The sequence below is a fragment of the Bradyrhizobium sp. WSM4872 genome, from assembly GCF_055811715.1.
On sequence record NZ_JBVVPT010000001.1, the window covers coordinates 223332 to 269697 of the forward strand.

The 46366-nt window shown below is 65.0% G+C and carries 37 protein-coding genes, 2 tRNA genes and 1 pseudogene (1 of these 40 running past the window's edge); 12 read left to right on the forward strand and 28 right to left on the reverse strand.

Annotated elements, in window-relative coordinates; translation table 11 throughout:
• On the reverse strand, positions 1–2126 hold the 5' portion of the coding sequence (locus AC0L3C_RS01085; protein ID WP_473406932.1) for a sensor histidine kinase. 268 nt of this gene lie to the left of the window's left edge; the window shows 2126 of its 2394 coding nt (coding positions 1–2126); its start codon is at positions 2124–2126; its stop codon lies beyond the left edge, outside the window.
• Between the two features lie 164 nt (positions 2127–2290).
• Between AC0L3C_RS01085 and AC0L3C_RS01090 the strand changes: the two genes are divergently transcribed.
• Entirely contained in the window at positions 2291–2446 is a 156-nt protein-coding gene (locus tag AC0L3C_RS01090; protein WP_473407109.1) for a hypothetical protein, read from the forward strand.
• Positions 2447–2615: 169 nt separating this feature from the next.
• Here the strand turns inward: AC0L3C_RS01090 and ntrC are convergent, their stop codons facing one another.
• The 3 genes from ntrC to dusB are packed head-to-tail and all read right to left on the reverse strand — an operon-like array spanning position 2616 to position 6241.
• A complete protein-coding gene (gene ntrC, locus AC0L3C_RS01095) occupies positions 2616–4058 on the reverse strand; it encodes a nitrogen regulation protein NR(I) (protein WP_007591133.1) in 1443 nt (480 codons plus the stop codon).
• Between the two features lie 9 nt (positions 4059–4067).
• Positions 4068–5243 (reverse strand): two-component system sensor histidine kinase NtrB, encoded by a 1176-nt coding sequence (locus AC0L3C_RS01100; RefSeq protein WP_275172578.1) that lies wholly within the window; start codon positions 5241–5243, stop codon positions 4068–4070.
• On the reverse strand, positions 5240–6241 hold the full coding sequence (gene dusB, locus AC0L3C_RS01105) for a tRNA dihydrouridine synthase DusB (protein ID WP_473261303.1): 1002 nt from the start codon (positions 6239–6241) through the stop codon (positions 5240–5242). The genes AC0L3C_RS01100 and dusB overlap by 4 nt, the downstream gene beginning before the upstream one ends.
• A gap of 282 nt (positions 6242–6523) precedes the next feature.
• On the opposite strand from dusB, the gene AC0L3C_RS01110 reads away from it, so the two are divergent.
• The 8 genes from AC0L3C_RS01110 (at position 6524) to AC0L3C_RS01145 (ending at position 14355) form a co-directional block, all read left to right on the forward strand.
• Entirely contained in the window at positions 6524–7705 is a 1182-nt protein-coding gene (locus tag AC0L3C_RS01110; protein ID WP_473284323.1) for a bifunctional 2-C-methyl-D-erythritol 4-phosphate cytidylyltransferase/2-C-methyl-D-erythritol 2,4-cyclodiphosphate synthase, read from the forward strand.
• 3 nt (positions 7706–7708) lie between these two features.
• Positions 7709–8317 carry a CinA family protein gene (locus AC0L3C_RS01115; protein WP_354059554.1) on the forward strand — a complete coding sequence of 203 codons (609 nt, stop codon included), beginning with the start codon at positions 7709–7711 and terminating at the stop codon, positions 8315–8317.
• A 912-nt stretch (positions 8318–9229) separates the two neighbouring features.
• Positions 9230–9904, forward strand: coding sequence for a c-type cytochrome (locus AC0L3C_RS01120; protein ID WP_473261646.1), 675 nt, complete (start codon positions 9230–9232; stop codon positions 9902–9904).
• Positions 9905–9915: 11 nt separating this feature from the next.
• Complete coding sequence (locus AC0L3C_RS01125; RefSeq protein WP_473406933.1) at positions 9916–11175, forward strand: cytochrome c; 1260 nt, start codon at positions 9916–9918, stop codon at positions 11173–11175.
• A gap of 7 nt (positions 11176–11182) precedes the next feature.
• The gene (locus AC0L3C_RS01130) at positions 11183–11359 is read left to right on the forward strand and encodes a hypothetical protein (protein ID WP_275172584.1); all 177 of its coding nucleotides are present in this window, start codon (positions 11183–11185) and stop codon (positions 11357–11359) included.
• Positions 11356–11931 (forward strand): cytochrome C oxidase subunit II, encoded by a 576-nt coding sequence (locus tag AC0L3C_RS01135; protein ID WP_473406934.1) that lies wholly within the window; start codon positions 11356–11358, stop codon positions 11929–11931. Before AC0L3C_RS01130 ends, AC0L3C_RS01135 begins: the two co-directional genes overlap by 4 nt.
• Positions 11918–13540 carry a b(o/a)3-type cytochrome-c oxidase subunit 1 gene (locus AC0L3C_RS01140; RefSeq protein WP_473406936.1) on the forward strand — a complete coding sequence of 541 codons (1623 nt, stop codon included), beginning with the start codon at positions 11918–11920 and terminating at the stop codon, positions 13538–13540. Before AC0L3C_RS01135 ends, AC0L3C_RS01140 begins: the two co-directional genes overlap by 14 nt.
• Positions 13540–14355, forward strand: coding sequence for a c-type cytochrome (locus AC0L3C_RS01145; protein ID WP_473406937.1), 816 nt, complete (start codon positions 13540–13542; stop codon positions 14353–14355). The genes AC0L3C_RS01140 and AC0L3C_RS01145 overlap by 1 nt, the downstream gene beginning before the upstream one ends.
• A gap of 135 nt (positions 14356–14490) precedes the next feature.
• Here AC0L3C_RS01145 and AC0L3C_RS01150 read toward each other — a convergent pair whose 3' ends face one another.
• Positions 14491–14961, reverse strand: coding sequence for a type II toxin-antitoxin system RatA family toxin (locus tag AC0L3C_RS01150; RefSeq protein WP_007591145.1), 471 nt, complete (start codon positions 14959–14961; stop codon positions 14491–14493).
• 6 nt (positions 14962–14967) lie between these two features.
• A complete protein-coding gene (gene lipA / locus AC0L3C_RS01155; protein ID WP_473284864.1) occupies positions 14968–15924 on the reverse strand; it encodes a lipoyl synthase in 957 nt (318 codons plus the stop codon).
• A gap of 130 nt (positions 15925–16054) precedes the next feature.
• Here lipA and AC0L3C_RS01160 point away from each other — a divergent pair, with 130 nt between their 5' ends.
• On the forward strand, positions 16055–16657 hold the full coding sequence (locus tag AC0L3C_RS01160) for a DNA-3-methyladenine glycosylase (protein ID WP_473284862.1): 603 nt from the start codon (positions 16055–16057) through the stop codon (positions 16655–16657).
• A gap of 2 nt (positions 16658–16659) precedes the next feature.
• On the opposite strand, the gene AC0L3C_RS01165 is transcribed toward AC0L3C_RS01160, so the two are convergent.
• The 13 genes from AC0L3C_RS01165 to AC0L3C_RS01225 all read right to left on the reverse strand — a co-directional run bounded on the left by AC0L3C_RS01165 (position 16660) and on the right by AC0L3C_RS01225 (position 32587).
• A complete protein-coding gene (locus AC0L3C_RS01165; protein WP_473406939.1) occupies positions 16660–19536 on the reverse strand; it encodes a valine--tRNA ligase in 2877 nt (958 codons plus the stop codon).
• Between the two features lie 141 nt (positions 19537–19677).
• Complete coding sequence (locus AC0L3C_RS01170; RefSeq protein WP_473284858.1) at positions 19678–20451, reverse strand: PopZ family protein; 774 nt, start codon at positions 20449–20451, stop codon at positions 19678–19680.
• A 305-nt stretch (positions 20452–20756) separates the two neighbouring features.
• A complete protein-coding gene (locus AC0L3C_RS01175; protein ID WP_247296776.1) occupies positions 20757–22148 on the reverse strand; it encodes a TolC family outer membrane protein in 1392 nt (463 codons plus the stop codon).
• A gap of 214 nt (positions 22149–22362) precedes the next feature.
• Positions 22363–23025, reverse strand: coding sequence for a protein-L-isoaspartate O-methyltransferase family protein (locus AC0L3C_RS01180; RefSeq protein WP_473406940.1), 663 nt, complete (start codon positions 23023–23025; stop codon positions 22363–22365).
• Positions 23026–23162: 137 nt separating this feature from the next.
• Positions 23163–23342: a hypothetical protein gene (locus AC0L3C_RS01185; RefSeq protein WP_473284854.1), complete on the reverse strand. Its 180-nt coding sequence runs from the start codon at positions 23340–23342 to the stop codon at positions 23163–23165.
• 176 nt (positions 23343–23518) lie between these two features.
• A tRNA-Asn gene (locus AC0L3C_RS01190) sits at positions 23519–23593 on the reverse strand.
• A 134-nt stretch (positions 23594–23727) separates the two neighbouring features.
• Positions 23728–24096, reverse strand: coding sequence for a hypothetical protein (locus AC0L3C_RS01195; RefSeq protein ID WP_473261327.1), 369 nt, complete (start codon positions 24094–24096; stop codon positions 23728–23730).
• Positions 24097–25060: 964 nt separating this feature from the next.
• Positions 25061–25444 carry a RidA family protein gene (locus AC0L3C_RS01200; RefSeq protein ID WP_473406942.1) on the reverse strand — a complete coding sequence of 128 codons (384 nt, stop codon included), beginning with the start codon at positions 25442–25444 and terminating at the stop codon, positions 25061–25063.
• Between the two features lie 26 nt (positions 25445–25470).
• The gene (locus AC0L3C_RS01205; protein ID WP_473407100.1) at positions 25471–27804 is read right to left on the reverse strand and encodes an acetamidase/formamidase family protein; all 2334 of its coding nucleotides are present in this window, start codon (positions 27802–27804) and stop codon (positions 25471–25473) included.
• Positions 27805–28062: 258 nt separating this feature from the next.
• The gene (locus AC0L3C_RS01210; RefSeq protein ID WP_473406943.1) at positions 28063–29304 is read right to left on the reverse strand and encodes an acetamidase/formamidase family protein; all 1242 of its coding nucleotides are present in this window, start codon (positions 29302–29304) and stop codon (positions 28063–28065) included.
• 49 nt (positions 29305–29353) lie between these two features.
• The gene (locus AC0L3C_RS01215) at positions 29354–30976 is read right to left on the reverse strand and encodes an amino acid ABC transporter permease/ATP-binding protein (protein ID WP_473406944.1); all 1623 of its coding nucleotides are present in this window, start codon (positions 30974–30976) and stop codon (positions 29354–29356) included.
• Entirely contained in the window at positions 30976–31893 is a 918-nt protein-coding gene (locus AC0L3C_RS01220; RefSeq protein WP_473261336.1) for an ABC transporter substrate-binding protein, read from the reverse strand. The genes AC0L3C_RS01215 and AC0L3C_RS01220 overlap by 1 nt, the downstream gene beginning before the upstream one ends.
• A 430-nt stretch (positions 31894–32323) precedes the next feature.
• Positions 32324–32587 (reverse strand): hypothetical protein, encoded by a 264-nt coding sequence (locus tag AC0L3C_RS01225; RefSeq protein WP_473261339.1) that lies wholly within the window; start codon positions 32585–32587, stop codon positions 32324–32326.
• 257 nt (positions 32588–32844) lie between these two features.
• Between AC0L3C_RS01225 and AC0L3C_RS01230 the strand changes: the two genes are divergently transcribed.
• Positions 32845–33057: a hypothetical protein gene (locus AC0L3C_RS01230; RefSeq protein WP_473406945.1), complete on the forward strand. Its 213-nt coding sequence runs from the start codon at positions 32845–32847 to the stop codon at positions 33055–33057.
• An 87-nt stretch (positions 33058–33144) separates the two neighbouring features.
• Here the strand turns inward: AC0L3C_RS01230 and AC0L3C_RS01235 are convergent, their stop codons facing one another.
• From AC0L3C_RS01235 to AC0L3C_RS01265, 7 genes are all read right to left on the reverse strand, one after another.
• Positions 33145–33291: a hypothetical protein gene (locus AC0L3C_RS01235; RefSeq protein ID WP_473261343.1), complete on the reverse strand. Its 147-nt coding sequence runs from the start codon at positions 33289–33291 to the stop codon at positions 33145–33147.
• A 188-nt stretch (positions 33292–33479) separates the two neighbouring features.
• Positions 33480–33553 (reverse strand) — tRNA-Cys (locus AC0L3C_RS01240).
• 175 nt (positions 33554–33728) lie between these two features.
• Positions 33729–34463 (reverse strand): tRNA-uridine aminocarboxypropyltransferase, encoded by a 735-nt coding sequence (locus AC0L3C_RS01245; RefSeq protein WP_473406946.1) that lies wholly within the window; start codon positions 34461–34463, stop codon positions 33729–33731.
• Positions 34464–34504: 41 nt separating this feature from the next.
• Positions 34505–37609, reverse strand: a complete 3105-nt coding sequence (locus AC0L3C_RS01250; RefSeq protein ID WP_473278125.1) for an efflux RND transporter permease subunit — start codon at positions 37607–37609, stop codon at positions 34505–34507.
• Complete coding sequence (locus AC0L3C_RS01255; protein WP_473406947.1) at positions 37609–40758, reverse strand: efflux RND transporter permease subunit; 3150 nt, start codon at positions 40756–40758, stop codon at positions 37609–37611. The genes AC0L3C_RS01250 and AC0L3C_RS01255 overlap by 1 nt, the downstream gene beginning before the upstream one ends.
• 36 nt (positions 40759–40794) lie before the next feature.
• Complete coding sequence (locus tag AC0L3C_RS01260; protein WP_473406948.1) at positions 40795–42204, reverse strand: efflux RND transporter periplasmic adaptor subunit; 1410 nt, start codon at positions 42202–42204, stop codon at positions 40795–40797.
• Positions 42194–43645, reverse strand: coding sequence for an efflux transporter outer membrane subunit (locus AC0L3C_RS01265; RefSeq protein ID WP_473278137.1), 1452 nt, complete (start codon positions 43643–43645; stop codon positions 42194–42196). The genes AC0L3C_RS01260 and AC0L3C_RS01265 overlap by 11 nt, the downstream gene beginning before the upstream one ends.
• Positions 43646–44375: 730 nt before the next feature.
• Here AC0L3C_RS01265 and AC0L3C_RS01270 point away from each other — a divergent pair.
• On the forward strand, positions 44376–45410 hold the full coding sequence (locus AC0L3C_RS01270) for a cysteine synthase A (protein ID WP_473406949.1): 1035 nt from the start codon (positions 44376–44378) through the stop codon (positions 45408–45410).
• On the opposite strand, the gene AC0L3C_RS01275 is transcribed toward AC0L3C_RS01270, so the two are convergent.
• Positions 45407–45940 (reverse strand): DUF805 domain-containing protein, encoded by a 534-nt coding sequence (locus AC0L3C_RS01275; RefSeq protein ID WP_473278121.1) that lies wholly within the window; start codon positions 45938–45940, stop codon positions 45407–45409. The genes AC0L3C_RS01270 and AC0L3C_RS01275 overlap by 4 nt on opposite strands.
• A gap of 136 nt (positions 45941–46076) precedes the next feature.
• Positions 46077–46277, reverse strand: a pseudogene (locus tag AC0L3C_RS01280) (hypothetical protein); the annotation flags it as partial.
• Positions 46278–46366 lie beyond the last annotated feature (89 nt).

The window sequence follows — 46366 nt, forward strand, 5'->3', positions numbered from 1 at the left end:
TGGTCTTCCAGCACGCGCCCGACGATCGCGAGCCCAAGGCCGGTGCCCTTGGCGCGTGTCGTCACATAAGGCTCGAGCAGGCGCGAGCGCGCCACCTTGGGCAGGCCGATGCCGTTGTCGACGACGTCGATCAGCACGTCCTCGCCCTCGCGCGAGACCACGACGTCGATCCGGCCTTTGCCGAGCTCCTCCAGGGGCACTTGCTCGATCGCCTCGGTGGCGTTCTTGACGATGTTGGTGACCGCCTGCGAGATCAACCGCCGGTCGAACTGGGCGCGCAGCGGGTCTTCCTTGAATTCGGCCTCGATATCGATCTCGGGGTGGGCGACCTTCATCAGGAACACCGCCTGTCGCACTGCGTCGGCGACGTCCTCACCCTCCATCACCGGCTTCGGCATCCGCGCAAAGCGCGAGAACTCGTCGACCATGCGGCGGATATCGTCGACCTGACGCACGATGGTGTCGGTGCACTGTTCGAAGATCTGCTTGTCCTTGCCCTCGGTGATGTCCTTGCCGAATTTGCGGCGAATGCGCTCGGCGGAGAGCTGGATCGGGGTCAGCGGGTTCTTGATCTCATGCGCGATGCGGCGCGCGACATCGCCCCAGGCGGAGGTGCGCTGCGCCGAGACCAGCTCGGTGATGTCGTCGAGGGTGATGATGTAGCTGTCGTGCGGTTGGCTGGTCTTCTCGGCGCTGACGCGGACCGACAGATTGCGTTCCTGCCCGTCCCGCGTGATCGTGATCTGCCCCTGCACCAGGCGCTGGGTCCCTTCCCGCGCCGTCTTCATCATCTCTTCGAGCTCGGGCAGCACTTCGGAGAGCGGATGGCCGAGCGTCTCGGCTTCGGAATGCCCGATCAGCTTTTCGGCGGAACGGTTGAGAATGCCGACGCTGCCTGAATTATCCACGCCGATAATGCCGGCGCTCGCGGATGACAGCACCGCCTCGATGAAGCGGCGGCGGCTGTCGATGAGGTCGCTGGCGTTGACGAGCTCGTCGCGCTGGCTGCGCAACTCCTCCGTCATCTTGTTGAAGGTCTCGCCGAGCTGGGCGAGGTCGCCTTCCGACTGGTGCACCGGCACTTTCACGTGGAGATCGCCCGTCGAGACCGTCTGGGCCGCGTTCATCAGCCGTCGGATCGGCGAGACCAGCGAGTTGGCGAAGTTGAGGCCGATCAGCACCGAGGCCATCAGGATGGTCAGCGCGATCACCGCGAACATCAGCGCGAATGCGACCTGGATGCCGAGCCGGCGCGACTCGATCTGGGCGTATTCGGCGACGCTGACCTCGGTCTGCTTGAGCTGGTTGACGACATTCGGGTCGAGCGGCCGCGCGACGTAGAGGAAAGTGTCGCTGAAGGCGCGCAAGCGGACCACCGCGGCGACGAAGCTCGCATCGGGCAGCACCGCGATCTCGGGCTCGGATTCGTTGACGTTGCTGAGGAAGTCCGGCGCCGGCGGCGAATAGGCCAGCCGCATGCCGGTGTCGGCGGATTCGAGAATGTTGGTGTTCTTGTCGATGATCATCGCGCCCGGCAGGTTGCGCGAGGCGGCGCTGGAGGTCAGCAATTCGCGAAAAGAGCGGCGATCCTGGTCGTAGAGCGGCCGCGCGTGGGCGATGTCGTTGGCCATGCCGAGAATATCGCCCCGGATCAGCTGCGCGTGGTCCTGCATGTAGGCGCGCGCGATCGTCAGCGAATTCTGGATCACCTCCTTGGTCGGGCCGGAGAACAGCCGGTCGAGGCCGCGCTCGATGGTGACGTTGGCGACGACGGCGACCAGCACCGCCGGCAGCACTGCCACGATCGAGAACAGGCTCACGATCTGGACATGGAGGCGCGCCGCCGCCCTGCCCCGCCGTCGCGCCAGGATCAGCTGCCAGAGCTCGCGGATGATGATGCCGACCAGCAGCAGGATCGTGCCCGCATTGATCAGATAGAACGAGCGGACAACCGCAGGGGTCGGCTCGATCGACGTGAGGCCGGTCAGGACCAGGAACGTCAGGCAGGCCGACAGCAGGGCCAGGGCCACGGCGAACGGCGCCAGCCAGCGTCGCGCCGACCAACGCCGGGGCTCTTCCGCTGGGGCCGTGTCAAAGGATGCGGCCGAGGTGTCTGCGCTGGTCATTCCGGCAATGGGTGCTGAAAACGGGGTCCGCGGCGGGCGGATACTGATGTATTCGTACCACATTGTTGCCGAATTGCGACAATTCCGCGGCGCCCCCGCCGCGACCGACCCGCGCATCCACAGCGACATGCCGGAGGGCGGGAACGGAATCCGGCCCCGGCGGCTTGACCGGCATGCACAAATTCTTTCTCGCAATGATGGTGTCGGCGGTGCTGCTGCTGATCGTGGCGGCGGATCTGCTGGTCAATGGCCTCGGGGTGCAGGAGCCCAATGCGAACGTCGCCAGCGCGATACAGGTCGCAGGCCGATTTGTCAGATAGGTCTGAGGCCGCGTCCCGCGGCTGAAATCACCGTTTGAATGTTCCGGAGGAACGTTTCGGTCCGATCGGGACTTCTGCTCACCGCGTCAGCCACAACGGCCAGCGCGATCCGGACAGGCTCAGCTCCGCTTTGGTAGGGGGAGCTGAGCCACCGTTCGTTGCGGGAAGGCTAGCCTCCGCTCCGATACACCTGGATATCCAGATCCCGGATCTTCTTCCGCAGCGTGTTGCGATTGAGGCCGAGCAGATCGGCGGCGCGGATCTGGTTGCCGCGGGTGGCGGCAAGGGCGGCCGTCAGCAGCGGCACCTCGATCTCCTTCAGGATGCGGTGATAGAGGCCCGGCGGCGGCACGCCGTTCGGGAAGCCCTGGAAGTGCGAGGAGAGATACGCTTCCACGGCTCCGCCGAGATTGTCCACGCCATGCTGGACTGCGGCACCCGGGCTGACCGTGGGTGGCGCCAGCTCGCCGTCGATGACGGAGCCCGTGATCACGTCCTGCGGATAGAGCGCTGCGAGGCGGCGGGCGAGGTTCTCGAGTTCGCGCACGTTGCCCGGCCAGCGGTGCTGCTTCATCCGCTCCAGCGCCAGCGTGTCGAGCTTTTTCGGCGGCAGTCCGTCCTTCTCGGCCAGCGCGAAGAAATGACGGATGAGATCCGGCAGATCCTCGATGCGCTCGCGCAAGGGCGGCAGCCGCAGCGGCACGACGTTGAGCCGGAAGAACAGGTCCTCGCGGAACAGGCCCTGCTGGATCAGGACGCGCAGATCCTTGTTGGAAGCCGCGACGATGCGCACGTCGGTCTTGATCGGGGTGCGGCCGCCGACCGTGGTGTATTCGCCCTGCTGAAGCACGCGCAGCAGGCGGGTCTGCGCCTCCATCGGCATGTCGCCGATCTCGTCCAGGAACAGCGTGCCGCCCTCGGCCTGCTCGAACCGGCCGGAGGCGCGGGTGTTGGCGCCGGTGAAGGCGCCGCGCTCGTGGCCGAACAGCTCCGATTCGATCAGGTCACGCGGGATCGCCGCCATGTTGACTGCGACGAACGGGCCGTTGCGGCGCTTGCCGTAATCGTGCAACGCGCGCGCCACCAGCTCCTTGCCGGTACCGGACTCGCCCGTGATCATCACGGTGAGGTCGGTCTGCATCAGGCGCGCCAGCACGCGATAGATTTCCTGCATCGCCGGCGAGCGGCCGACCAGAGGGATCGCCTCCATCTCGGCGTCGTCGTTCGGCGTCGCGACCCGCTCCTTGGGCTCGGCCAGCGCGCGGCCGACGATGGCGATCAGCTCCTTCAGGTCGAAGGGCTTCGGCAGATATTCATAGGCGCCGCGCTCGGAGGCCCGGATCGCCGTCATGAAGGTGTTTTGCGCGCTCATGACGATGACCGGCAAATTCGGCCGCATCTTCTTGATCCGCGGCAACAGGTCGAACGCGTTCTCGTCGGGCATCACCACGTCGGTGATGACGAGATCGCCCTCCCCCTGGCTGACCCATCGCCACAGCGTCGCGGCATTGCCGGTCAGCCGCACTTCGTAGCCGGCGCGCGATAGTGCCTGATTGAGAACGGTGCGGATGGCGGTGTCGTCATCAGCAACGAGAATGCTACCTGCGGGCATCGTTAATCCTCATTTTGCCCCCTGTGACGCAGACGACGACTTCCCGGCAGAGCCGTCGCGACTGCTTTGATCGGCATGTTTCACCGATGTGGAATACATCGGCATCAGCACGCGGAAGGTGGTCTTCCGCGGCTGAGATTCGCATTCGATGATGCCACCGTGATCCCCGATGATCTTTGCGACCAAAGCGAGGCCCAGACCCGAGCCGGTCTGCTTGGTGGTGACGAAGGGATCGAACAGGTTTGGCAGAAGATCGTCCGGCACGCCTGGTCCGTTGTCCTTCACGCAGAATTCGAGCGGCAGGGATACACGGGATTTTTGACCGGGGACTGACAGGCGCACGCCTGGGCGAAACGCGGTGGTGAGCTGGATTTCGCCGTCGGGAACGTCGATCAGCGCTTCGGCGGCATTCTTCACCAGGTTGAGGAACACCTGGATGAGCTGGTCCTGGTTCGCCAGCACCGGCGGCAGCGAGGGATCGTAATCCTCGACGAAGCGGATGTTGCGGGCAAAGCCGGACTGCGCCAACCGTTTGACGTGATCGAGCACCGAATGGATGTTGACGGGGCCGCGCACCACGGGGCGCTCGTCGCCGAACACCTCCATGCGGTCGACCAGCGTCACGATGCGGTCGGCCTCGTCGCAGATCAGCCGCGTCAGCATCCGGTCTTCCGAGGAAGCTTGCTGCTCCAGGAGCTGCGCCGCGCCGCGGATGCCGGAGAGCGGGTTCTTGATCTCGTGCGCCAGCATCGCGGCGAGCGCGATCACCGAGCGCGCGGCGCTGCGATGGGTGAGCTGGCGGTCCATCTTGTCGGCGATGGAGCGCTCCTGGAGCATCACCACGATGTGGCCGGGCCGTTCCGTGACGGGGGCAACGTGCAGATCGACCTGGCGGTCTCCGCCCATGCGCGGCGTGCCCAGATCGACCTTGTACTCGTTGACCGGCGCGTTCGACGAACGCACCTGGTCGATCAGCGCCAGCAACGGGCTGCCGAACGGCACCAGCTCTTTCAGCGACTGCCGCTTCAAAAACTGCGTCGAGATATCGAAGAAGGCTTCGGTTGCGATGTTGGCGGCGACGATCTTGCCGTCCGGCCCGATCATGAGCATGGGATTGGGCAGTGCGTCCAGGATGGCATCGCTGTCGGACGGAAACGGCCGACGATGTTCAGCGGCTGAGCTCATGCAGCGGCGCTCCATGCGAAGTCGTCGAAGGCATCTTGCAGTGACCGGTGGACAAGGCGCGGATCCTCCGAGGTGAGGATTTTCTGACGCCAGGATTTCAGCTTCTCGGCCGGCACACGGCTCACATCGGCCGCGACGTCGAGCGCCCAGCCCAGATGTTTTCGCGCGTGCCGCAGACCGATGCGCAGGCCGTAGAGCGCGCAGACGCCCTCATAGAGCGTGCGGACATAATGCAGCTGTGTCTCGAGCGACGGCGCGGCTTCCGCCGCCCCGCCCTTCAGGCGCCGGCCGATCTCACCGGGCAGCCAGGGCTGCCCCTGCGCGCCGCGACCGATCATCACGGCATCGGCGCCGGAGGCCTCTAACGCCGCGAGCGCCTTCTCGTAGGTCGTGATGTCGCCATTGACGACGAGCGGAACAGAGATCGCGTCGCGCACAGCGCGGATCGCATCCCAATCGGCCTCGCCCTTGTAGAACTGGCACCGGGTGCGACCGTGCACGGTGACGAGCTTGATGCCTGATGCCTGCGCACGCCGCGCCAGTTCCGGCGCGTTGCGGGTGCGGTCGTCCCAGCCGAGCCGCATCTTCAGCGTCACCGGCACCTTCACCGCCGCGATCGTCGCTTCGATCAGGCTGACGGCGTGGTCGAGATCGCGCATCAAGGCGGAACCGGACTGGCCGCCGGTAACGTGACGGGCCGGACAGCCCATGTTGATGTCGATGATGTCGGCGCCGTCGGCTTCGGCAATCCGGGCGCCCTCCGCCATCCAATGCGTATCGCAACCGGCGAGCTGGACCACGTGCGGACCGATCCCGGTGGCTTCGCAGCGCAACCGGGACATATGATGGCCATTAGCGAGTTCGTCGCTGGCCGTCATTTCGGACACCACCAGACCGGCCCCCAACTCCGCGGCCAGCCGGCGGACGGGCGAGTCAGTCACCCCCGACATCGGCGCCAGGAAGACCGGGGTGGCGACATCAATATCGCCTATCTTCAATGGCTTAGAGCCTGATACTGCCGAGCCGGTCACAGGGGTCTCGTTGCGTTGGCAGCGCCTCATCGCGCCTGCCATGATCTATCTTGCGCACAATTCTTGTGCAGTCAAGCGTCATGCCTACACTTTAGACAGTTCTGCCAATCTTTCAAGTGCAGTGCAGCAAAATGCTGTTTCCCACAATCCGGGGAAACCCCCTTTTTTTGCGGGCCTGCCGTGCTAGAGGCATGCGGCAATCACCCCACTCCCCGACTCTCTTCATCATCAAATGAGTATTTGAGTCCTATGGCGAAATCACAGCGCACCGCAGTCGTCCTCGTCGCGGCCGGACGCGGCCTGCGCGCAGGCGCCGGTGGCCCCAAGCAATATCGCGAGATCGGCGGGGTGCCCGTGATCTATCGCGCCATGGAGGCCTTCAGCCGTCATGCGGACGTGTTCGCAGTTCAGCCGGTCGTGAACCCCGACGACGGCGCCATGTTCACGGCAGCGGTCGCGGGGCTCAGCCACGAGGCGCCGGTCAATGGCGGCGCGACCCGGCAGGCCTCGGTGCTCGCCGGTCTCGAAGCGCTCGCCAGGCACAAGCCCGAAATCGTGCTGATCCACGACGCCGCGCGCCCCTTTGTTTCGGAAGGCGTGATCACCCGCGCGATCGATGCGGCCAGCCGCACCGGCGCCGCGATCCCCGCCGTTCCCGTCACCGACACCATCAAGGTCACCGGCGAGAACGGCAATGTCGAGGACACCCCGGACCGGTCGCGGTTGCGAATCGCACAGACGCCGCAATCCTTTCGCTTCGACGTCATCCTCGAAGCGCATCGTCGCGCGGCCAAGGACGGGCGCAGCGATTTCACAGACGATGCCGCGATTGCCGAATGGGCGGGATTGACGGTTGCAACCTTTGAAGGCGATGTTGCCAATATGAAGCTCACCACTCCCGAGGATTTCGTGCGCGAGGAAGCGCGGCTGGCCAGCCTGCTCGGCGACATCAGGACCGGCACGGGCTATGACGTGCACGCCTTCGGCGAGGGCGACCATCTGATGATCTGCGGCGTGCGCGTGCCGCACACCAAGGGCTTCCTGGCCCATTCCGACGGCGATGTCGGCCTGCATGCGCTGGTCGACGCCATCCTCGGCGCGCTTGCCGACGGCGACATCGGATCGCACTTTCCGCCCAGCGACGCGAAGTGGAAGGGCGCTTCCTCCGACCAGTTCTTGAAATACGCAATCGAGCGCGTCACCCAGCGCGGCGGCCGCATCGCCAATCTCGAGGTCACCATGATCTGCGAGCGACCGAAGATCGGTCCCTTGCGCGACACCATGCGCGCGCGCATCGCCGAGATATCAGGCGTCGACATTTCCCGCGTCGCAGTCAAGGCGACCACCAGCGAGCGGCTCGGCTTCACCGGCCGCGAGGAAGGCATCGCGGCCACCGCGAGCGCCACCATCCGCCTGCCCTGGAGTGTCTAGGCCATGGCCGGCAGCGACGCACGCGCCCTCTCCCGCTCGCTGCTCGATCTGTGCCGGATGCGCAAGCTGACGATCGCGACCGCGGAGTCCTGCACCGGCGGCCTCGTCGCGGGCGCGCTGACCGACATCCCCGGTTCGTCCGACGTCATCGATCGCGGCTTCGTCACCTATTCCAATGACGCCAAGCGCGCGATGCTCGGGGTCGAGGCGAGCACGCTCACCAATTTCGGCGCCGTCAGCAAGGAGACCGCAACAGCTATGGCGGTCGGCGCGCTGGAGCGCGCCGGCGTCGATCTTGCGGTCGCCATCACCGGCATTGCCGGCCCCGGCGGCGCCACGCCGGGCAAGCCGGTGGGCCTCGTCCACTTCGCCGCCGCCGCGCGCGACGGGCGCATCGTTCACCGCGAGCATCGTTTTGGCGCCATCGGCCGTACCGCCGTGCGCCAGCGCTCGGTGGTCGAGGCGCTGCGCATGCTGATGGATCTCGCCCGCGGCCCAGTCCAGGCCAAGCCACGCCGTGAAGCCGCGGTCACCCGCCTGCGCCCCCGCGTGACACGCTCGCCGCGCCGGCACGCAGTGAAGCGCAGGACTCCGCGCTCGCCGCGAGGCTGACTCCCGCAGCCTGGATGGAGCGAAGCGCAATCCGGGATTCGTTCCGCGGATACAAGGCCCCGGATTACGCTTCGCTCCATCCGGGCTACAATCCCTTGCGTTGCCCGTCGGGCAAAACATCCAAACGGCAGGTCAATCTGACCTCGCGAAAATATTCCGCTTTACCGAAATTCGGCTTTAGCGTATTCATCCCGCCACCTCATCCCGGTCAGAGGGGCGTATCGCGATCGTCACGAACGTGGGATGGGCTGCGGTGGACGCTGGTCACATCGGCGCGAAGGGTGTCGCAGGGCGGGAAACCGTGAGCGAAGACGTCGCGCACACGACCGATGCTGACAGCGTACGGCAAAACCGTGTCGTCCTGACGCCCGGGGTCTGTGCGTCAAGTCTTGTGGTGATGTGGGCTGCCCGACCGGGCAGGCGCATCAGCCATCCGCAAGGCGACGGGGGCAATAGTGCATCGCTCCCCGGGGAGAACTCGGCATAAGCCGTCAAACCACTGCGCAGGGAAGGCCGTGTGTTGGGCTTCACCTGTATGCCGCTGTGCAGCCTCTTGTAGCGCAACCTTCGCACAGTGGACCGTGGGTGCCAGCCGGCACCCGGTCTTCCCTGCGCCCTCTGACGAAAGAGGGTGTACGAGACAAAGCAAAGCTCGGGCGTGCCAAGCCGCGAGACTGCAAACCTGTGTTTGCTTGTCAAAATGCACGCAATTTTGTCGAAACCGATCGGGATCGCAAATGTGCAACCGCGAGCAAACGTCATTGGCCCCTTTGCGTCTTGCGCCCGACTATATTGCCGCAATAATGCCGCTCTACGTTGTGACCGGGAATCAACCCGGCCCAGCCCTGGAGGGCGACGAGAGTGTTCGCTCGCTACACTGTTCCGGCAGTCGCCATTGCCGCCTTGGCCACTATGGCCGTCTTGGCCGCAACCGACGGTGCGACCGCGCAAACCGCCAACCAGCCACCGGATACGATGGCGGCGCGGGTGGAGGCCTGCACGCCCTGTCACGGCAACAAGGGCGAAGGCACCAGCGACGTCTATTTTCCGCGCCTCGCAGGCAAGCCGGCCGGTTATCTCTACAACCAGCTGCTCGCTTTCCGCAGCGGCCGGCGCAAATACCCGCCGATGAACTATCTGCTGGAGTTTCTGCCCGATCCCTATCTGGAGGCGATGGCGGAATATTTTGCCAGCGAGCACCCGCCGCTGCCGCAGCCGGCGCCGAGCGAAGTGAGCAAGGACGTCCTCGCGCACGGTGAGCTGCTCGCCACCAGCGGCGATGCCGGCCGCAACATTCCGGCATGCGTCAGCTGCCATGGCCCTGCATTGACGGGCATGCAGCCGGGCATCCCGGGCCTGCTGGGCCTGCGCGCCAATTATATCAGCGCCCAGCTCGGCGGCTGGCGTTATGGCACCCGCACCGCGAAATCGCCTGATTGCATGCAGCTCGTCGCCGGTCACCTGACCGAGGCGGACGTCACTGCCGTCGCAGCCTGGCTTGCGACGCGGCCCGCTCCCGCCAACCCAGCCCCCGTGCCGAAAGGCACCTACGCGCTGCCATTCGGCTGCGGTAGCCAGCCCAACTGACGAGGCGGATGATGGGCTTCAAATTTTCGATCAAGCTCCTGTCCATCGAGTTGCTCGCACTCGCGGCGTTCACCACGGCAGCAGCCGCGCAGGACAAAGACAAGACCGGCGACATCATCGCGCGCGGCGAATATCTGGCCCGTGCCGGCGACTGCACCGCCTGCCACACCGCAGCGGAAGGCCGCTTGTTTGCCGGCGGCCGTGCCATGCCGACCCCATTCGGCACGCTGTACACCTCCAACATCACGCCCGATCCGGAGACCGGCATCGGCAAGTGGAGCGCCGACGACTTCTACAAGACCATGCACAGCGGCCGCTTTCCCGATGGCGGGCTGATTTACCCGGCGATGCCGTTTGCGTCCTACACCAAGGTCACGCGCGCCGACAGCGACGCGATCTTCGCCTATCTGCGCTCGATTGCGCCGGTGAACCAGAAGAACAAGCCGCACGAATTGCGTTTCCCATACGACAACCGCCAGCTCATCCTAGGCTGGCGCACGCTGTTCTTCAGCGAGGGCGAGTTCAAGCCCGATCTGAAGAAATCAGCGGAGTGGAATCGCGGCGCCTATCTGGTCGAGGGCCTCGGCCATTGCGGCATGTGCCATTCGCCTATCAACGCGCTCGGCGGCACCTCGCAATCCGACGCGTTCAAGGGCGGCCTGATCCCGATGCAGAACTGGTACGCGCCCTCGCTGACGTCAAACCGTGAGGCCGGGCTCGGCGACTGGAGCATCAAGGACATCACGGATTTGCTCCAGACCGGCGTCTCCATGCGCGGCGTGGTCTACGGCCCAATGGCCGAGGTCGTGCACAACAGCCTGCAATATCTCAACGACGAGGACACCAGGGCGATGGCGGTCTACCTCAAGGGGATCGCGGAGCCCTCGCCTCCGCCGGCCGCGAGCTCGGCGCTGCCGACCAGCGAGAGCAGCCTTCTGATCAGCCTCGGCAAGACCGTCTACGACAAGAACTGCGCGAGCTGTCATGGCACCCAGGGCGAGGGCAAGCCGCCGCACTGGCCGCCGCTTGCCAACAACCAGTCGATCGAGATGCAGTCGGCGGTCAACCCGATCCGCATGGTGCTCAATGGCGGCTATCCGCCCGGCACTAAGGGCAATCCGATGCCCTATGGCATGCCGCCCTTCGCCGGCCTCCTCTCCGACAACGAGGTCGCCGCCGTCGTCTCCTACATCCGCACCGCCTGGGGCAATCGCGGCACGCCGGTCTCGGCGCGCGAGGCCAACGAGCTGCGCTCGGCACCGCTGAACTGAGGGCCCCATGTTCAACTCCGATCCGCCGACCAGCCCAGCCGCCGCCGACCAGGCCATCGAGGAAGTCGTGGCGCAGGGCCCGTCCGGCGCGATCGTGGTCGCCGGCATCGCCACGGCCTGCGTGGTCGCGATGTGGTTCGCCTTCTATCTGTTCGTGTTCCTGCCGCGCGGCTCGCTGCAATGAGCGTCGAGGGAGCCCACAGCAACGGTAGCGCCAGCGCCGAGGTCGCAGCCCGCGTCGAGCGGCGCTGGGCCACCATCGCCGTGATCATCGTCGTGATGATGGCGCTGCTGGCGGCGCTCGCCGGCATCCATCGCGCGACCATGCCGCAGCCGCGGGTCGAGACGACCGATCCGTCGCGGCTGCATCTGACCGGCGAGTTCGTCGAAAGCAATCTCGGCAGCGTGCTCGAGGCCAATGGCAACGTGACCGTGCGCGCGATCGGCCAGCAATATTCGTTCACGCCGGCCTGCATCGTGGTGCCCGTCGACACGCCGATCACGCTGCGCGCCACCAGCGCCGACGTCGTCCACGGCATCCTGATCCAGGGCACCAATGTCAACACCATGCTGGTGCCGGGCTACATCTCCGAGCAGCTCATGCGCTTTACGAAGAGCGGCGACTATCTGATGCCCTGCCAGGAGTTTTGCTCGTTCGGCCACGAGGGCATGTGGGGCAAGGTCAAGGTGATCGACAAGACCGAATTCGCGGATCGCGCGAAGGGTGGCGGGAGGCTGAGCTGTGTTGGTCAATAGAAAGCTCATCCTCGCCCATTTCTGGCTGGCCTTCGCCGTGTTCGGCATCGCGCTCACGCTCGGCGCCTGGCAGATGTTCATTCGCAGCCCGATCGGCACCTGGCTGTCCAATCCCGAGCTCTATTACCGTTCGCTGACCGCCCACGGCACGGTGATGGGCTATGTCTTCCCGACCCTGGTCGCGATGGGCTTTGGCTACGCCATCAGCGAGTCCGCGCTGGAGCAGCGGCTGGTCGGTGTGCGCTGGGCCTGGGCCGGGTTCTGGTTGATCGTCATCGGCAGCATCATGGCGGTGATCCCGATCGCGCTGGGCCGCGCCTCGGTGCTCTACACGTTCTACCCGCCGCTGATCGGCAACGTCTTCTACTATCTCGGCGTCGTGCTGGTCGTGGTCGGCTCCTGGATCTGGGTCGCGTTGATGTCGCTCAATCTGCGCATGTGGCGGAAGGCCCATCCCGGTGCGCCGGTGCCGCTGGCGATGTTCGCCAATGTCGCGGGTTCGTATCTGTGGGCCTGGACTGCGGTCGGCGCCGCGCTCGAGCTGCTGCTGCAGATCATTCCGGTCGCGGCGGGGCTGAAGGCCACCATCGACGCCGGCCTTGCGCGCGTGTTCTTCTCCTGGACGCTGCACGCCATCGTCTATTTCTGGCTGATGCCGACCTACATCGCCTATTACACCATCGTGCCGCGCGCGATCGGCGGCCGCGTCTATTCCGACAGCATGGCGCGGATTTCCTTCATCCTGTTCCTGGTGGTGGCGATGCCGATCGGCATGCACCACACCTTCGCGGATCCGCAGGTCGGCGCCGGCTTCAAGTTCATCCATTCGGCTTTCACGGCGCTGGTCGCGCTGCCCACGCTGCTGACCGTGTTCACGATCTGCGCCTCCGTCGAGATCGCGGCGCGCCTGCGCGGCGGCCGCGGCATGTTCGGCTGGATTAGGGCCCTGCCCTGGGACAATCCGATGATGCTGGCGCTGGCGTTCTCGTTCGTCATGCTTGGCTTCGGCGGCGCCGGCGGTCTCATCAACATGAGCTATCAGCTCGATGCGTCGATCCACAACACGCAGTGGATCACCGGCCATTTCCACCTGATCTTCGGCGGCGCCATCGTGATCATGTATTTTGCGATCGCCTACGATCTGTGGCCGCACCTGAGCGGTCGCGAGCTGATCGATGTCCGCCTGATCCGCACCCAGCTCTGGCTGTGGTTCATCGGCATGATCGTCACGACCTTTCCCTGGCACTGGGTCGGCATTCTCGGCATGCCGCGCCGCATGGCCTATTTCGACTTCGGCGATCCCGCGATCGCGCCGCAGGCCCTCTCGGTTACCCTCTCGGCCATCGGCGGCTTCATCCTGCTGGCGTCGGGAATCATATTTATCGTTATCCTGGCTCGCGGCATGCGCGCGCCGCGGGTCGACGCCGGCCCTTATCGCTTCGCGCTGGCCGTGCACCAGCCCACAACGGTCCCGGTCGCGCTCAACACCCACGCGCTGTGGGTGGCGCTGATGATCGCGCTCACCCTCACCAATTACGGCTATCCGATCCTGAATCTGGCGCTGACCGAGGGCACCTCTGTGCCGGCCATTTATGTGGGAGCGCAGTGATGAGCACGCGCGACCTCTTCACCCTCACCAATCGTCATTTCAAGGCGAGTGTGGTCATCACCGCCGCGATCCTGATCGTCACGGCGATTGCAGGCTTCGTCGTGCTGCCCTTCGCGCAGCCCTGGGTCCAATTCGCCAACGTCTGGGACGCGATCTGCAGCGCTGCCGGTGTGCCGCAACGCGCGGCGAGCGTCACCGCGCCGGAGCAGACCAGGCGCCTGTCGGGAGTCGTGCTGACGTCGAACACGCTGGCGCGCCCGAGCCAGGAGGCGATCGGACGCGGCGCCACGCTGGCGCAGCGCTGCGCGATCTGTCACGGCCCGACCGGTGTCAGCCGCGCGGATTCGCCCAATCTCGCCGGCCAGTACGCGGCCGTGATCTACAAGGAGCTGCATGATTTCCGCACCGGCGCGCGCACCAATGCCGTGATGTCACCGTTCGCCGTCAATCTGACCGAGCAGGAGATCGCAGATCTCTCGAACTATTACGCTTACCTGCCGCGGCTGCCGGCCTATCACCCGACGCCGCAATTGCCCAAGCCAAACATCGTAATCTACGGCGCACCAATGCGCGGCATCGCGCCCTGCGGCGCCTGCCACGGCAGCCTCGACAACAAGACCGGCAGTCCGTGGCTCGAAGGCCAGTCCGAGGCCTACATGAAGGCGCAGCTGCAGGCCTTCGCCTCAGGCGAGCGCCGCAACGACATCAGCCAGCAGATGCGCAACATCGCGCGTGCGATGACGCGAGAGGAAATCGAGCAGGCCGCGGCGTACTATGCCTCGCAGCCGCCGGATATCGTGAAGGCGGTGGATTGAAATCTTGGCACGCCTGCCTCCCGCATCGTCATTGCGAGCGCAGCGAAGCAATCCAGAGTCTCTCCGCGGAGGGATTCTGGATTGCTTCGTCGCAAGGGCTCATCGCAATGACGGAGGAGAGAGCGTGCCCGTCCACTACGACGAGGCCAGCTTCCGCCGTCCGTAGATCGCATCCGCCCGCTTCTCGAACGCGATGGAAAATCGCGCGAACGCGGCGTCGAACATCGAGCCCATCAGGAGCGCCAGCATGCGGCTCTTGAACTCGTAGGCGAGGAAGAAACCGACATCGCAAACGCTCTCGCCTTTGGGCTCGAACGTCCAGCGGTTTTCCAGATTGCTGAAGGGACCCTGCAGATATTCGACCAGGATCTTCAAATTGGCGCGGTCGAGCGTCACGCGGCTGGTGAAGGATTCCCTGACCAGCTTGAACGACACCGTCATGTCCGCGACCAGCACCTCGGTGCCGTCGGGTTTCGCCATGCGCTGCCGGACCTTCAGCGCGCTGCACAGCGGCACGAATTCCGGGTAGCGCTCGACGTCGGCGACCAGATCAAACATCTCGGACGCGCTGTGATCGACACGGCGCTTGCTCGAAAAATTGGGCATGGCGATTCAGCGGGCGTGTGCGGCCCGCGCGGCCTTCAGTTTCGCAAAATCCTCGCCGGCATGATGCGACGAACGGGTGAGCGGGCTTGCCGACACCATCAAGAAGCCCTTGGTGTAGGCGACCTTCTCGTAGGACGAAAACTCATCCGGCGGCACGTAGCGCATCACGGCGTGATGCTTGCGGGTCGGCTGGAGATATTGCCCGATGGTCAGGAAATCGACATCGGCCGAACGCAGATCGTCCATCACCTGCTGCACCTCGTGGCGCTCCTCGCCGAGGCCGACCATGATGCCGGACTTGGTGAAGATGGTGGGATCGAGCTCCTTGACCCGCTGCAGCAGCCGGATCGAATGGAAATAGCGCGCGCCCGGCCGCACCGTGAGATAGCACGACGGCACGGTCTCGAGATTGTGGTTGAACACGTCGGGCTTCGCCGCGACGACGACCTCCAGCGCCCCCTCCTTGCGCAGGAAATCGGGCGTCAGGATCTCGATCGTGGTCGAGGGGCACGCAGCGCGGATCGCGCGGATGGTCTGGGCGAAATGCTCGGCGCCGCCGTCGGTGAGGTCGTCGCGGTCAACCGACGTGATGACGACATGGGCAAGCCCAAGCTTGGCCACGGCCTCGCCGACGTTCTGCGGCTCGGCCGCATCGAGCGCGTTCGGCATGCCGGTCTTGACGTTGCAGAAGGCACAGGCGCGGGTGCAGGTGTCGCCCATGATCATGAAGGTCGCGTGCTTCTTGTCCCAGCACTCGCCGATGTTCGGGCAGCCCGCCTCCTCGCACACCGTATGCAGGCCGTTGGCGCGCACGATGTTGCGGGTGTCGGCATAGCCGCGGGTGTTGGGCGCGCGTACGCGGATCCAGTCCGGCTTCGGCGGCGACGCGGAATCGGGCCGATTCACCTTTTCGGGGTGACGTGGGCGCAGCGGGTTCGAGATGGTATCGACAATAACGACCATAGGGTGTCCGGTCTGTTCTGGTCCTACCTAGTCGGTCTGGCCGGGCATCGCAACCCGGCTCGCCCCGCTTCAGGGAACATGGCAGATATGGGCAATATCCTGCTCTGTTCTCTGGCGATTCTCACCTCGAATGGCTCCAGTCTCGAAACCTTCCACACCCCGGCTCGGCAAAGCGCTGAAGCGTGCCTTTTTCGCACGCAGCGTCCACGAGGTCGCGCCCGACCTGATCGGTGCGACCATGCTGGTCGACGGCGTCGGTGGGATCATCGTCGAGGTCGAGGCCTATCATCATACCGAGCCGGCGGCGCACTCCTACAATGGCCCGACGCCGCGGAACCAGGTGATGTTCGGCCCGCCCGGCTTTGCCTATGTGTATCGCTCCTACGGTATCCACTGGTGCGTGAACTTCGTCTGCGAGGAAGAAGGCTCGGCCAGCGCAGTGCTGATCCGCGCGCTGGAGCCGACCCATGGCATCGCCGCGATGCGTCGGCGGCGCCATCTCCAGGATTTGCACGCGTTGTGCTCGGGCCCGGGCAAGCTGACCGAAGCGCTCGGCATCACCATCGCGCACAACGCCTTGCCGCTGGATCGTCCTCCGATCGCGCTGCATGCGCGGACGGAGGACGTCGAGGTGGTCGCCGGCATCCGGATCGGCATCACCAAGGCCGTCGAGCTGCCCTGGCGCTATGGCATCAGGGGCTCGAAGTTTTTGAGCAAGCCGTTCCCGAAATAAGCTTACGACGCTTGTTTGAGCCGCTCCAACGCCTCGAGCAGCTTGGCCTTGCGGGCGAGCGCGGCCTCACGCTTCTCGCGCTCCTCCTCGACGACCTCCTCGGCCGCGTTGGCGACGAATTTCTCGTTGGCCAGCTTGGACTCGGCACGCTTGATGTCGGCGTCGGCCTTCCCGATCTCCTTGTCGAGGCGCGTGCGCTCGGCGGCGACGTCGATCACGCCCTTCAGCGGCAGCGCGGCGACCTCACCTCGCACCAGGAGCTGGACCGCGCCGTCGGGCGCACGGTCGGCGAAGGAGATATCCGACAACCGCGCCATGCGCTTGATGACGTCGCTCCAGCATGGCGCGCGCTCCTTCGTCTCGGCCGAGGCGCCTGCGAGCACCAGCGCCGTCAGCGTCGCCGGCGGGATATTCATCTCGGCGCGCACCGAACGGACCTGCGTGACGAGGTCGATGACCCAGCCGATCTCGGCCTCCGCCGCGGGATCGGTGAAGTCGGCATGGTCGAAGATCGGCAGCACCCAAACCGGCGAGACGAGCGCGTCGGTCGGCCCCGTCGTCGCCGCGAGCATCGCAAGCTGCTCCGGCGTCGGCCCGGCCGGCTTCAGCGGCCACGGTGCCAGCGCGAGCAGACCGTCGCGCTTGGCCGTCACCTCCCAAAGCTCCTCGGTGATAAAGGGCATGAAGGGGTGCAGCAGTTTCAGGATCTCGTCGCGCGCCCATGCCACCATGGCGCGGGTCTCGGCCTTGGCAGGGCTGTCGGGGCCGAGCAGCACGGGTTTTGCGAGCTCGAGATACCAGTCGCAATAGACGTTCCAAACGAAGCGGTAGATGCTGCCGGCGGCGTCATTGAAGCGATAGGCCTCGATCGCCTCGGTCACCTCGCGCGTGGTGTGCGCACTCTCATGCGCGATCCAGCGGTTCAGCGTCTCCTTGACCTTCGCCGGCTCGAAACCCTCGGGCACGGCGCAGTGGTTCATCTCCGCAAAGCGCGACGCATTCCAGAGCTTGGTCGCGAAATTGCGATAGCCCTCGACCCGGCTGGTGGCGAGCTTGATGTCGCGCCCCTGGGCGGCCATTGCGGCCAACGTAAAGCGGAGCGCGTCCGCACCATATTGGTCGATCAGGCTGAGCGGATCGATCACGTTGCCCTTCGACTTCGACATCTTGGCGCCCTTCTCGTCGCGGACGAGGGCGTGGATGTAGATCGTCGAGAACGGCACCTCCTTCATGAAGTGCAGGCCCATCATCATCATGCGGGCGACCCAGAAGAAGATGATGTCGAAGCCGGTCACCAGCGCGTTGGTTGGGTAGTAACGCTGCACTTCCGGTGTGTCTGCGGGCCAGCCGAGAGTCGAGAACGGCCACAGCGCGGACGAGAACCAGGTGTCGAGCACATCCTCGTCGCGCGTGATGAAGCCGTCACGCTTGTTGCGGTCGAGCGCCATCTCGCGGCCCTGCTCGACCGTGATGACTTCCTGCTCGACGTAATAGCCGAGCGCGTGGCTGACGGCCTCCTCCTCGGTCTCGGCGACGAACACCTTGCCATCGGGACCGTACCAGGCCGGGATCTGGTGGCCCCACCAGAGCTGGCGCGAGATGCACCAGGGCTGGATGTTCTCCATCCATTCGAAATAGGTTTTTTCCCAGTTCTTCGGCACGAAGGTGGTTTCGCCCGAACGCACTGCGGCCATCGCAGGCTTCGCCAGCGTCTTGGCGTCGACATACCACTGGTCGGTCAGATAGGGCTCGATCACCGTGCCGGAGCGGTCGCCATGCGGCACCATGTGGGTATGGGGCTCGATCCGCTCGACGAATCCGAACGAGTCCAGCCGCTCGACGATGCGCTTGCGGGCTGCAAAGCGATCGAGCTTGTTGAACTCCTCGGCCAATTGCGAGGCACCTTCCGGCAGGTCGCGTAAATAATCTTCGTTGTCGAGGAGATCGAGGCAACCTTCCTTGTCGATGACGCTGATCCGGGCGAGGCCGTGGCGATTGCCGACCTCGAAGTCGTTGAAGTCGTGCGCCGGCGTCACCTTGACCGCGCCCGAGCCCTTCTCCGGGTCGGAATAATCGTCGGCGACGATCTGGATCTTGCGGCCGACCAGCGGCAGGATCACGTTCTTGCCGACCAGCTTCTGATAGCGCTCGTCATCGGGATGCACGGCGACCCCGGTATCGCCGAGCATGGTCTCCGGACGCGTGGTGGCAACGACGATGAAGCTCGAGGGATCCTCGGGGCTGAAAGTCTTGCCCTCGATCGGATAGCGCAGGTACCAGAGGTGGCCCTTGACCTCGGTCTGCTGCACTTCGAGATCGGAGATCGCGGTGAGCAGCTTGGTGTCCCAGTTCACCAGCCGCTTGTCCTTGTAGATCAGGCCATCGCGGTGCAGCTCGACGAACACCTTGACCACGGCCTTGGACAGGCCCTCGTCCATGGTGAAGCGTTCGCGCGACCAGTCGCAGGAGGCGCCGAGCCGCTTGAGTTGGTTGATGATGGTGTCGCCGCTCTCGGCCTTCCACTGCCAAACCCGCTCCAGAAACTTCTCGCGGCCCATCTCGCGACGGCTGGGCTGCTGGCGCTCCATCAGCTGCCGCTCCACCACCATCTGGGTGGCGATGCCGGCATGGTCGGTGCCGGGCTGCCACAGCACGTCGCGGCCGCGCATGCGCTCGAACCGGCACAGGATGTCCTGGAGCGTGTTGTTGAGGGCGTGGCCCATGTGCAGCGAACCCGTCACGTTCGGCGGCGGAATCACGATGGTAAAGGGCACTGCGTCGCGGCGGTCCGGGCGGCCGGCCTTGAAGGCAAGGCTGTCCTCCCACACGACGGACATGCGGGCTTCGATATCGGCGGGCTGGTAATTTTTCTCGATCATGGCGCTGTTAGAAAGCCGCGCACGGGGTCCAAGTCAACGGACAAGTCACAGGAAAGCCAGGCGGCATCAGGGCCTTCCGGTCGGGTCGGGAGGCCGAATATGACGCTCAAGCAGGGCTTTATGAGGGCTCTGCGGCCCGATCTACCTGCCTCCGCGCGATACCCGCTCGATTTCGGCCTTCACGATGCGTTCGACGAGGCCTGGCAAATTGTCGTCCAGCCAGGATTTCAGCATCGGACGCAGCATCTCCTTGACCAGATCCTCCAGCGTTCGCGCATTGCTGCTGAGCACCGTGTGGGCCAGGGAATTGAAGGCGGATTCGACCGCGGAGACCGTCGATTGCGCCAGGATCGGCTGTTGGGGCGGCAGTGGCGGCGCATCGAAGTCCACGGGCGCATAGGATGCCGGCGTCGGACGCGGGGGCGGCGATTCGGCGAATTCGAGATCGTCGCGCGGCTCGACCTTGCGAAAGCTCGGCGGCGGCGGAGGTGGCGTCGGCTCCATCGCCAGCGCCATATCGTCGGTCAATTCCAGCACGTCGGGCTCAGGTTCGGGCTCCGGCTCGGGAGCGCGGATTTCCGGCGCAGCCGTGGCCGTGTCGAGGCCCGCCAGCAGTGCGTCGATATCGTCCTGATTGTTGGATGCATCCGCCTCGGGTGCGGGGGCTGGCGGCGGCGCCGGCTTTGCGGCCGGAGGCGGTGCGGGCTTTTCGGCGGCCGGTTTGGGCGGCGCGACCTTGGATGGCGGAATATCGTTGATCGCCTGCGGCTTCGGTGGCGCGGCGGGGGCGGCAGCTTTCTCGGGCTTGGCGGCATCCGCCGGCGGCGGCTTGGCCTCATCGTCGGCAATGATGCGCCGGATCGAGGCCAGAATCTCCTCCATCGAGGGTTCTGTGACCTTTGCAGGCTGCGTCATCTCCGACTCCACATCATCAACGCCCTCGCATGCGTTGTTTTACACCAAGCACGACAGGATTGGCCGGTTCCGGATGGACGGCCCGCCATTTTCGTCACGGCAGCCCGACTTGTCCCCAGATGACGGCTCAACGTGCAGCGGTGCGCCCCTGCCCTCGGCATTCATGCTTTACGCACACGGCATCGGATGCAGAGCGAATCGACCTGCATCTTCTTGGCAAGGCTATGTCAGGGATTTTGATGATTGCAAGCAAAGCACCGGTCGGCCTCGGCTATTTACGATGCCGACCGGATGACTACGGGACTCTAGCGTCCGTCTGGCGTGCGTACGCCGGCCCAGCTGTCGCGAACCTGCTGGTAATGAACGCTGGGATCATAGACCGTGGTGTTGAGGCCGAGGACCTGCGGCGCGAGACGGCCGACCGCGTTGAGCACTGAATAGGACGCCACCACGCGGTCATGCTGGGCAGTGACGAGCGCCACGCGCGCGTTGACCAGCGCCTGCTGCGCGTTGAGCACGTCCAGCGTCGTGCGCTGGCCGGCCTTGGCTTCCTCTCGCACGCCGTTCAGCGCGATCTCGGAGGCCGTGACCTGCGCCTGCGCGGACTGCACCTGCGCCTTGCCGGCTTCCAACTGGCCCCAGGCCTGCACGACGTTGGCGCGGGTCTGATCGCGTGTGGTTTCGAGATTCAGGCGCTGCTGCGCCAGGTTCTCTTTCGATTGCCGGATGAGCGCATATTCAGCGCCGCCCTGATAGATCGGCACCGAGGCGGTCGCGATGGCGGAAGCGGTCGTCGTTCGGAAGACCGTCAGGGTCTGCTGGTACGACTGGGTGATGCCAGCCTGAACCGTGAGGGTCGGCAGCAGCGCGCCTTCGTTGATCTTGACCTGGAGATAATTGACATCGATGCCGAACATCGAGGCCGTGACATTGGGGTTCTCCACCAGGCTGAGACCGACGGCGGAGGCGAGCGTCCCGGGCAGGAAACGATCGACCGGCGAGCCCGGCGCAAGGTTCGTCGGCTCGTTGCCGATGATCCGGCGGAAATTCGCGCGCGTCGTCGTGAGATTCGATTCGGCGGTCAGGGCCTGGGTCCTGCCGGCCGCGAGCTGCGCTTCGGATTGCGCCACGTCCGTGCGCGTCACCTCGCCGACATTGAAGCGATCGCGGGTTTGCTTGAGCGTCTGTTCGAGCACGCGCACGTTGCTGCGCTGAACTTCCAGGGTGGCGGAGTCTCGAAGATAGTCCATGTAGCTGGTGGCAGCCTGCAACAGGACCGTCTGCTCGAGCACACGCAACGCCTCGCGAGATCCCGAGACCTGACTCTCCGCCACGCGCGTCCTGTTGGCGGTCTGATTGCCGTTGTAGAGCGTCTGGTTGATGGTCAGGCTGGCGCTATTGGGCTGAAGGGGCGGGTCGCTATGGATCGGCACAGCCTTCTGCGTCTGCTGAATATCCTGATACTGATAGCCGGTGCTGAGGTTGATCCCGACCTTAGGGCGATAGCCCGAGAGAGCCTGTGGCACGTTCTCGTCAGTCGAGCGCACCTGGGCGCGCTGCGCGTTGAGCTGCGGATTGTTCTGATAGGCGCGCACCAGCGCAGCCTCGATCGTATCCGCCAAGGCAGGCGTCGGCGCGGCGAGCGCCAGCAGCAGGACCGAAACCGCTGCTCCGGTGAAGAGCTTCACCCCATGCATCCAAAAATTCCGTTCATTCTAACGCCCGGCTCGTGCCCGCGAGCTGGGTTACCGTCTACGAGTGGAGTCGCTGCCCCGCCGCAACATAGGACGCGGTCAAGCGCGACGGAACTACCTGAGGGGTGTTCTCGGTGGAAACTCTTCACGTGCAGCATCCCGGCCACACTTCTGATTCAGAACGGGATTTTACCGGGCTAAAGCCGCTATCGGGCCGTCAGAAGACGAAAGCGGCGGCCCGTTCCAGCCCGGGAAGGACCGGGGCCGCGGCATCGAACAGCGCCCGATGGCCGAATTCGCCGTGAGTATGGGTCACGATCATGGCTCGCGGCGGCCTGGATTCGGCCGAGACCCCCACCAGGCGCCCACCCTCCTTGAGCTGCCCGAGCAGCCCTGCCGGCGTCACCTCGGTGGCGCCGTTGAGGACGATCACATCATAGGGGCCAGCAGCGGGATCACCCTCGGTGCAGGCCGCGGCCTTGCAGGCCACGTTGGCAAGCCCGAGGGCGGCGATGGCGTCGTTTGCCTTCTTGGCCAAGGCCGAATCGCATTCTGTCGCGATGACCTGACGCGCAAGCTTGGCGGTCAGCGCGGCGAGATAGCCCGTGGCGCAGCCGACGACCAGCACGTTGTCCTCCTCACCGATCTCGGCGGCCTGGAGCAGCTTGCCGGTCAGCTGCGGCTTGATCAGGAACCGCTTGGCGCCGCCCTCGCTGACGTCGAGATCGAGGTCGAGATACGCCAATGCCTGCCGGCTGGCTGGCACGAAGGCCTCGCGCGGAACCGCGAGCATGGCGTCGAGAACACGACGGTCGGTGACGTCACTGGTGCGCACCTGGCCATCGACCATTTTTAGGCGCGCCGTCGAGAAAACGGACATTTGCGGACCCTGCAAGGCGGACGATGCCGCGGACGAAAGTTGGCGGCATCTTTGGAACAGGCCCTGCGAAAACGCAACATGGCTTTGGCCCGCGAACCGGGCCCTTCCGCAACTCGCAACGTCGAGGGTGAGCCGGCCTACTCGATCGTGACCGCGAGGCGGCCGATCAATGCGGCGACTTCATCAAGCCGTGCCGAATCGTGGGTCTCGACCGCGCGCGCCAGACAGGCGAGGCATTCGTCGTCGCTGAGTTCGGGGACGTCCGCCGGCAGAATGGAGGGAGCCAGCGGGGAACGGTCGACCTGGATGTCTCGCATGGGAATCAGCTCCGTAAAGGACCGGCGCCTGGAAGCTCGATTTCAATTGAGTCGTTTTGGCGTCGCCGCGGAGGATGCAGGCTCGCCACGGTACACATCTAGTTGAGGATTTGCCGCAACGAGGTCGCACGCCAGATCAGAGTCTGGACGCAAGCCGTTGACAATAAAGCGGAATTTGGCTCCCCGGGCTGGATTCGAACCAGCGACCATCCGATTAACAGTCGGATGCTCTACCGCTGAGCTACCGAGGAAAAGGGCGAACCCGTCGTTCGCGCGCGGCTGCGTATAACAAAGCCGCTTGCGCTTGCAAAGGACGAATTCGCTATCTGGCACATTGCGGGGAGGAAGGGCACGCGGCCCCTCCTCCGCCCGGCCTCAGGTCAAGTTACTCGGCGACGAACGAAGTGGTCTTGGTGCCGGAATCGTAGCGCAGCCGAAGCGCGGTGAACTTGCAGAGGTTGACGTTCTTCCAGAGCACGGTCTCGTCATAGTTCTGCCAGTCGACGCGGACGTTCCAGACGCATCCTTCGTCGTCATCGTCGAACTCGACATAGGTGCTCGCCTGGTTCTGCAAAACCTTGTCCAGCTCGTTGTCCCATTCGTCCATGCCATCGTCCGGGGCGTTGAAGCCCAGGAATTTGATGGCATAGCCGGTCTCGTTGACGACAGTGACGTTGCGGGCGTCAGCCGCGAACGACGGCGCGGCGGCAATCGATAGACCGACCGCGATCAGTGCAGACAGAAAATACTTCATATGAAATTCCCCCGATCGAAACGGGCTTTCGGTGCCTGACGTCGATCGGCGCAGGCGCCGCGGCAACCAATGGCGTTGCCTCGAAGGATTCGTCGGAGGCGCAATCGAAAGGTTCAAGACACGATCGATCCGCCTCCGCCTCGTTGCACGACGCGAGACGCGCAACGAACGACTTCTTACCGATTCGAATTCTCCGCAGCAATGAACCGACATTCATAGATCGGCGTCTTGTTGTCTCCGGCGCCGGCACAGTGCGGAATGTGATTTTCGTTGCAGGCACAGCTTCACACCCTCGCGACGCATCTCGCCCGAGCTTTGCTTCGTCTCGTACACCCTCCTCGTCAGAGGGCGCAGGGAAGGCCGGGTGCCGGCTGGCACCCACGGTCCACTGTGCGAAGGTTGCGCTACAAGAGGCTGCACAGCGGCATACAGGTGAAGCCCAACACACGGCCTTCCCTGCGCAGTGGTTTGACGGCTTATGCCGAGTTCTCCCCGGGGAGCGATGCACTATTGCCCCCGTCGCCTTGCGGATGGCTGATGCGCCTGCCCGGTCGGGCAGCCCACATCACCACAAGACTTGACGCACAGACCCCGGGCGTCAGGACGACACGGTTTTGCCGTACGCTGTCAGCATCGGTCGTGTGCGCGACGTCTTCGCTCACGGTTTCCCGCCCTGCGACACCCTTCGCGCCGATGTGACCAGCGTCCACCGCAGCCCATCCCACGTTCGTGACGATCGCGATACGCCCCTCTGACCGGGATGAGGTGGCGGGATGAATACGCTAAAGCCGAATTTCTGTAAAGGCGAATATTTTTGCCCGAGCGGATTGACCTGCCGTTTGGATGTTTTGCCCGACGGGGAACGCGAGGGATTGTAGCCCCGATGAGCGAAGCGACATCCGGGATTCGTGCGAGCGGCGATTCCGGATATCGCTTCGCTCATCCAGGCTACGAAAAGCCGAACTCACGGCCTCCGGCACACCAGATCGATCTCGATCAGTGCGTTGTAAGCCAGTCCGGTGACACCGACGCAGGTGCGGGCCGGCAGGCGGTCCGGCGGAAAGAACCCGCGATAAGTCTCGTTCATCTCGGTGTAGTCTTCCTTGAAACGCGTGAGATAGATGCGTGTCATCACGACGTGTTCGAGACCGAGTTCGACGCCCGCCAGGACCACCTTCAAATTCTCCATCACCGCCCTCGTCTGCGCGACGATGCCGTCGGGCAACACGCCCGGTGTTTGCGGCGTGTCCGGCATCTGGCCGGTGACGAAGACAAAACCGTCGGTCTCCACCGCGTGGCTGAAGGGTGCGACCGGCTTCGGTCCGCCGCTGATCATGTGGAATTTCACTGGGGTTCCTTGTACCGGCGCGTCTCTTAAGGGAAGGTTTGAAACAGGCGCTTGCTGATGATCGCGTGCACGCCCCAATTGCCGTCGACCACCTGCGTGACGCCGAAATCGACGGCGGCCGACATCAGCGCGATCGCCTCGTCCTCGCTCAGCCCCTTCACGTTCATCAGGAAGCGTCGCATCTTGCGAAACGCGTCTTTCATGGCGAGATCGAGCGAGGACTTTGCGTAGACCTCGCTCTGGCCCTGAGCGCCGAACTCGGCGAGGTAGTTGGGATGGCTGAATCCGGTCAGGACCCAGTCGGACTCGGTCTCGATCAGGGGATAAGACAGATCGGCGAAGGGTTGACCGGCAAGGTCGGCCTTCTTGTGCAGGATCACCTCGAACGTTCCGGTCATCGAGCATTCGATCGCGGTGCCGCTCAATTCGCCGTCACCTTGCGTGGCATGGGGATCGCCGACCGACAGCAATGCGCCGGGAACGGAGACCGGAAGATAGACGGTCGCCCCCTTCCCCAAGCGCCAATTGTCGAGATTGCCGCCGAAATAGGACGGCGGCACGGAGTCGATGAAATCGACCTCGCGCGGCGCCACCGCGATCACGCCGAAATGCGGGCGCAAGGGAATGCGGACGCCGTCGAGCACGGCGTGGCGGCGCTTCACCGTGCCGGGCAAGACCGGAACGCCGGGATAGTCATAAGTGGCGTGCACCACGCCAAACGGGTCGGTCTGCGGCTCCCAACGGTAGGAATACAGCGCGCGGGCATGCGGCGCGTCGGTGTCGTCGAAGATTTCGTAGATCGTCACGACCTCGCGCGGCTTCGGCCCTGAAAGAAATTCGTCGTAATGATAGCCCCACCAGGCCGCAACCGAGGAGCCGAACACGCGCCCTGAATGTTTCGGATGACGACTTGCGCGCGGCACGATGTCGAGGATCCGCACTTCCAGCACGTCGCCGGGCTGGGCGTCCTTCACCGCCACGGGCCCCGTACAGATGTGGACGCCAAAGCCTTCGCCGGCGCCGCGCCCGAATATGCTGGCATCCATCGGGCCTGCGCCACGGCGATCAACGTTCTTCCTCGCCTTGGTCCAGCCGAATACGCTTTCGGCGGCCGCATCGCCCGCGATCATCAGCTCTGGATCGTCGGAGGCATGCTGCGTCAGCGTTTCGATCGTGATGGTATCGCCCGAATTGATCTCCATCTGCGGCTGTAACGCTCGACTGAAATATCCCCAATGAACACGGTTGGCTTCGATCGGAAGATGATGATGCTTGCGTTCGGCCGTTCTCGGCTCATCGATGTCGGTGCGGGCGAGATTGCCGCGCGCCTCGGCGCTCGCCTGGTGGACGCGAAGCTGCGCCAGCGCATCCTGTGGCCAGCCGCGCTGACCAATTGTCCCGTGCTGCGTCGTCGCCCGCTCCGCTTCCTGCTGACGAAACTCGCGCGGCGGCAGCCCGAAGCGATGGCGGAAGGCGCGGCTGAAATGCGCGGAATCACCAAAACCATAGGCATAGGAGATCTCCGAGATCGAACGATGCGCCTCGGACGGATTGGACAGATCGGCCCAGGCGCGCTGCAGCCGCCGCTCGCGCACGTAGTGAGTAAAGTTGTCGCCGACCGTCTCGAACAGCTTTTGCAGATAACGCTCGGAGATTCCTTCGGCCTGCGCGACGCGCGCCGGCACCAGTTCGGGATCGTCGAGGCGGCGTTCGATGGTCTGGCAGATCCGGTGCAGGAGTGCCGACTGCGTCGCGCTCGATCCGGCGTCCGACGTCGAAGCCGCCAATTGATGGGCGAGCGTCAGCAGAAGATCGACGAGCGACTGCGTGACCGTATTCCATTCGGCATCGCTCAGCGTGTCGAGCGTGCGCGCGGTCGCGTCCAGCAAGCGCGCGAAGACGTCGGCAAAGCCGCTGGGCGGAACGACCCTGGGTCGGCCCAGCCGCGGCCTGCCCGAGAGGCGGCCGTGCAGCGCCTCCGACGTCACCGACAGCACGATGGCGCGCATGTCGCGCTGGAACACGATGCTCCAGTCCCCGCTCCGCGGCAGCAGCACGAGATGGCCCACCGGAACGATGCGATGGCCGCCGGCGCTCTTGAGCACCATGCCGTCTTCGACCGGCATCAGCGCTATCGGCAGGTCTTCGTTGGCCTGCGAACGCGGACCGATGGTCTGGGCGCCGGCCGCCATGCGCGTCAGCGCAACGCCTGCGGCGTGGCGATGTGACGCCGTTGCGTGCCCATCCAGGAAGGAATGGCCTGCCGCCGGCTGCAGGCCGACCGCTGCCAGCACGTCCCGCCAGGCTTCGGGGCGGTCGTCTTGCGCGTAGGACTCGCTGGTGAAGGGACGGAAGCTCATCGGATCGACCCAGATTGCAGTGGATCGAAGCAACCTCTGTGCCAGACGCACGCGGTCATCCGTCGCAGCGACGGGCCGTAAATGACGGTCTTTGGTCACGTCCTCATCCTGGAAACGATCTGTTCTTCAAAGTGTTGGAGCGGGATGTCAACGTCGAGCACGATGTGTAGGCTGGATGGGGCGAAGCGTAATCCGGGGCCTTTTGAGTTCGCTGTGACAAACCCGGATTGCGCTTCGCTCCATCCGGGCTACGGCCCATCAGTCGCACCGGAAGATGTTCTTGCGGATCGTGCCGTGGACGCCCCAATTGGCATCGACCACCTGGGTGACGCCGAAATCGGCGCCGACCGACAGCAGCGAGATCGCCTCGTCCTCGCTCAAACCGTGCACGGTCATCAGGAACCTCCTGAGCTTGCGGAACGCGTCCCGCATCGCACGGTCGAGGCTCGAGTGATTGGCAATCTCGGTTTGTGCGTCGGCGCCGAGCGCGGCTAGGTAGTTCGGATAGGTGAAGCCGTAGAACGACCAGGCCTGATCGGTCTCCAGCATTGGATGGTCGAGACCTTCGAGGCTGGTGCCGGCGAGATCGGCCTTCTTGTGCAGGACGAACTCGAAATCGCCGGTCAGCGAGGTTTCGATCGCGGTGCCGCCAAGCTCGCTGTCGCCTTGCGCGGCGTGGGGATCGCCGACCGAGAAAAAGGCGCCGGGGACCGCGACCGGATAGAACATCCGCGCGCCCTTGCCGATGCGCCAGTCGTCGATGTTGCCGCCGGTATAGCTCGGCGGGATCGAGCTGACGAAATCGGCCTCCGACGGTGCGAGCCCCATGGTGCCGAAATGCAGCCGTGCCGGCACCTTGACGCTGGCGAGGATGTTCTCGCGCTTCTTGATGGTGGCGTGATCGACGCGCACGCCGGGATAATCGATGGTAGGATGCACGATGCCGTCAGGATCGGTCTGCGGCGTCCAGACGTAGTTGTAGACCGCCTTCGCGCAGGGCTCGCCTGACGTGTCGAGCTCGAAGATGGTGACGACCTCGCGCGGCTTCGGCTCCTCGATCAGATCGTGATAGTGAAAGCCCCAGTTGGCGGCGACGTTGGAGCCGAAGCAGCGCCCGGCATGACAGGCGCTGCAGCTCGGCCGCGGCCTGATATCGAGGATGCGCACTTCGAGGATGTCGCCGGGCTCGGCGCCTTCGATCGCCACTGGACCAGTGAGGAGATGCACGCCGATCCCCTCGCCTGCGCCGCGAATGAAGGGGCCCTCGACAGGACCGGAGCCGCGCCGCGCGACTGCCTTGTGCTCGCGCGTCCACTGGAACACGCTCTCGGCGCCGGGATCGCCCTGGATCATGCGCTCGTAATCGTCGTTGGCGTGGTGGGTCAGGGTCTCGATGGTGGCGCGATCGCCCGAGCGCAGCGTCAGGGCCGGCGCGACCTTCTTGGAGAAATAGCCCCAGTGGACGGTCTTCGGCGAAACCGGCAGCGTGACATGCTTCATGAGGTGGCCTCTTCTGGAAACGCGGTCTTGAACGTTGTGGTTGCGGCTCTCATCGCACCGCCTCCGGAGTCTTGTCGGCTTCCATCACGCTGAGGAAACGCGCGGTCAGCGGATTGCGGGGGTTGGAGAGCACCTCGTGCGCAGGCCCCTCCTCGATGATCGTGCCGCCGCTCAGGAACGCGACACGGTCGGCGACCTCGTCGGCGAAGCGGATCTGATGCGTCGAGATGATCATGGTGAGGCCGTCGTCGATGGCGAGCCGCCGGATCACCTCCAGCACCTCGCTGACGAGCTCGGGATCGAGCGCCGAGGTCGGCTCGTCCAGGAGCAGCACGCTGGGGTTCGGTGCCAGCGCCCGCGCGATGGCGACGCGCTGCTGCTGGCCACCGGAGAGATGCCGCGGCAACGCATCGGCGCGATGCAACAGCCCGACCCGTTCGAGCAGCTCGGCGGCGCGGCGATCGGCGTCGATGCGGGTCATGCCGTGCACCCAGCGCAAGGGCCCCGCGATGTTTTCCTTCGCCGAGAGATGGGCGAACAGATTGAATTGCTGGAACACCATGCCGACGCCCACGCTTGCCCGCTCATTGGCGATCGCGCGTGGCGGCAGCAGCTTGCCGTCGTCGTCAAAACCGAGGCGCCGGCCGCCGACGCGCACGGTGCCTCCGTCCCAGCTTTCGAGATGATTGATGCAGCGGAGCAGCGTGCTCTTGCCGGAGCCGCTGGGGCCGAGCAGCGCGACGACCTCGCCGACGCGCACGGTGAGATCGAGGCCGCCGAGCACCTTTTGCGCGCCGTAGCTCTTGCTGAGGTCCCTGGTCTCGACCGCGATGTTGTTGCGCGAAATCGTCGCCGCACGCCGCGTGCGTTCCTCGCGGGTCAACGCCAGCGGCGGCGTGTCGGCAGGCTGCGCCTGCACGGGTTCAGGCTCGTGCGCCGTGGCCTCGGCAAGTTCGAGCTTGGTGGCGAGATCGACGCGGCGCCAGGGCAGATAATCGGCGAGCTTGCGCTGGCGACCCTTGGCGCGGTCGAGATCGAGCAACCATTCGACGAAGAGCTGGATGATGCTGATGGCAAAGGTCAGCACCAGATACAGCAAGCCCGAGGCGAAGAAGATCGAGAAGAAGTCGAAGGTCGAGGACGCAAGCTGGGTCGAGCGCAAGGTCAGCTCCTGGACCGCGACCACGGAGGCGAGCGACGAATTCTTCAGCGCACTCACGGCCTCGTTGCCGAAGGCCGGGATCATGGTCCTGATCGCCTGCGGCGCGATCACCCGCCACATCAGGATCCGCGGCGTCATGCCGAGCGCCTGGCCGGCCGTTACCTGCCCGCGATCGACGCCGAGCACACCGGCGCGCAGCATCTCGGCGATGAACGGCGCCTCGTTGCAGGCCAGCGCAAGCCCGGCGGCCAGCACCGCCGGCAGCTTGATACCGATATGCGGCAGCGCGTCGTAGGCGAACACCATTTGCAGGATCAGCGGCGTGCCGCGGAAGATCACGGTGTAGGCCCTGGCGATCGCCGCCAGCAGCCAGAAGCGGGAGAGCTGCATGCCGGCGAGGATCAATCCAAGGATCAATCCGCCGCCGAGCCCGAGGGCAGTCACCTCGAGGGTGAGCTCGATGCCCTCGAGCAGATACGGCATGCTCAGGTAATGGAGGAACAGCGACATCAGTCGGCCGTCAGAATGTCAGGCTCCTTGAAGTTGTTCACGTCGAGCCCATGCTTCTTCAGAAGCTCCATATGCGTGCCGGCCTTCTGCACCTCGATCAGGGCTGCGAGCACGGCGTCGCGGAATTTCGGCTTGTCCTTCGGGACGGCGATGCCGACCGAATACGGGATCGTCACCGCGGTCGCCTTCTCCAGCTTGTCCGGATAGGCCTTGACCGCGCTGTCGACGGTGTTGACGTCGTTGACATAGGTGTCGGCGCGGCCGGCGAGGATCGCCTGGATGCAGTTGGCGTTGTTGTCGTAGAGCTGGACGGTCGGCTCGGGCTTGCCGGCCTTCTTGCACTCCGGCATCAGGGCCTGAATCAGGGGCACCTCGACATAGCCGGTGTTCTCGGCGGCAGCGGCGCCGCACATCGACATGTTGATGCCGTTGATGCCCTTGGGGTTGCCTTTGGCCACCAGCACGCCGTCGAACACTTTCGAATAGGTGATGAAGTCGGCGGCTTTGGCGCGCTCCTTGGTGGCGTAGATGTCGGAAATCACGATGTCGGCTTGTCCCGCGGCGAGCGTGGTCAGGAGCGCCGCGAACGTCACCGGCTTGTAGGTTAGCTTGAAGCCGAGGCATTCGCCGATGGCTTCACCGAGATCGATGTCGAAGCCGATATATTTGCTCGGATCCTTCGGATCGATGGTCTCGTAGCCCGGCGTGTGCGGGTTGATGGCGTTGACGAGGGTCTTGCCCTTCCAGTCCGGATATTTGTCCTGGAGCGCGGCGCAGGCCGCAGGCGCCGCAGCCTGCGCGCTCAGGGGCGCGGCTGCCAGCGTGCCGAAACTGACCGCGGCGCCGAGCGCGGCCTTGCGCCAAGACAGCGATGCACGCGCGTTCCCCCGCGCCTGGGGCAATACCGGTCTCTCCATCTCCAGCTCCTTCGAATTGTCATGGCAGTGGCCATGTTCCAGATCTCGGAAGCGAGCCTAGGAGGAGAGCGAACCGGAAAGCTTGTCCGCAGGCGTACAAAAAATTGGATGGAAGGAGCCCGCCATTTGGGCAGGCGGCTGCCCAAAAACTATTCGTGAATGCGGACGCCGCAGCGCGCAATTCCGAATTCGGGGAAACCATATGATCTTGCGTGACGCCGCAATCTGCACGATCAGGGAATCATTCGGTATGGTCGTTTGACAGAGATATGACGATCGAAGGACAGATCTGCGGCCGACATCCGAAGCACATCACTGCCGTCCACAGCCTGTCCGCAGCATACCCACAGATATATCCACAGGCCGACTATGCCGGATTCGCGAGCCCGCGTGAGCCACTTGCTGCGCACAAACCCACAGGGCCGGTATGTCAGCCGCCGGCCTGATCGAACACGGTGCGGCAAGCCTCACTCAAGCTTGGCCTGTTACGGCGCAGGCAGGCTGTGATGGCGCGAACGTTGGGGATTTCGCCGGCACAGAGCCGGTAGACGTCGGCGGTGCAGGCCCGGCGCTGCTCGGGCGTGCCCTGCTGCGCATGGGCGGCGGAGGCAAACAGCGTCAGGAACAGCCCGACCGTCGAGGCGCGACGCGCCCGGCTTTTCACACCCGCAAACCGCAAGAACCTCGCCTTCATGACCAGTCTCCCGTTCTGCCCTGCCCGCCCGGCCCGTATTGGCCGGTAAGCGACGGGGTAGGAGAATTAAACAGCGGAAGATGTGACCTCCTTCACACTGCAGGCACCCGGCAGGAACCTAATATCCCCAACGGGATTTTCATGACTCGCTAACCAATCGGGACCCGATTGGCGGATCGTTAAAATGCGAACGATCGGCTCAACCGGGAAACAAACCGGCTTTGCGACATTGCGCCATCCGCGGTCCGGAGGGTGTGATGAGCGAAGCCGAATTCAACTTGCTGCTGGATGCCGTCCAGGACGCCATGGTCCATGAAGATCTGGCGTTCGTGTCGGGGGAGGATTTCGTGTCGCGCTCGTGGACCTATTACGCGAAGCCCAACGCCTCCGCGAAGCCCAAGGCCGCCAATGACAACGAGGGCGCCTGGCCCCTGCTGCCGTTCCCGGACGGCTGGTACGCGGCCTGCTGAAGCCAATCTCACCGTGAGCCGATGCGCCCGCGTTCCGCGGGCGTTTTGCTATGGGCCCCACGCCGCGAGATTCGGCGTGCCCCGCGATCAGGTCTTGACGCGCTCACCGCCATCCTGTGGCGCCTGGCCGGGTGCGGCCGGCGGAAAGATGCTGTCATAGATCGCGCGGGCCTCGCGAATGAGGCGGGCCCGCTCCAGCTCGGATTTCGGGACAAATCGGACGATTTCGCTCACGTGCTCTCCAGCGCTCGATCGTTGGGATGCATCACTTCGCAGATGCGAAGACTATGCCAGCGGGCTGAATGGCGGGTTTCCGCCGGGCCCCGGGCAAACCCGGTGTGCACGGACAGCGCGTATTGCCCGCGCGGGCCGATGGCAGCCGCGATGCGATCGAATATTGCTGAGATATCAGGAGCTTGTGATGGAGGCCACGTCGGGACTCGAACCCGAGTAAACGGTTTTGCAGACCGGCGCGTAACCACTCCGCCACGTGGCCCCAACGAGGGCGGAGCAATATAGGGGATCACGGGTTTAGGCAACCCCGACCGGGCAGCTACGCCTTCCTGCCGCCGAGATATCGGACGAGAATCTCATCGGTCGCGATGTACGGGATCGCTGCCTCCGCCCGCCTCTCGCGGGACAATCGCCCGTACGGATGATCGGGGTCGGAGTCAGGCCCGCTTGCCGCGTCGGACACCGCGCCGGCGGTCCTTCACCGGCGGCTTTGGCGCCAGTTCGGGCATCTCGACCTGGACCTCGCGGTAGCGGGTTAACATCCGTTCGAAACTGGCATTCAGCGTCTCGGCGATGTCCGGGCGCTTCTCCAGAGTGGAGAGGATCGTCGCTGCGGCCTCGATGGTCGATAGTCCGTCCTTCCGAGGCTCCTTGCGCAGCCGCCCGTAGCGCGATGGCGCGGCCGGGTTGAGGATTGCGCGCTGGCATTTCAGCATCCAGGGGTTACGCCACCACAGGGCCTTGGCCTGACTCCATGTGCCGTCGAGCAGCACCACACCTTCGAGCTTGCCGAGGCGCGCGCGCTGGTTGTCCGCGACATCGCCCTTGCGGTTGAGCGCCAGGATTTCGCCCTCGGCCTCGAGATCGGTGGCATGCGCCGAGCCGAGATAGAGCACGGCCCAGTGCGAGGCGTTCTCAATCGGTTGCCCCAGAGCCTTGGACAGGCTCGGCCAGGATAAGCCGACCCGCAGCGTGGCACCGGCGAAATGCTTCGCAAGCAGCCGGGCGGTGCCGAGCGCCCTGTCCTGCTCCTGCGGATGCTGAAGGATCAGGAGCGAGAGCCGGTTCTTGATGGGCGTGACGCTGTCGCAGATGCACAGCGGCATCGGCTTCTGACAGTGCGGGCATTCGGGGATCGGATCGGCCGGCGCGGCGGCGGTGGGGTTCGACATGGTCGCCGCTATACGCTCTGCACGGCGGTTCAACAACCCGCCTATTCCGCCGGCGCAGCCAGCGGGCGCGGCTCAGAGCGGCGACGCAGGCGGTCGATCAGCAGGTAGATCACGGGCGTGGTGTAGAGCGTCAGGATCTGCGAGACGAACAGCCCGCCGATGATGGTGATGCCGAGCGGACGGCGCAGCTCCGTGCCGGGCCCGGTCGCGATCACCAGCGGAATGCCGGCGAACAATGCCGCCATGGTCGTCATCAGGATCGGCCGGAAGCGCGCCTGGCAGGCCTCGAAGATCGCCTCGGCTGAAGACAGGCCGCGCTGGCGCTCGGCATCGAGCGCGAAATCCACCATCATGATGCCGTTCTTCTTGACGATGCCGATCAAGAGAATGATCCCGACGAAGGCGATCACCGTCAGCGGCGTGTTGGTGATCTGCAGGGCCAGCAATGCGCCGAGTCCGGCCGAGGGCAGCGTCGAGATGATCGTGAGCGGATGAGCAAGACTCTCATAGAGCACGCCGAGCACGATATACATCGCCACCAGCGCGCCGAGGATCAGGAGCGGCTGGCGGCCGCTGGTCCTGGCGAAATCGCCGGCATTGCCATCAAAACTGCCGCGGATGCCCTCCGGCATGTGAAGCTCCTCGACCGCACGCTGGATGTTCTGCGTTGCGGCCTGGATCTGCACGTCCGGCAACAGGTTGAACGACACCGTGGTCGATGGGAACGACTGCGAATGATAGACCGCGAGCGCGGCGAGCCCGCGCGTCGCATGTACCACGGCCGACAGCGGCACCTGCGCGTCGCCCGCTGCGGCGACATAGATGCGATCGAGGTTGGAGGGGTCGACCTGGAATTTCGGATCGATCTCCAGCACGGTCATGTACTGGTTGCGCTGGGTGTAGATGATCGAGATCTGCCGCTGCGAGAACGCGTTGTTCAACGCGTTGTCGATGTCCTGGACCCGGACGCCGAGCGCCGAGGCCTTCTGGCGGTCGATCGACAAGGTCAGTTGAAGCCCGCCGGGATCGCGGTCGCTGGACACATCGGTGATGCCCTCGACACTTTCCATGCGCTTGGCAACGATCGGGGCCCACTTCTGCAACAGGCCAAGGTCGGTGCTGGTCAGTGTGTACTGGTAGTCGGAATCGCTCTGCCGTCCGCCGGCGCGCACGTCCTGGGCGGCGAACATGAAGAGCCGGATGCCGGGAACCGGGAACAGGGCCCGCCTGAGACGGTCGATCACCACCTGGGTCGAGACGTGATCGCGCTCCTCCGGCGGCTTCAGGCTGATGAACATGGTGCCGCGATTGGAGGTCGCGCCACCCGGCCCGCCGCCGCTGCCGACGGTGGAGCCGATGCCAGCCACGGCCGGATCCTGCATCACGATGTCGGCGAGCCGCTGCTGCAGGCTGAGCATGGACTGGAACGAGATGTCGGCCGAGGCGCGCGTCGCCCCGATGACGAAGCCGGAATCGTCGGTCGGGAAATAGCCCTTGGGCACCTTGATATAGAGCGTCACCGTCAACGCAATGGTGGCGAAGAACACCAGCAGCGTCAGCAGCGGATATTCCAGCACGGTGCGCAAGGTGCGCGTGTAGAACGCGACGATGCGCGACAGCGAGCCCTCAATGATCCGGTCGAACAGGGTCGCCGTGCCGGACGTGGTCTGCCGAATATAATGGGCGCAGATCATCGGCGTGACCGTGAGCGACACCAGGGTCGAGACCAGGATCGCGAAGGTCAGCGTCAGCGAGAACTCGCGCAGCAGCCGGCCGACGATGCCGTCCATGAAGATCAGCGGCGTGAAGGCCGCGATCAGCGACAGGCTGATCGATACCACTGTGAAGCCGATCTGCCGGGCGCCGTCCAATGCCGCCTGGAGCGGCCGCATGCCGTGCTCGAGATTGCGGTACATGTTCTCGATCATGACGATGGCGTCGTCGACCACGAAGCCGACGGAGATCGCCAGCGCCATCAGCGACAGATTGTCGATCGAGAAGCCCGCGACCCACATGCCGGCGCAGGTCCCGGCCAGCGCCAGCGGCACCGAGATTCCGGCCGCGATCGTCGGCGTGATCCGCCTTAGGAACACGAACACGACGACCATCACGAGGATGGCGGTCGCCAGCAATGTCCATTGCATGTCCAGTACGCTGGCGCGGATCGTGCTGGTCCGATCGACCAGGGTGGACACATCCACGCCGGCCGGAATCCATTGCTTCAGCGCGGGGATCAGCGCCTTCACCCGGTCGACTGTGTCGATGACATTGGCGTCGCCCTGCTTGGTGATCTGGATCAGCACCGCCGGCTGCTTGTTGAACCAGGCAATGGAACGGGCGTTACGGACGGAGTCCTCAATGTCGGCGACGTCGGCCAGCCGGACGAAATTGCCGTTCGAGCTCTTGATGACGATGTCTCGGAACTCTTTCGCCGTCCGCATCTGCCTGTTGAGCGACAGCGTTTCGCTCTGGCGCTCGCCATTGAAAATGCCGACGGGGCCAAGCGGGTTGGCGTTGATGATCGCAGTCCTGACGTCATCGGTGGCAATGCCGGCATTCGACAGCGCCACCGGATTGAGCTGAATGCGCACCGCAGGCTGGTCGGCGCCGCTGATCGCCACGTTGCCGACGCCGGGGACCTGCGAGATGCGCTGCGCCAGCACGGTATCGGCGACGTCGTAGATCGCGCTGGCCGACAGCGTCTTCGAGGTCAGCGCCAGAACGAAGACGGGCGCGCCCGCGGTATTGGCCTTGCGGAAGCGCGGCAGCGTCGGCAAATCGCTGGGCAGGTCGACCAGGGACGCGTTGATCGCCGCCTGCACGTCGCGCGCGGCCTTGTCGATGTTGCGGCCGATGTCGAACTGGAGCTGGATGTTGGTCGTGCCGAGCGAAGAGGTCGAGGTGATCTGGTTGATGCCCGCAATCTCGCCGAGCCGACGTTCCAATGGCGAGGCGACCGTCGCGGCCATCACGGACGGGTCGGCGCCGGGACGACTGGCAGAAACGAAGATGGCGGGGAAATCGACGTTCGGGACCGAGGCGACGGGGAGGAACTCGTAGGCCACGATGCCCAGCAGGAACAACCCGATCGACAGCAGCGTGGTCGCGACCGGGCGGCGGATGAAGGGCTCCGAGACCGATGCCATCACTGCATCCCCTCGGTCGCGCCCGCGACCGGCGGCCCGCCGGGTTCGGCCGGCGGCAGCGCCTGCTCGAGGCGGCGGTTGATGCGGTCGAGCGCCAGGTAGATCACCGGCGTGGTGTAGAGCGTGAGCAGTTGGCTGAGCAGCAGGCCGCCGATGATGGAGATGCCGAGCGGAAAGCGCAGCTCGGCGCCGGTGCCGCTCTCGATCGCCAGCGGCAGCGCGCCGAACAGGGCGGCCAGCGTCGTCATCATGATCGGACGGAAGCGCAGCAGACAAGCCTGCACGATGGCTTCGTTGGGCGACATCCCCTGCCCGCGCTCGGCCTCGAGCGCGAAGTCGATCATCATGATCGCGTTCTTCTTGACGATGCCCATCAACAGGATGATGCCGATCAGCCCGATCACCGAGAGGTCCTGCCCGCAGAGGATCAGCGCCAGGATCGCGCCGACGCCGGCCGACGGCAGGGTCGAGAGGATCGTGATCGGATGGATGTAGCTCTCGTAGAGCACGCCGAGCACGATATAGATCGTGATCACCGCGGCGAGCAGCAGCCAGGGCTGGCCGGCGAGTGCCTTGGCGAATTCGGCAGCATCGCCGGCATAGACGCCGACGATGCTGTTGGGCATCTCGATCCGGGTCTCGATGGTCTTCACGGCTTCGACGGCATCGCCAAGCGCCGCGCCCGGCGCGAGGTTGAAGCTGAGCGAGATCGACGGGAATTGCGCCTGATGCGAAATCGCGAGCGGCGCGGTGGTGCGGGTCAGCGTCGCCACGGCGGAGAGCGGCACCTGTGCGCTGGGCGCGCCGGCGGTCGCGCTCGCCGCGCCCGGCAGATAAAGCTTCGACAGGATCGAGGGATCGCGCTGGTACATCGGCAGCGCTTCCAGCACCACGCGGTACTGGTTGGCCTGGCCGTAGATCGTCGATATCTGGCGCTGCGCAAACGCATCGTTGAGCGTGTCGGTGATGCCCTGGAGGCTGACGCCGAGCTGGCCGGCGCGGGTGCGGTCGACCGTGAGCTGCGCCCGCAGACCGCCTTCCTGCGCCTCCGAGGAGACGTCGCGGAACAGCGGATCGCGCCGCATCTCCGCAACCAGCTTGCGCGCCCATTCCGACACCAGGGCAGCGTCGGTGCCGGTCAGCGTGTACTGGTATTGCGAGCGGCTCGACTGGGTCGAGATCTGCACGTCCTGCACCGGCTGGAAGTAGACGGTCATGCCGGGGATGGCCGACACCCTCTCCTTCAGCCGGGTGATGACGACGCTGACATCGTCGCGCCGCTCGCCGCGAGGTTTCAGCGTCATGACAAGCCGGCCGACATTGGTGGTCGGATTGACCGACCCTGCCCCGATCACCGAGACCACGCCGGTCACGTCAGGGTCGGCCTTGATGGCGTCGGCCGCGGCGGCCTGCCGCTTCTGCATCTCCGCGAACGACACGTCCGGACCGGCTTCGGTCACCGCCGTGATCGAGGCGGTGTCCTGCAGCGGCAGGAAGCCCTTCGGCGCGACGACATAGAGCGCCAGGGTCGCGATCAGCGTGGCGAAGGTCACGACCAGCGTCGCGCGCTGGCGCTCCAGCACCCAGAGCAGCGTGCGGTGATAGAACCCGACGGTGCGGTCGATGAAGCGGCTGACCGCGGCAAGACCCGGCACGGCCAGCTCTTCATGGGCATGCTTCAGCAGGCGCGAGCACATCATCGGCGTCAGCGTCAGCGACACCACGGCCGAGGTCACGACCGCGATCGTCAGCGTCAGCGCGAATTCGCGGAACATGCGGCCGACGAGGCCCGACATGAACAACAACGGGATGAACACCGCAATCAGCGAGACCGTCAGGGAGATCACGGTGAAGCCGATCTCGCTGGCGCCCTTGAGCGACGCCTCCATCGCGCTGTCGCCGTTTTCCATGTGGCGGACGATGTTCTCGATCATCACGATGGCGTCGTCGACGACGAAGCCGGTGCCGATGGTGAGCGCCATCAGCGATAGATTGTCGAGGCTGAATCCGGCGAAATACATGATGCCGAAGCTGGTGATCAGCGACAGCGGTAGCGCCACCCCGGCGATCAGCGTGGCGCGGAGCGAACGCAGGAACAGCAGCACCACCAGCGTCACCAGCACGACGCTCAGGATCAGCGTGAACTGCACGTCGCGGACCGAGGCGCGGATGGTGACGGTGCGGTCCGAGACGATGGTGAGGTTCACGCCGGCCGGAATAGCGCGCTGGACCTTCGGGATCTCGGCGCGGATCTGGCTGACGACGTCGATCACATTGGCGCCGGGCTGACGCTGGATGTCGATGATGACGGCCGGCGAGCCCTGGTACCAGCCGCCGGTGCGATCGTTCTCGAGGCCGTCGACAATCTGCGCGACGTCGGCGATGGTGACGGGAGAGCCGTTGCGGTAGGCGATGATAACAGGCTTGTAGGCGTCGGCGGCGGCGATCTGGTCGTTGGCGGCGATGATGTAGGATTGCTGCGCGCCGTCGAGCGAGCCTTTCGGCCCCGAGACGTTGGCATTGGCAATCGCAGTGCGCAGATCCTCCATCGCGATGCCATAGGCTGCTAACCGCGCCAGATCCGCCTGAATGCGGACGGCCGGCTTCAACCCGCCGAGCACCGAGACGCGACCGACGCCGGAAATCTGGCTCAGCCGCTGCGCGAGAAGCGTGTCGGCGATGTCGCTCATCGCCCGCAACGAAATCGTGTCGGAGCGTAGCGCCAAAGTCATCACCGGCGCATCGGCCGGGTTCACCTTGGCGTAGGTCGGCGGATAAGGCAGCGTCTTCGGCAGCACGCCGGCCGCCGCATTGATCGCGGCCTGGACATCCTGGGTGGCGCCGTCGATGTCGCGATTGAGATCGAACTGGAGCGAGATCTGGCTGACGCCGAACGAGCTGGTCGAGTTCATCGCCGACAGCGACGGGATCTGGCCGAGTTGCCGCTCCAGCGGCGCGGTGATCAGTGAAGCGATCACGTCGGGGCTCGCGCCGGGCAATTGCGTCGTCACCTGCACGGTCGGGAAATCGACCTGCGGCAGTGCCGAGACCGGCAGCGCGAAATAGCCCAGCAGCCCGCCGATCAGAAGCGCGATGCCGAGCAACGAGGTCGCGATCGGCCGTCGGATGAAGGGTTCGGAGACGCCCATGGGATGCGCCTGCCGCTCAGGCGGCTGTCGTCGGGATCATGGCTGCCTGGCTCCACTTCCCGATGCGCCCGGACTTGACGGAGGCCCTGGTGCCGGTCCGGTCTGGCCCTTCTGGTCGCCTTCGCTGCTCTTGCGTTTGGCGCGGAACTCGCCGTCCTTATCTTGTCCGTCCTTCTGGCCGTCTTTTGCGCCATTCTTCTTCTGACCATCCGGCCCGCGCGAGCGCTTGCGCGGCGCGAGATCGGCCGACGGGGTCTGGTCGTCGCGGCCGATGACGACCTTGGAGCCGTCGGATAAATTGGCAAACCCCGTCGTGACGACCTTGTCGGTCGCCGACAGGCCGCTGGCGATCACGGCGTCATGCTCGTTCTGCTGCGTCACCGTCACGGGCTTGGCCGCGACCACGTTATCCTCGCCGATGACATAGCTGAAGGTGCCGATCGGGCCGCGCTGCACCGCCGACGTCGGCACCACCAGCGCCTGCGTCAAGGTCTCGACCTTGAGGCGGACATTGACGAACTGGCCGGGCCAGAGCTGGTAGTTGGCGTTGGGGAATTCGGCCTTGAGCCTGAGCGTGCCGGTGGTCTGGTCGACTTGGTTGTCGATGCCGGTGAGCTTGCCGGTGTCGATCACGGTGAGGCCGTCATTGCCGAACACATCGACCGCGAGTGGGCCCTTCGACGCCGCGGCGTTGACCCGCATGATCTGCTGCTGCGGCAGGCTGAACCACACCGCGATCGGCTGCAATTGCGTGATCACCACGAGGCCAGTGGTGTCGGAGGCATGGATGATGTTGCCCTGGTCGACCTGGCGCAGGCCGGCGCGGCCCGAGATCGGCGCCACGATCTTGGTGTAGCTCAGCGTCGCCGCCGCATTGTCGATCGCCGCCTGGTCGGCCTTGACCAGCGCCTCGGTCTGCGCGACCAGCGCGCGCTGGGTGTCGGCCTGCTGCTTGGATCCGGCGTTGGACGCCGCGAGCTGCTCGTAGCGCGTGAGGTCGATGCGCTGGTTGGCGAGCTGGGCCTGGTCCTGCGCCTTTTTGGCGACGGCCTGATCGTACGTCGCCTGGTACAGCGCGGGGTCGATCTCGCCGACCACGTCGCCCTTCTTGACGTCTTGTCCCTCGGTGAAATTGACCGCGATCAGCTTACCGTCGACCTGCGAGCGGACGGTCACGGTATTGAGCGCGCGGATCGCACCGACGCCGTCGAGATAGACGGGAACGTCCTGGACGCGGGGCGTCGCCGCCAGCACCGGCACCGGCAGATCCGGCCGTTGATTGCGGCCGTTCGCCTGCTGCGGCTGCTGGTGCCAGGTGGTCCAGCCGTAATAGCCGAGCCCGCCGAGGATCGCGAGCGTGATCAGGGTCATGAGGAAGCCGCGCCCGCGCGACGTCTTCGCCGTCCCCTCATCCGCGCCTTGCTTGATATCCGGCTTAAAGAGCATTGACCGGTTTCTCCATCCTCGGCTCCCAGCCGCCGCCGAGCGCCTGATACAGGCTGACGATAGCAAGAAGGCGGGCAAGTTGCGCCTGCGACAGCGCGTCTTCCGCCTGGAACAGGGTTAGTTGCGTATTGAGCACGGTGACGATGTCGGCGGTGCCCGCGCGCAACTGCTGCTCGGAGAGATCGAAGGCGCGGCGGGAGGCGTTGAGGACGTCACGCTGCAATTGCAGCCTGATCGTGGTCTGCTTGATCGAGAACAGCGCGTTGTCGACATCGGCAAAGGACTGGATGATGGTCTTGCGGTAAGTCTGCAGCAATTCGTCCTGCCGCGCCTTGGCAAATTCGAAATTGCCGAGGATCTTGCCACCGTCGAAGATCGGCTGCGTCGCGCTGCCGACGAGCTGGAAGAACGCCGCATGCGGCTGGAACAGCGAGACCAGGGCCGAGCTCTGATAGCCGCCATTGCCGGTGAGCTGGATGGTCGGAAAGAACTGCGCGCGGGCATTGCCGACGTTCGCTGTCGCGGAGGCGAGCTGGGCCTCCTGCCTGCGGATGTCGGGCCGCTGCGTCAGGAGCTCCGACGGCAGTCCCGGCGTCACGCGGGGAATCGCGATCCGGTTCAGCGAGCCGCCGAGCACGCGCACGCTCTCCGGCGGCCGCGACACCAAAACCGCAAGCGCATTGACGTTCTGGTCGAGCGTCTGGCGCAGCGGCGGCACCAGTGCCTTCTGGTTTGCGAGCACGCTCTCCTGCTGGGCGACGTCGAGGTCGGTACCGGTGCCGGCTTTGCGCCGTTCCCTGACGGCATCAAGGATGCGCTGCGCGCTCGCGATGTTGCGCTGTGAGGTCCTGATGCGATCCTGCGAGGCCAGCACCTGGAAATAGGCGTTAGCCACACCCGCAAGCGTCGTCAGCGCAACGACGTCGCGATCGAAACGGTTGGCATGCGCCGTTTCTTCCGCGGTCTGGAGTGCGTCCCGGTTCTGACCCCAGAAATCGAGCTGGTAGCTCGCGCTTAGCGAAGCCTGGTAGTTGACGACCTCACGGCCGCCATTGGTGAGCCCCGAGGCGGAGGAGCCGGAGGTGCGCGAATAGGCCTCCTGCCCGGTGCCGGAAAGGCTCGGCAGCAGCGCCGCACCCGCCTGCCGGGCCTGGGCGTCGGCTTGGACGATGCGCGAAACGGCGGCGGCAATGTCGAGATTGACGGTCTGCGCCTCTTCCATCAGCTGCGTCAGCTCTGCGGAGCGGAAGCTGCGCCACCAATCCAGCGAGGGCGGCGCATCGCCCTTCCCGGCGTATTTGTATTGCGTGGGAACGTCGAGCGCGGGATCCGGAAGATCCTGCGTCAATACGCAAGCGCCCGAACCGGCCGCGAGGCAAGCGACCGCAAGCCAGCGCGCCGCACGTCGCGTCCGGGACGCGGCGCCTGGAGACCGCCGCACGGCGATCGCAGGAACATCCTGTGTCACACAGACCCCCCGCCGGGCAGATCGAGCCGCCACGGCGCAGCCGGAGTAACCGATTCGCGGCGGCACAGTCGGGGGGCTTTGGACAACTCGTTCACGGAGGTGATGCTTTCTGCGGAACCTGTCGCCCATACTAGCCGGGCGCGCAACTGCGGGACAGTCCCGCACTTGCGAGATGCCCGCCAAAGCACGACTATTTTAGAACGAAGAAAATACAAAAGGATGCTGTCCTGCAGGCGGTTCTTGAATTTCAGGGCCGTTCCTGAGTGCGCTCGAGCTTACCAAGATTTCATGTGATATTGCCGCCACACCGACGCCAATCCCCTTCAATCCGCCTGCACCGCTCGCGACGCGGCTTCAGTCCGGTCTCGAAACCGGGCCCGGCCACTCTCGCGAGGTTGTCCAGTATCCGAAACGAATAGGCGTTCATCGCGCCGATATTGTTGACCGCCTCTCGCGTACCATCGGCACTCTTCGACGGCGACGCCTCTCGACGACGCTTACCTTCCATGTTTTGGCGGAGGCCGGCCACATCCTCCTACCGATATCCCGCGACGTAGCACAGCAGCAGCAGCGGCGATCTCTCCTTCCAATTTTCACTGCTTGCGGGCATTTTCGCCGCAGCGCAAAAGCCTTCCCCTTTGACCGCCCAAGCACTAGGTTCTGGCCAACCTGATCAACCCCTTTGCCAGTGATTTCCCCTGATATGACCATCAAAAAAGACGTTGTCGAAGCCATCGGCAACACCCCGCTGATCAAGCTCAAGCGCGCCTCCGAACTGACCGGCTGCACCATCCTGGGCAAGGCCGAATTCATGAATCCCGGCCAGTCGGTGAAGGATCGCGCCGGCAAATGGATGATCCTGGAGGCCGAGAAGCGCGGCGAGCTCAAGCCCGGCGGTCTTGTGGTGGAATCGACCGCCGGCAATACCGGCATCGGCCTCGCGGTCGTGGCCAGCGCGCGCGGTTACCGCACGCTGATCCTGATCCCGGAGACGCAGAGCCAGGAGAAGAAGGATTTTCTGAAGCTGTGCGGCGCCGAGCTGCTGGAATCACCGGCACTGCCCTATTCCAATCCGAACAACTACCAGCATGTCGGGCGCCGCCTTGCCGACGAGCTGCGCAAGACGGAGCCCAACGGCGTGCTGTTCGCCGACCAGTGGAACAACCTCGACAATGCGAAGGCGCATTACGAGTCCACAGGTCCCGAGATCTGGGAGCAGACCGGCGGCAAGATCGACGGTTTCGTCTGCTCCGTCGGCAGCGGCGGCACGCTGGCCGGCACCAGCCGCTTCCTGAAAGAGAAGAGCAAGGACGTCAGGATCGCCTGCGCCGACCCGCACGGTGCCGGCATGTATGAATATTTCAGAACGGGCGACGCCAAGGCGACGCCGGGCGGCTCGATCACCGAGGGCATCGGCCTCAACCGGGCGACCGCAATCGTGGAGAGCGCAAAGGTCGACGACGCCTATCTCATCCCCGATGCCGAAGCAGTGACTGTAATCTACGAACTCCTCCAGCACGAAGGCCTCTGCCTCGGCGGCTCGACCGGCGTCAACGTCGCCGGCGCGATGCGTCTCGCAAAACAGCTCGGGCCCGGCAAGACGATCGTCACCGTGCTCTGCGATTCCGGCAGCCGTTACCAGTCGAAGCTGTTCAATGCGGACTTCATGCGCGCCAAGAGCCTTCCCGTACCGGAATGGCTGGAGAAGCGCAGCAACATCAAGCTGCCGTTCGTCTAGCCCCAGGTCGGTCGGGACGATCCCTGCGACACCCGCCCGAGGCGCTCGTTCGATAGCGAAGGCTTGATCGCGCGCGTGCGCGGCGGCAGGGGAGCGCCGTAGGAGCCTTCGCTATCGCCGCTCGGCCAGAACATGAGCGCGAGCATCAGCCCGAGGTTGACCAGCGCGCCGACCGCCGTCGCCTGGTGCTCCTGCCCGATCGCCCAGGCCGGAAACCGGCCCGCGACGACATGGTCGACGATCACGAGCGCGAACCAGGCAGGCACCACGCAGACCGGATCCCAACCGATGTCGCGGATGCGCATCGATTGCAGCGTGAAGGTGGCAACCCCGAAGAAGATGATCGCGGCGATCATCGCCCAGCTCCTGGTGAGATCTTCAGGCCGGATCGCGCCGGGCGAGGTGTTGCGCAGCACGGCCGTTGCGATCGCAAAGCAGATTGCCGTCATCACGATCGCAAGCGCGACCGTGGCGAGGAAGAAATGCAATCGCCCGAGCCGGGCGTTCAAGCCGAAGACGAAACCAAGCATTGGCGCACCCTTTTTGGCGCCATATGCCCAGAAATAGCTTTCGGAGCCATGAACCGGCCCGGTCGCGCACCGGCGCATGGTTTCCGGAGGACTAACTTGACCTTCGCAATTTGGGGCGTTCGTCTGGCAGGCCGAGTCAGGCGCCCTCGCCGCCTTCCGACGCCGCAGCACAATAGTCGCGCCAGAACTGGCGGTAGCCCGCTTCGAGCTCCCGCGTGTAGGTCTCGACATTGCCGGCGGGCGAGGCCGCGATCCGGACCAGCAAATCCGCGCGCAATTTCGCCAGATGCGCCGGCTGCGCCGCATATTTGCCGGCGATCGCGGCGTATCCATCGTCGGGGGGGGGGGGGGGGGGGGGGGCCGCCGCCGGCGGCCGGGGGGGGGGGGGGGGGGGGGGGGGGGGGGGGGGGGGGGGGGGGGGGGGGG

Bases quoted from the DNA above. Each gene is read 5' to 3' on its own strand.
- AC0L3C_RS01185 (WP_473284854.1), bottom strand. From the start codon at position 23,342: ATGCGAGACATCCAGGTCGACCGTTCCCCGCTGGCTCCCTCCATTCTG.
- AC0L3C_RS01195 (WP_473261327.1), bottom strand. From the start codon at position 24,096: ATGAAGTATTTTCTGTCTGCACTGATCGCGGTCGGTCTATCGATTGCC.
- AC0L3C_RS01115 (WP_354059554.1), top strand. From the start codon at position 7,709: ATGGCCGGCAGCGACGCACGCGCCCTCTCCCGCTCGCTGCTCGATCTG.
- AC0L3C_RS01120 (WP_473261646.1), top strand. From the start codon at position 9,230: ATGGCCGTCTTGGCCGCAACCGACGGTGCGACCGCGCAAACCGCCAAC.
- AC0L3C_RS01225 (WP_473261339.1), bottom strand. From the start codon at position 32,587: ATGAAGGCGAGGTTCTTGCGGTTTGCGGGTGTGAAAAGCCGGGCGCGT.
- AC0L3C_RS01145 (WP_473406937.1), top strand. From the start codon at position 13,540: ATGAGCACGCGCGACCTCTTCACCCTCACCAATCGTCATTTCAAGGCG.
- AC0L3C_RS01150 (WP_007591145.1), bottom strand. From the start codon at position 14,961: ATGCCCAATTTTTCGAGCAAGCGCCGTGTCGATCACAGCGCGTCCGAG.
- AC0L3C_RS01170 (WP_473284858.1), bottom strand. From the start codon at position 20,451: ATGACGCAGCCTGCAAAGGTCACAGAACCCTCGATGGAGGAGATTCTG.
- AC0L3C_RS01165 (WP_473406939.1), bottom strand. From the start codon at position 19,536: ATGATCGAGAAAAATTACCAGCCCGCCGATATCGAAGCCCGCATGTCC.
- AC0L3C_RS01175 (WP_247296776.1), bottom strand. From the start codon at position 22,148: ATGCATGGGGTGAAGCTCTTCACCGGAGCAGCGGTTTCGGTCCTGCTG.
- AC0L3C_RS01230 (WP_473406945.1), top strand. From the start codon at position 32,845: ATGAGCGAAGCCGAATTCAACTTGCTGCTGGATGCCGTCCAGGACGCC.
- AC0L3C_RS01110 (WP_473284323.1), top strand. From the start codon at position 6,524: ATGGCGAAATCACAGCGCACCGCAGTCGTCCTCGTCGCGGCCGGACGC.
- AC0L3C_RS01255 (WP_473406947.1), bottom strand. From the start codon at position 40,758: ATGGGCGTCTCCGAACCCTTCATCCGACGGCCGATCGCGACCTCGTTG.
- AC0L3C_RS01260 (WP_473406948.1), bottom strand. From the start codon at position 42,204: ATGCTCTTTAAGCCGGATATCAAGCAAGGCGCGGATGAGGGGACGGCG.
- lipA (WP_473284864.1), bottom strand. From the start codon at position 15,924: ATGGTCGTTATTGTCGATACCATCTCGAACCCGCTGCGCCCACGTCAC.
- AC0L3C_RS01220 (WP_473261336.1), bottom strand. From the start codon at position 31,893: ATGGAGAGACCGGTATTGCCCCAGGCGCGGGGGAACGCGCGTGCATCG.
- AC0L3C_RS01245 (WP_473406946.1), bottom strand. From the start codon at position 34,463: ATGTCGAACCCCACCGCCGCCGCGCCGGCCGATCCGATCCCCGAATGC.
- AC0L3C_RS01180 (WP_473406940.1), bottom strand. From the start codon at position 23,025: ATGTCCGTTTTCTCGACGGCGCGCCTAAAAATGGTCGATGGCCAGGTG.
- ntrC (WP_007591133.1), bottom strand. From the start codon at position 4,058: ATGCCCGCAGGTAGCATTCTCGTTGCTGATGACGACACCGCCATCCGC.
- AC0L3C_RS01100 (WP_275172578.1), bottom strand. From the start codon at position 5,243: ATGAGCTCAGCCGCTGAACATCGTCGGCCGTTTCCGTCCGACAGCGAT.
- AC0L3C_RS01135 (WP_473406934.1), top strand. From the start codon at position 11,356: ATGAGCGTCGAGGGAGCCCACAGCAACGGTAGCGCCAGCGCCGAGGTC.
- AC0L3C_RS01210 (WP_473406943.1), bottom strand. From the start codon at position 29,304: ATGAAGCATGTCACGCTGCCGGTTTCGCCGAAGACCGTCCACTGGGGC.
- AC0L3C_RS01250 (WP_473278125.1), bottom strand. From the start codon at position 37,609: ATGGCATCGGTCTCGGAGCCCTTCATCCGCCGCCCGGTCGCGACCACG.
- AC0L3C_RS01130 (WP_275172584.1), top strand. From the start codon at position 11,183: ATGTTCAACTCCGATCCGCCGACCAGCCCAGCCGCCGCCGACCAGGCC.
- AC0L3C_RS01125 (WP_473406933.1), top strand. From the start codon at position 9,916: ATGGGCTTCAAATTTTCGATCAAGCTCCTGTCCATCGAGTTGCTCGCA.
- AC0L3C_RS01270 (WP_473406949.1), top strand. From the start codon at position 44,376: ATGACCATCAAAAAAGACGTTGTCGAAGCCATCGGCAACACCCCGCTG.
- AC0L3C_RS01215 (WP_473406944.1), bottom strand. From the start codon at position 30,976: ATGTCGCTGTTCCTCCATTACCTGAGCATGCCGTATCTGCTCGAGGGC.
- AC0L3C_RS01160 (WP_473284862.1), top strand. From the start codon at position 16,055: ATGGCTCCAGTCTCGAAACCTTCCACACCCCGGCTCGGCAAAGCGCTG.
- AC0L3C_RS01275 (WP_473278121.1), bottom strand. From the start codon at position 45,940: ATGCTTGGTTTCGTCTTCGGCTTGAACGCCCGGCTCGGGCGATTGCAT.
- AC0L3C_RS01205 (WP_473407100.1), bottom strand. From the start codon at position 27,804: ATGAGCTTCCGTCCCTTCACCAGCGAGTCCTACGCGCAAGACGACCGC.